The organism is Natrinema thermotolerans (assembly GCF_031165565.1).
GTDB lineage: Archaea > Halobacteriota > Halobacteria > Halobacteriales > Natrialbaceae > Natrinema > Natrinema thermotolerans.
In genome coordinates this window covers 2,401,890-2,458,749 of the sequence record NZ_CP101873.1, presented here as the reverse complement: position 1 = coordinate 2,458,749, position 56,860 = coordinate 2,401,890, and the positions used below count along the sequence as shown (strand labels likewise).

General features: G+C 67.9%; 50 protein-coding genes (2 of these 50 only partly in view). 21 read left to right on the top strand and 29 right to left on the bottom strand.

What is annotated here, in order from left to right; all coding sequences use genetic code 11:
- Together NP511_RS12635 and NP511_RS12630 are read right to left on the bottom strand one after the other, a co-directional pair.
- Positions 1–181, bottom strand: partial view of an HVO_A0114 family putative DNA-binding protein gene (locus NP511_RS12635; protein WP_049965771.1) — the beginning only. Its footprint begins 221 nt before the window's first position; only the first 181 of its 402 coding nucleotides appear in the window; its start codon is at positions 179–181; its stop codon lies beyond the left edge, outside the window.
- Between the two features lie 161 nt (positions 182–342).
- Positions 343–1,593 (bottom strand): hypothetical protein, encoded by a 1,251-nt coding sequence (locus NP511_RS12630; protein ID WP_049965770.1) that lies wholly within the window; start codon positions 1,591–1,593, stop codon positions 343–345.
- Between the two features lie 163 nt (positions 1,594–1,756).
- On the opposite strand from NP511_RS12630, the gene NP511_RS12625 reads away from it, so the two are divergent.
- Complete coding sequence (locus NP511_RS12625; protein WP_049965769.1) at positions 1,757–2,155, top strand: thiol-disulfide oxidoreductase DCC family protein; 399 nt, start codon at positions 1,757–1,759, stop codon at positions 2,153–2,155.
- Between the two features lie 185 nt (positions 2,156–2,340).
- On the opposite strand, the gene NP511_RS12620 is transcribed toward NP511_RS12625, so the two are convergent.
- The 5 genes from NP511_RS12620 to NP511_RS12600 all read right to left on the bottom strand — a co-directional run bounded on the left by NP511_RS12620 (position 2,341) and on the right by NP511_RS12600 (position 10,179).
- Complete coding sequence (locus NP511_RS12620; RefSeq protein ID WP_049965768.1) at positions 2,341–3,579, bottom strand: MFS transporter; 1,239 nt, start codon at positions 3,577–3,579, stop codon at positions 2,341–2,343.
- A gap of 163 nt (positions 3,580–3,742) precedes the next feature.
- Positions 3,743–6,247 (bottom strand): heavy metal translocating P-type ATPase, encoded by a 2,505-nt coding sequence (locus NP511_RS12615; protein WP_049965767.1) that lies wholly within the window; start codon positions 6,245–6,247, stop codon positions 3,743–3,745.
- A gap of 51 nt (positions 6,248–6,298) precedes the next feature.
- Positions 6,299–7,624, bottom strand: a complete 1,326-nt coding sequence (locus tag NP511_RS12610; protein WP_049965766.1) for a sialidase family protein — start codon at positions 7,622–7,624, stop codon at positions 6,299–6,301.
- Between the two features lie 157 nt (positions 7,625–7,781).
- On the bottom strand, positions 7,782–8,120 hold the full coding sequence (locus NP511_RS12605) for an Hsp20/alpha crystallin family protein (RefSeq protein WP_049965765.1): 339 nt from the start codon (positions 8,118–8,120) through the stop codon (positions 7,782–7,784).
- A 475-nt stretch (positions 8,121–8,595) separates the two neighbouring features.
- Positions 8,596–10,179 (bottom strand): sulfatase, encoded by a 1,584-nt coding sequence (locus NP511_RS12600; RefSeq protein WP_049965764.1) that lies wholly within the window; start codon positions 10,177–10,179, stop codon positions 8,596–8,598.
- Positions 10,180–10,393: 214 nt separating this feature from the next.
- Between NP511_RS12600 and NP511_RS12595 the strand changes: the two genes are divergently transcribed.
- Positions 10,394–11,188: a hypothetical protein gene (locus NP511_RS12595; RefSeq protein ID WP_049965763.1), complete on the top strand. Its 795-nt coding sequence runs from the start codon at positions 10,394–10,396 to the stop codon at positions 11,186–11,188.
- Between the two features lie 23 nt (positions 11,189–11,211).
- On the opposite strand, the gene NP511_RS12590 is transcribed toward NP511_RS12595, so the two are convergent.
- The gene (locus tag NP511_RS12590; RefSeq protein ID WP_049966884.1) at positions 11,212–12,147 is read right to left on the bottom strand and encodes a phosphatase PAP2 family protein; all 936 of its coding nucleotides are present in this window, start codon (positions 12,145–12,147) and stop codon (positions 11,212–11,214) included.
- A 249-nt stretch (positions 12,148–12,396) separates the two neighbouring features.
- Here NP511_RS12590 and NP511_RS12585 point away from each other — a divergent pair, with 249 nt between their 5' ends.
- The 3 genes from NP511_RS12585 (at position 12,397) to trpB (ending at position 15,079) form a co-directional block, all read left to right on the top strand.
- A complete protein-coding gene (locus NP511_RS12585; RefSeq protein ID WP_006647897.1) occupies positions 12,397–12,537 on the top strand; it encodes a hypothetical protein in 141 nt (46 codons plus the stop codon).
- Positions 12,538–12,541: 4 nt separating this feature from the next.
- Positions 12,542–13,525, top strand: a complete 984-nt coding sequence (locus NP511_RS12580; protein ID WP_049965762.1) for a YeiH family protein — start codon at positions 12,542–12,544, stop codon at positions 13,523–13,525.
- Between the two features lie 402 nt (positions 13,526–13,927).
- Entirely contained in the window at positions 13,928–15,079 is a 1,152-nt protein-coding gene (gene trpB / locus NP511_RS12575) for a tryptophan synthase subunit beta (protein ID WP_049965761.1), read from the top strand.
- Here trpB and NP511_RS12570 read toward each other — a convergent pair.
- From NP511_RS12570 to NP511_RS12560, 3 genes are all read right to left on the bottom strand, one after another.
- A complete protein-coding gene (locus tag NP511_RS12570) occupies positions 15,074–15,484 on the bottom strand; it encodes an HIT family protein (protein WP_006647900.1) in 411 nt (136 codons plus the stop codon). The genes trpB and NP511_RS12570 overlap by 6 nt on opposite strands.
- Positions 15,485–15,535: 51 nt before the next feature.
- Positions 15,536–16,597, bottom strand: a complete 1,062-nt coding sequence (locus NP511_RS12565) for a glycosyltransferase family 4 protein (RefSeq protein WP_049965760.1) — start codon at positions 16,595–16,597, stop codon at positions 15,536–15,538.
- A 222-nt stretch (positions 16,598–16,819) separates the two neighbouring features.
- A complete protein-coding gene (locus NP511_RS12560) occupies positions 16,820–17,386 on the bottom strand; it encodes a hypothetical protein (protein WP_049965759.1) in 567 nt (188 codons plus the stop codon).
- A gap of 193 nt (positions 17,387–17,579) precedes the next feature.
- Between NP511_RS12560 and NP511_RS12555 the strand changes: the two genes are divergently transcribed.
- The 3 genes from NP511_RS12555 (at position 17,580) to NP511_RS12545 (ending at position 21,277) form a co-directional block, all read left to right on the top strand.
- The gene (locus tag NP511_RS12555; protein ID WP_049965758.1) at positions 17,580–19,397 is read left to right on the top strand and encodes a S9 family peptidase; all 1,818 of its coding nucleotides are present in this window, start codon (positions 17,580–17,582) and stop codon (positions 19,395–19,397) included.
- Positions 19,398–19,472: 75 nt separating this feature from the next.
- Complete coding sequence (locus NP511_RS12550) at positions 19,473–20,441, top strand: ABC transporter ATP-binding protein (RefSeq protein WP_049965757.1); 969 nt, start codon at positions 19,473–19,475, stop codon at positions 20,439–20,441.
- Entirely contained in the window at positions 20,438–21,277 is an 840-nt protein-coding gene (locus NP511_RS12545; protein ID WP_049965756.1) for an ABC transporter permease subunit, read from the top strand. Before NP511_RS12550 ends, NP511_RS12545 begins: the two co-directional genes overlap by 4 nt.
- A gap of 40 nt (positions 21,278–21,317) precedes the next feature.
- On the opposite strand, the gene NP511_RS12540 is transcribed toward NP511_RS12545, so the two are convergent.
- A complete protein-coding gene (locus NP511_RS12540) occupies positions 21,318–22,379 on the bottom strand; it encodes an NAD(P)-dependent glycerol-1-phosphate dehydrogenase (protein ID WP_006647906.1) in 1,062 nt (353 codons plus the stop codon).
- Between the two features lie 197 nt (positions 22,380–22,576).
- Between NP511_RS12540 and NP511_RS12535 the strand changes: the two genes are divergently transcribed.
- Complete coding sequence (locus NP511_RS12535) at positions 22,577–23,653, top strand: hypothetical protein (RefSeq protein WP_049965755.1); 1,077 nt, start codon at positions 22,577–22,579, stop codon at positions 23,651–23,653.
- On the opposite strand, the gene NP511_RS12530 is transcribed toward NP511_RS12535, so the two are convergent.
- Positions 23,650–24,639, bottom strand: a complete 990-nt coding sequence (locus NP511_RS12530) for an NAD-dependent epimerase/dehydratase family protein (protein WP_049965754.1) — start codon at positions 24,637–24,639, stop codon at positions 23,650–23,652. The two genes, NP511_RS12535 and NP511_RS12530, sit on opposite strands and share 4 nt — an antisense overlap.
- A 714-nt stretch (positions 24,640–25,353) precedes the next feature.
- On the opposite strand from NP511_RS12530, the gene NP511_RS12525 reads away from it, so the two are divergent.
- From NP511_RS12525 to NP511_RS12505, 5 genes are all read left to right on the top strand, one after another.
- Positions 25,354–26,358, top strand: a complete 1,005-nt coding sequence (locus NP511_RS12525) for an RAD55 family ATPase (protein WP_049965752.1) — start codon at positions 25,354–25,356, stop codon at positions 26,356–26,358.
- 157 nt (positions 26,359–26,515) lie between these two features.
- Positions 26,516–27,682 carry a hypothetical protein gene (locus tag NP511_RS12520; RefSeq protein ID WP_233274340.1) on the top strand — a complete coding sequence of 389 codons (1,167 nt, stop codon included), beginning with the start codon at positions 26,516–26,518 and terminating at the stop codon, positions 27,680–27,682.
- 76 nt (positions 27,683–27,758) lie between these two features.
- Entirely contained in the window at positions 27,759–28,169 is a 411-nt protein-coding gene (locus NP511_RS12515) for a GIY-YIG nuclease family protein (protein WP_049965749.1), read from the top strand.
- Positions 28,170–28,218: 49 nt separating this feature from the next.
- On the top strand, positions 28,219–28,833 hold the full coding sequence (locus NP511_RS12510) for a peroxidase-related enzyme (RefSeq protein WP_049965748.1): 615 nt from the start codon (positions 28,219–28,221) through the stop codon (positions 28,831–28,833).
- Between the two features lie 48 nt (positions 28,834–28,881).
- Positions 28,882–29,532, top strand: coding sequence for a class I SAM-dependent methyltransferase (locus NP511_RS12505; protein ID WP_049965747.1), 651 nt, complete (start codon positions 28,882–28,884; stop codon positions 29,530–29,532).
- Between the two features lie 60 nt (positions 29,533–29,592).
- On the opposite strand, the gene gltB is transcribed toward NP511_RS12505, so the two are convergent.
- Both gltB and proS read right to left on the bottom strand, forming a co-directional pair.
- Positions 29,593–34,152, bottom strand: a complete 4,560-nt coding sequence (gene gltB, locus NP511_RS12500) for a glutamate synthase large subunit (RefSeq protein WP_211249110.1) — start codon at positions 34,150–34,152, stop codon at positions 29,593–29,595.
- 496 nt (positions 34,153–34,648) lie between these two features.
- The gene (gene proS / locus NP511_RS12495) at positions 34,649–36,130 is read right to left on the bottom strand and encodes a proline--tRNA ligase (RefSeq protein ID WP_049965745.1); all 1,482 of its coding nucleotides are present in this window, start codon (positions 36,128–36,130) and stop codon (positions 34,649–34,651) included.
- A 460-nt stretch (positions 36,131–36,590) separates the two neighbouring features.
- Between proS and NP511_RS12490 the strand changes: the two genes are divergently transcribed.
- Positions 36,591–37,565, top strand: coding sequence for a quinone oxidoreductase family protein (locus tag NP511_RS12490; protein ID WP_006647917.1), 975 nt, complete (start codon positions 36,591–36,593; stop codon positions 37,563–37,565).
- An 88-nt stretch (positions 37,566–37,653) separates the two neighbouring features.
- Here the strand turns inward: NP511_RS12490 and NP511_RS12485 are convergent, their stop codons facing one another.
- From NP511_RS12485 to NP511_RS12460, 6 genes are all read right to left on the bottom strand, one after another.
- A complete protein-coding gene (locus tag NP511_RS12485; RefSeq protein WP_049965744.1) occupies positions 37,654–38,157 on the bottom strand; it encodes an 8-oxo-dGTP diphosphatase in 504 nt (167 codons plus the stop codon).
- A gap of 265 nt (positions 38,158–38,422) precedes the next feature.
- The gene (gene speB, locus NP511_RS12480; RefSeq protein WP_049965742.1) at positions 38,423–39,271 is read right to left on the bottom strand and encodes an agmatinase; all 849 of its coding nucleotides are present in this window, start codon (positions 39,269–39,271) and stop codon (positions 38,423–38,425) included.
- Entirely contained in the window at positions 39,271–39,645 is a 375-nt protein-coding gene (locus tag NP511_RS12475; protein ID WP_006180210.1) for a translation initiation factor IF-5A, read from the bottom strand. The genes speB and NP511_RS12475 overlap by 1 nt, the downstream gene beginning before the upstream one ends.
- 273 nt (positions 39,646–39,918) lie before the next feature.
- Positions 39,919–41,103: an enolase-like domain-containing protein gene (locus tag NP511_RS12470; RefSeq protein WP_233274339.1), complete on the bottom strand. Its 1,185-nt coding sequence runs from the start codon at positions 41,101–41,103 to the stop codon at positions 39,919–39,921.
- Positions 41,104–41,146: 43 nt separating this feature from the next.
- Complete coding sequence (locus NP511_RS12465) at positions 41,147–42,793, bottom strand: ABC1 kinase family protein (RefSeq protein ID WP_049965740.1); 1,647 nt, start codon at positions 42,791–42,793, stop codon at positions 41,147–41,149.
- 66 nt (positions 42,794–42,859) lie between these two features.
- Positions 42,860–43,231 (bottom strand): Hsp20/alpha crystallin family protein, encoded by a 372-nt coding sequence (locus NP511_RS12460; RefSeq protein WP_049965739.1) that lies wholly within the window; start codon positions 43,229–43,231, stop codon positions 42,860–42,862.
- Between the two features lie 971 nt (positions 43,232–44,202).
- Between NP511_RS12460 and NP511_RS12455 the strand changes: the two genes are divergently transcribed.
- The gene (locus NP511_RS12455; RefSeq protein ID WP_049965738.1) at positions 44,203–45,510 is read left to right on the top strand and encodes a molybdopterin molybdotransferase MoeA; all 1,308 of its coding nucleotides are present in this window, start codon (positions 44,203–44,205) and stop codon (positions 45,508–45,510) included.
- A 15-nt stretch (positions 45,511–45,525) separates the two neighbouring features.
- On the opposite strand, the gene NP511_RS12450 is transcribed toward NP511_RS12455, so the two are convergent.
- Positions 45,526–46,653 (bottom strand): serine hydrolase domain-containing protein, encoded by a 1,128-nt coding sequence (locus tag NP511_RS12450; protein WP_049965737.1) that lies wholly within the window; start codon positions 46,651–46,653, stop codon positions 45,526–45,528.
- 110 nt (positions 46,654–46,763) lie between these two features.
- Between NP511_RS12450 and NP511_RS12445 the strand changes: the two genes are divergently transcribed.
- Complete coding sequence (locus NP511_RS12445; RefSeq protein ID WP_049966883.1) at positions 46,764–48,617, top strand: molybdopterin biosynthesis protein; 1,854 nt, start codon at positions 46,764–46,766, stop codon at positions 48,615–48,617.
- 14 nt (positions 48,618–48,631) lie between these two features.
- Here the strand turns inward: NP511_RS12445 and NP511_RS12440 are convergent, their stop codons facing one another.
- Complete coding sequence (locus tag NP511_RS12440) at positions 48,632–49,000, bottom strand: hypothetical protein (RefSeq protein WP_049965736.1); 369 nt, start codon at positions 48,998–49,000, stop codon at positions 48,632–48,634.
- Between the two features lie 232 nt (positions 49,001–49,232).
- On the opposite strand from NP511_RS12440, the gene NP511_RS12435 reads away from it, so the two are divergent.
- Both NP511_RS12435 and NP511_RS12430 read left to right on the top strand, forming a co-directional pair.
- Positions 49,233–50,225 carry an ABC transporter substrate-binding protein gene (locus tag NP511_RS12435; protein WP_049965735.1) on the top strand — a complete coding sequence of 331 codons (993 nt, stop codon included), beginning with the start codon at positions 49,233–49,235 and terminating at the stop codon, positions 50,223–50,225.
- On the top strand, positions 50,222–50,656 hold the full coding sequence (locus NP511_RS12430) for a desampylase (RefSeq protein WP_049965734.1): 435 nt from the start codon (positions 50,222–50,224) through the stop codon (positions 50,654–50,656). Before NP511_RS12435 ends, NP511_RS12430 begins: the two co-directional genes overlap by 4 nt.
- 18 nt (positions 50,657–50,674) lie before the next feature.
- Here NP511_RS12430 and NP511_RS12425 read toward each other — a convergent pair whose 3' ends face one another.
- Positions 50,675–51,106 (bottom strand): hypothetical protein, encoded by a 432-nt coding sequence (locus NP511_RS12425; RefSeq protein WP_049965733.1) that lies wholly within the window; start codon positions 51,104–51,106, stop codon positions 50,675–50,677.
- 377 nt (positions 51,107–51,483) lie between these two features.
- Complete coding sequence (locus tag NP511_RS12420) at positions 51,484–52,959, bottom strand: sulfatase family protein (RefSeq protein WP_049965732.1); 1,476 nt, start codon at positions 52,957–52,959, stop codon at positions 51,484–51,486.
- 132 nt (positions 52,960–53,091) lie between these two features.
- Here NP511_RS12420 and NP511_RS12415 point away from each other — a divergent pair, with 132 nt between their 5' ends.
- A complete protein-coding gene (locus NP511_RS12415; RefSeq protein WP_049965731.1) occupies positions 53,092–53,322 on the top strand; it encodes a hypothetical protein in 231 nt (76 codons plus the stop codon).
- 1 nt (position 53,323) lies between these two features.
- Here the strand turns inward: NP511_RS12415 and hisS are convergent, their stop codons facing one another.
- From hisS to NP511_RS12395, 4 genes are all read right to left on the bottom strand, one after another.
- A complete protein-coding gene (gene hisS / locus NP511_RS12410; RefSeq protein WP_049965730.1) occupies positions 53,324–54,622 on the bottom strand; it encodes a histidine--tRNA ligase in 1,299 nt (432 codons plus the stop codon).
- A 272-nt stretch (positions 54,623–54,894) separates the two neighbouring features.
- Positions 54,895–55,485: an alpha hydrolase gene (locus NP511_RS12405; RefSeq protein ID WP_006180224.1), complete on the bottom strand. Its 591-nt coding sequence runs from the start codon at positions 55,483–55,485 to the stop codon at positions 54,895–54,897.
- Positions 55,485–55,835, bottom strand: a complete 351-nt coding sequence (locus NP511_RS12400; protein ID WP_006180225.1) for a DNA-binding protein — start codon at positions 55,833–55,835, stop codon at positions 55,485–55,487. Before NP511_RS12400 ends, NP511_RS12405 begins: the two co-directional genes overlap by 1 nt.
- Positions 55,836–55,940: 105 nt before the next feature.
- Positions 55,941–56,396 (bottom strand): 30S ribosomal protein S19e, encoded by a 456-nt coding sequence (locus NP511_RS12395; protein WP_006180226.1) that lies wholly within the window; start codon positions 56,394–56,396, stop codon positions 55,941–55,943.
- Positions 56,397–56,492: 96 nt separating this feature from the next.
- On the opposite strand from NP511_RS12395, the gene thiL reads away from it, so the two are divergent.
- On the top strand, positions 56,493–56,860 hold the beginning of the coding sequence (gene thiL / locus NP511_RS12390) for a thiamine-phosphate kinase (protein ID WP_049965729.1). The gene runs 511 nt beyond the window's last position; 368 of the gene's 879 nt are visible here — the first part of the coding sequence; the start codon lies at positions 56,493–56,495; the stop codon falls past the right edge of the window.

Genomic DNA, 56,860 nt, shown 5'->3' with positions numbered 1-56,860 from the left:
GAAGCAGCGCGTACGTTCGCTCGTTGAACACGTCGCTCAGTTGCTGCTCGTTCGCGACCGTTACCGTCGCCGGTCGGTCGACGGACTCGCCGCCTCGCAGCGTTCGAATCGCCTCGAGGCACTCCTCGGAGAGTCCGTCGGCGTCCCCGATCGTGACCAGGAGTACGTTTGTGGTGGGCATGATGTATCACCTGCCGTCGTCGTAGACGTGTAATCGGCCGTACGTCTCGAGATCGTCGGCGGTCGAAACCGTCCGCTCTGTCGTTGGTTCGAGAACCAACGCGGAAAGAGTACTGATTGGGGGATCACCGAACGGCCGCTCGAAGCGACCAGCCGAAGCGGTCACACCGGCTCCCGAAGCGCCCAGCTATCCGCGAGCGGCTCGAGCCGGTGCGGCTCAGTCCCGCGCGTAGCGAGAATCCCCGCGTGGAACAGCATCGTCTTCAGTTGGAAGACGGTCGGCGAGTGGTAGACGGAGCCGTTCTCGAGGGGCCCACGCCGCAACTCGCCGTCGTCGGTCAGGACCCGGCCGCGGACGCCGTCGTCGCCGCGGACGAACAACTCGACGGTAAAGGAGGGGTGGAGTTCGTGAAGGTATTCGACGACGTCGACCAGCGAGGGATCGGCGATCCCGTCCTCGTGCATGTGCTGGAGTTCCCGGACGAGCAGGCCCGTCGCCTCGTAGTCGAAGAGGACCCGCCGAGCGAGCCGGCCCCACGCCGGCGCGAGATCGACGAACCGTTTCCGCGAGCGGTACCAGTCCGCGAACTCCGAAAGCGCCGCCTCGACCGACCCGCAGTGGCTCTTCGCGAACCGGACGACTTCCTCGCCCAGCGGCGTCAGGGAATCGCCCTCGAGACCGGGCCGGTCCTCGAGCAGGCCCAGGAACGCGGCCCCGCGGCGCGCGTCGTCGACGGCCCCGACGACGTCGTATTCCGACAGCAGCGTCGCCGTCTCGCCGGCCGCGTAGTGAGCCAGCGGATACCCCAGGTAGTTCTTGGGATGGTTCAGCCCGAAGGAGGCGTTGGCGACCCCCTGGACGCTCGCCTGGAACCGCAGCGCCGTCGCCTCGGTCGTCGTCCGGTTGCCGACGACGCGGGGCACCTCGAGGGGCTCGACCGACCCCGCGCTGTCGACCCCGAGGACGCCGACGTTCAGCTCGGTCGCGAGCGCGCGATCGGTCTCGGCGATCGCGTCGATCGGCGCGGCGAGATACGCCGCGTTCGCCTCGCCGAGGCGGTCGTAGGCCTGGACGATCCCGCGCTCGGTGTCGACGCCGCCGCTGGTTTCGCCTTTCGCCTCGATCGCGATCAGGGGCGGCTCGTCGCCGACCCGCTCGACCGCTAGCAGCTCGGGCTCGAGCGCGCGTACCCCGACGAGATCGGGGTAGCCGCTGCCGAGTCGGACGTGGTTGAACGGGGCCAACCGCTCGCGGATCGCGGGGTCGACCGGGCGGCCGGGAAGCCACTCCTCGCTGGCGAACTGGGTGTCGGCCACCGCGTAGGCGGGCGACTCGTCGTCGGCGGGAAAGAGCCGCCGCTTGGCGTGGGCGAGTACCCGCGGTTCCGACAGCGGCCGGGCCGCGCTGCTCATGGCTCAGGATTGCCCAGCGGTTTCAAGAAGGTTCCGGCGGGGAACCGAGCGCCGGTCGGCGCAGACGCGAACGCGTCCGGCTCGAGCGAACTCGAGCCCGTTGGATCGATCGTCACCCCACCTCGAGAACAAGCGTTAGTAGCGTCGGGTCCCCAGATGGGGTATGAGCGAGGCCACGCTCGTCTACGACGACGACTGCGGGTTCTGTACGTGGTGGGCCGACTTCTTCGACGACCGGACGGACCTGCGGATCGTCGGCTTCAGTGATCTCTCAGAGGACCTGCTGGCTCGGCTGCCCGAGGACTACGAGGAGTGTTCGCACATGGTCACCGACGAGGGGGTCTACTCCTGTGGGGCCTCGATCGAGGAGGCGTTCAGGCGGACGGAGCTGGTCGCGCCCGCCGGCGACGCCGTCGGGTTCCTCCGGCAGTTCGAGGACTACGAACGGTTTCGGGAGCGCGCCTACCGGTGGGTCGCCGACAACCGCGGCCGGTTGGGGTCGTACCTCTCGAAGACCCCGCCGGCGCGGCGGGAGTCGGACGACGGCTATAGTAGCCGCTGAAAGTCATTGCACACCTGATCGCACGACAGCGTTGCGATCAGTGTGTGAATCGTTTCAGCGGCTACTATAGCGCCGAGTCGTGCCGGCCGTGGCTCGTGATCCCGTACGGCCTCGAGCGGACCCGACGGTGACCGAGACGATGATCGATCCCGGGCCGGTCGCCGGTGCCGGCGCGTTCGCGGCTGTCAGGCGTCCCCGTACCGAAACCGCAACACGCTGCCGGCGACCGCCACGACGAGCCCCGCCACGGCCAACAGTCCCAGCCCCGGCGCGTACGAGCCGGTGCGGTCGTACAGCGTCCCGACCAGGACCGGCCCGAGGAAGCCGCCGATCTCGCCGACGGCGAAGATGAAGCCGACCGCGGTGCCGGTCAGGCGCGCACCGATCCCCTCGAGTTCCGGCGGGATCGCCCGAATGAGCGGCGAGAGACCGCCGAAGCCGAACCCGGTGACGAGGACGCTCCCGAGCAGGAGAAGGCCGAGCCCGCTCGAGATGACGCCCGAGAGACCGACCGTGGCGATCAGCCCGCAGCCGATCAGGGCGGTGCGGCGGACCCCCAGCCGGTCGGCGACCGCCGGGACGGTCACCACCCCGACGACGTTCGCGGCCACCAGCAGGCTCGTCATCCGGCCGGCCCGACCCGCCGAGTAGCCCCGGGCCTCGAGCAGCGTCGGGAGCCAGCTCTGGGTGCCGTGGGCGATCAGCAGGTACATCGTCCCGACGACGACCACCAGCTGCAGTTCGCGGTGAGTGAGGACGAGTTTCAGGTCGCGAGCGATCGCCGCAGGCGAGAGCGAGGAGTCCGCGTCGTCGGCGTCGTTGGCCGCTCGATTGCGGGCGTCGATCCCCAGTCGGTGCGCGACGCCGAGCCACAGCAGGCCGTACGCGATCGCGACGACGCCGCTCCAGAAGAAGAGGGGCCGCCAGCCCCCGAGCAGCGGGCCGAGAACGGGCCGGCCGACGGCGAAGACGCTCGCGGTCCCCGTCGACGCGCCGACGAGGTAGATCGAGGACGGGAGACCGGTCTCGTCGGGCGGGAAGAGTACGGAGACGAGCTTCGGGAGCCCGAAGGTGATCGCGGTCGCGCCGACGCCGATCGCGAGCGTCGCCGCGAGCAGCGAGGGGAAGCCGGTCGCGGCGCTGCGAGCGACCTGCGCGGTGCCGTAGATCAGCACGCCGGCGGCGAGGCTGCGACCCGGCCCGATCCGGTCGACGACCACGCCCGAAAACAGCGCGATCGGGATGTAGGTCAGCGGCACCGCCCCGGCGACGACGCCGGCCTGCGTGCCCGAGAGCCCGAGGTTGTCGATGATCGTCGAGAGATAGGCCGGCAGCGAGAACCAGACGAACATCAGGCAGGTGTAGCCCAGCGTCCCGACGACGACGGCCGCGTACGCGCGGCGGCGATCCATCCGTCCAGTCATCCGGCCGTGGATGGGTGACCGCGGGCCGTGTAGTTTCGCCTCCCGGTACGTCTCCCCGGGATCGGAACCCGACCCGTCGGCTCATACGGATTACTGTCAGTCAGTACCGGTGTACCCGCAGGACAGTCGCGGGTACACCGGCAGACAGTGACAATAATCCGTATCAGTCCGCGAGCAGCGAGCGCTCGGCGTTGCCGACGACGAGCAGGGTGCCGATCACGACGGCCACGGTCGTCACCAGCGGGTTCACGAGGCCGAGGACTGCCGGCGGGATCGCGAGGGCGTTGTAGGCGAACGCGAGCCCGAGGTTCTGCCTGATCCGGTCGCGGGCCGCCCGCGCCAGCGCGAAGGCGCGCTCGACCGCGGCGAGGTCGTCGTCGGCGATGGCGACGTCGGCCGCGTCGGCGGCCAGCGCCGTCCCGCTGCCCAGCGAGATGCCGAGATCCGCCGCGGCCAGCGCGGGCGCGTCGTTGGTGCCGTCGCCGACCATCGCCACGCGGCCGTCGGCCCGGAGCCGCTCGATCGCCGCCGTCTTCCCGTCGGGCGAGACGCCGGCGAAGACGTGATCGACGCCCGGATGCGCCGCGAAGGCGTCGGCGGCTGTCCCGTCGTCGCCGGTCAGGACCACGACCTCGACGCCGGACTCGGAGAGCGCCGTCACCGTCTCTTCCCACCCCTCGCGGGGTTCGTCGCCGACGATCACGAGCCCCTCCGCATCGCCGTCCCGGCCAACGACGACCGGGAGCCGTCCCGCTTCCCGAGCCCGCTCGAGGCGCGTCTCGAGCCCGTCCTCGAGCGTCCAGCCCCGCTCCCGGAACAGGTCCGGGTGGCCGACCACTACCCGTCGTCCGTCGACGATACCCTCAACCCCGGTCGCGTGGGTGTGGAACTCCCGGACCTCGAGGTCGCTCGCGGCGGCCGAGCCCCCGTCGGCCCGGGCCGCGCCGTCGGCCTCGCCAGTTGTCTCGCTCCCGTCGCCGAACGCCGCCGCGATCGCCGCCGCGGCCGGGTGAGCCGCCCGCTGCTCGAGGGCGGCGGCGGCCGCCAGCAGGTCATCGGGGGCGTCGGCTTCGCGGACGGACATCTCGCCGGTCGTCAGCGTCCCGGTCTTGTCGAAGACGACGACGTCGATCGCGCGCAGGCGCTCGAAGATCGTCTCGTCGAAGACGACGATGCCCCGCTCGAGGGCCGCTTCCAGACTCGTCGCGACGGAGTAGGGCGTCGCGAACCCGAGCGCCCACGGGCAGGCGACCATAAGCGTCATAAGCGCCGCGAGCGCGGTCGCGGTCGTGCCGGCACCGGTGAGAGCGGCCCCGACGCCGACGAGGGCGGCGACCGCGAGGACGGCGGGGACGAGTCGGGCGGCGAGTTCGTCGGCCCGGCGCGTGACGCCGTGGTCGGCGCTCTGGACGTTCCAGACGACCCGGGTGAGCCGCTCGATGCTGCTGGTGGTTCGCTCGCCGACGTCGACGACCGCCGCGTCGGTCGTGACGACCGAGCCGCCGACCACCTCGTCGCCGGCTTCCTTCGGGACCGGGAGCGACTCGCCGGTGACGACGGCCTCGTCGACGGTACACTCGCCCTCGGCCAGCCGGCCGTCGACCGGGATCCGCTCGCCCTCGCGGACGAGCAGGCGGTCGCCGGACTCGAGGTCAGCGACGGGGATCTCGGTCGTGGAGCCGTCTTCGGCGTACAGCCGGGCGGTGTCGACCTGCGAGACGGTGAGGTCGGTCAGCCGGTCGGTCGCACGGCGCTTGACGGTCGACTCGTAGTAGGTCGCGCCCATTACGAGCGAAGCGACGACGATGGTCAGGTCGAAATAGACGTCGGTCCGACCGAGCGCGGCGGTGATCGAAGCGTACGTGTACGCGGCCAGAATCGTCAGCGCCGCGAGCAGGTCCGTCGTCGGCCGCCGGAGCTTCAGACTGACGTACGCGCCCCGGAGGACGGGGCCGCCGGTCAGGTAGACGATCGCGCCGGTCAGGACGACGAACAGCGGGAGATAGAGGGAGCCGCTAAAGCCGGTGAACGACCCCTCGAAGTGGGCGATCGCGCCCCAGTCGGTAAACGCGGTCAGGTACATCGGATAGAAGACCGCCACGAACGGCAACAGCAGGAAGGAGCCGAAGACGACGCCGACGACGTACCGCATCTCGAGCATGTCGTCGGCGCGGCGCTTCCGGAGCCCGTCCATCTCCCGGGAGCGGCGGGTGCCACCGGTATCCTCGTCAGCGCTTGCGTCCTCGCGCCGGTACGCGGTGTAGCCAAGCGTACTCAGCGCGTCCTCGAGGGCGTCCGCGCCGATCCGATCAGGGTCGTGATCGACCCGGACCGTCTCGGTGACGTAGCTCGCCTCGGCGTCGCGAACACCGTCGCGGCCCTCGGCGACGGACTCGAGGTAGGCCTCGCAACTGGCCGAGTGCATGCCGTCGACCCGGAAGAAGGTCCGGACGGTCCCGTCGGTCTCCGCCGTCGCGTCCGGGCTCGCGTCGGCCGGCCGGTCCGTCGAACGGGGGCCGGCGTCGTCGCCGGTTCCGTACTCGGCGGCGATGTCGCGACAGCCGCTCGAGCAGAAGCCGTCGGCGGCCCGCTCGTCGGTCCCCGAAAGCGGCGTGCCGCAGAGCCGACAGCGGTCGGTTCCGTCGCCAGTCGCGTCTCGATCGCTCACGCTAGGCGCTGTGGGTTCGACGGCAATAACAGTGGCCGATCCGACCGTCGCTCATCGCCGCTCGACGATGGTCCCCTCGTCGCCGACCGCGACCGCCCGCCGGCCGTCTGGCGCGACCGCGACGCCGATCAGCGACTCGAGCGGCCCCGCGTCGATCGCGTCCCAGTCCGTCCCGCTGCGCTCGTGGATCACGCCGTCGGCGTCGCAGGCGATGGTCTCCCCCTCCCGCCGGGCCAGCCCACAGATCGCTTCCTCGCCGACTCGCTCGGGCGTCCACGTCGACCCGCCGTAGCGGTGGACGACGCCGTCGTCCGCGCTCACCAGACAGTCGCCGCGACCGAGCGTCGCCACGGCCTCGAGCGTGCCGCCGGCGCCGACGGGGCCGACGGCCTCGAACGACGCCCCGCCGTCGGCCGTCTCGAAGACCGCGTCGTTCGTGTCACAGCAGTAGCCGACCGAGGCGTCCGCCAGCGCGACCCCGCTCAGGCTCGAGCCGCTGCCGGGGGTGACGGGCTCGTCCCACCCGATCTCGCCGTCGCGGTAGCGCCCGCGGAGGACGGCTCCGGAGCCGTCGATCAGCAGAACCGTCTCGTCGCCGCTCCGGCCGGCGACAGCGACCCCCAGCCAGTTGTTCGTGATCTCGAGTGGGGCCGTGTAATCGGTGTGCAGTCCCGTCTCGGGCTCGAGCCGGCCCAGCGAGCCGCTGTCGCCGGCGACCCAGACCGCCGCGCCGTCGGCCGTCGCGTCGACCCCCTGTAACTCCTCGCCCTGCGCGGCGGGCCCGTCCGCGAGCGCGACCGACCACTCGGCGTCGCCGCCGCCGGCCGAGAGGACCACCCCGTCCTCGCCGACGGCGTGGGCCGCGCCGCCGTCGGTCACGCAGACGTCCCGCAGCGTCGCCTCGGTGGGAACGTCGACGGGCCGCCACTCGCGGGCGTGGGGCCGCTCGGTCTCGCTGGCGGCGTCGGTCCCGGATGCTCCATCGCCGGTATCGACGTCGGGACGGTCGTCGTCCGAGCCGAGAGCGACGCCGTCGTGTCCGTCGCCGTCCGCGGATTCGGCCGCCGTATCCGGGCGCTCGAGTGCCGCGTCACCGGTCGCCGTTCGATCGGCGGTCGTCGCCGCGCGGTCTCGAGCGGCCGTCGCCTCGTCCGCCCGCTCGGGTGCGTCGTCCCGACCCACCGACGGTCGCCACAGGTACAGCACGATCGGCGGGACGACATAGGACGCCAGCGCGAGGGCGATGAACGCGCGGTGATAGACCGACAGCGTCCCGAACGCCGTCAGTCCGGCCGCCGCGACCGCGTGGATCCAGGTCTTCGTGTACTCGCGAAAGAACGGGAGGAAACCGCCGCCGGACGCGTCGTGGGTGGCCATTGGTTCCGTGGCTGCTCGCGTCCTCCTACCGGACTGGCGCGCAAAAACGTGCTGCAGGCAGTCCGCCACGTCCCGATCGGACCGGGGAACTCGTGACGGCGTCGCCGCTCGAGGTGGAGTCGCCGTCGCTATCGGTCGGCGACCGACGACGCGGGCGTCACGACTGCGTCTCGAGCGAGACGGTGAGGACGCCGTTGTTGTAGAACGCGTGTCGGTCGTCCCCGAACTCGAGGCCGGGAGGAAGCGGCGTGACGGTGCGTTCGACGATGCGGTCATCACTCGCAGTCTGCTCGTCGCCGTGTTGGTCGCCGACCTCGACGCTGTCGCCGCGATCGACCGCGATCCGGAGGCGACGCGAGCCGACCTCGACCGTCACGTCGTCCGTCGCCGCGGGAGCGACGTCGACGGCGGCGCGAAGGCGATCGGACGTGCCGTCGTAGACGACCTGCGTCGGGAACGGGAACGACGCCGATTGGGCTGGGCCGCTGGTGGACATGGCCCCACGTTCCGACGGCGGCGGCAAACCGCCCCGCGTGTACAGGTGTGCGCTTGATACCGGGCGCGGCTATGGCCGTTGCCCATCGTGCAGTGGTGCGGTGGCGCGCGCTGTCGACTATCCGAACGCCAGTGAGGATCGTCGACGACACTGTGCGAGGGGTGAGCGAGCGACTCCGGAGCGAGCGAACCGGCTGGGGAGGGTGAGGCGTCTCCGTATTGCCACGATAGCAGGACACTCCTCTCGAGTCGATTTTCTCAAGAGACCGCTCGAGAGACAGTACAACGAGTGTCCTGCTATCGTGGCTACTAGGAGTACCACGTCCTCCCCAGCCGATTCGCTCACTGCGCTCGCTCATCCCTCGCGCAGTGGTAGCGGCCGCCCTCGAGAATTCTCGGTCGGCCGCCAGCGCGCGCCACCGCACGAGGTGTGAGCGGTCGAGACAAGACTGAGCGGTCACCGGCCGATCACGCCGTCACAGATAGCCCAGATCCGCGAGCCGGTCTTTGGTCCCCTCGCGCATCTCGATCTCGCCGGACTCTCCGGCCGCCTCGAGCGGGTCGAACCGCGCCTCGAGTCGCCGCCGAAGGTCCCGGGCCCGCTCGGGTTCCTCGCCGGTGATATCCGTCCCCTCGAGCGGATCCGACCGAACGTGATGGAGCCGTTCGAAGCCGTCGTCGCCGCGGACGTACTTGTAGTCGGCCGTCCGGACCGCCCGCAGCCGCCGGTCGAACGCGCGGACGCGGTCGGGGATCGCGCCGAAGCGGGACTCGAGGCGCTCGATCGAGGGCTGAGGGGCGACGTACTCGGCGAAGACGGCCTCGCGGGGGTCGTCGTCCGAGTCGGGATGCAGCGACCGGCTCGACCACCCCTCGCGGAGCGCGGGGTCGTCGACGCCGGCCGTCTCGAGCAGGGTAGCGGGGAGATCGAGCAGGCTCACGAGGTCGTGGCGGGCGTCGCCGCCGGTGAAGGGGCCGCCGTGGGCGACGAGGGGGACGTTCAGCAGGGTGTCGTAGAGGTTGTACTGGTGGCCGAAGAAGCCGTGTTCGCCGACGTGTTCGCCGTGGTCGCCACAGACGACGAACAGGGTGTCCTCCCACTCGCCGGCGTCGGAGAGTGCAGCCCGGAGTCGGCCGACCTGGTGGTCGACGTAGGCGAGTTCCGCGCGGTAGAGGCCCCGCAACATGGCGAACTCCCGGTCGGAGATCTCGTAGTCCTCGCAGTCGTAGGCGCGGGGATCCTGCCTGATCGCCGTCGCATCCTCGTAGCTGGCTCCCTCGGGGAGGAACCGCTCGGCGTACTCGCGGGGCGGGTCGTACTCGACGTGGGGCTCGATGAAGTTACAGAACAGGAAGAAAGGACGGTCGTCGCGTCGGCTCTCGAGCCAGTCGGCGGTCCAGTCGACCGCACGGGCGGAGCCGTCGTCGCCGGCCGGTTGGAGCAGTTCGCTGTAGAGGATGTTGGCGGCGTTGACGACGGGGTTGCCGTCGAAGAGTCGCTCGCGGGTCGCGTCGAGTTTCTCCCGGAAGTCCTCGCCGCGGACGACCGCGCCCATGTCGGCGTCTGCCTGAATGTACTGCCACCCCTTGCGCAGTCGGTCGAAGCCGCGGTCGAAGCCGAACTCCTCGGTGATCCAGGTGTTGTTCGAGACGCCGACCGTCTCGTACCCCGCGTCGGCGAAGGCTTCCGGTAGCGTCCGCAGATCGCCCTCGAGATAGGTGTGGCCGCCGTGGGTCCCGTGTTCGGAGGGGTAGGTGCCGGTAAACAGCGACGCGTGGGAGGGCAGCGTCCACGGCGCGGTCGCGAAGGCGTTCTCGAAGGCGACTCCCTCGGCGGCGAGTCGCGCCACCGCGGGCGTCGGGCGCGCGCCCGTGCCGTCGCCGTTCGCTGCCCGGTCACCCGGAAGCGATTTCGAGCCGACGTGATCGGGGTCCGCTACGTGCCCTTCGGAAAACCCCTGCAGTCCGACGCTTTTCGATCGCGCCGTATCGAGAACCACGAGAACCACGTTCCGCACAGTACGATGTGACTCGTCGTCACGTCCGTTCGAGTCCGACATGGATGGGGGTATCTCCACGCGGTGGAGGGAAGGTCACCAGCCCGGAGTATGCAGGGCCGTAATCAGTTCTATCGCCCGATTTGTCGTCGGAAGCGCTCCAGAACCGCAATATCCGATATCGCTCGAGGCGGGCGATGACCGGGACCGTCCCGGCCGGGTAGTCAGTTGCCGGTCGAATCTTCATCCGACCGGACGGCGTACCAGCGATGAACGGATGACTGCACCCCACGACGACGCGACGACCGACGAATCGATCGATGACCGACCCGGAATCGAGGACCTCACGGATCGCGAGGAACTGGTCGACCCGGAGAGCGGACTCACAGCGGCATCCGACGCGCTCGGGGGCGGGACGCTGTCGGTTCTCGGCGGCGGCCTCCTGCTCGCGGCCGCGGTCCGCTCGCTGGCCGCGAACCGCCGGCGGGCGATCCCGCTTGCCGTCGCCGGGGGCGCGCTCGCCGGGTACGGGCTTCGCAGACGCCGCTCGAGCGCCGAGAGCGGTGGCGTGCCGGATATCGAGGGCGGCACCGACGGGAAAGACGTCTCGGACGCGGCCAGTGCGGCCGCCGAGCGGGTCGACTCCAGCCGTGAGTCCGAGATCGAGGGCGACGGCGAGATCACGGCCGACCGGGGGATCGACGACCCCGCGGACTCGGGCTCGCGGATCGAGTTCACCGACGAGCCGGACGAGGACCCCTCGCAGTCCCGGCCAGATCTCGGAGCCGACGAGGGAGAGCCCCGACGCGAGACCGGAACGGACGAGGTGGAAGTAGACGTCTCCGACACCGCGATGGCCGACGAGACAAGCGAGGCGACCGGGCCGGACCCGACTCAGGCCCAGCCGACCCAGACGGCGGAGACGGAACCGGAGGCCAGCCCCGCTGAGGACGCCTCCGAGATGAAAGTCGAGCCGCCCGATGACGACGAATCCGAGTCGGAGACGGACGACGAGGCGGCGACGGACAACGCGGAGGCGACGGACGACGAGGCGGACGAAGACGAGAAATAAACACGGCCCTCGCCCCGACGGACTTACTGCGATCGCGAGGGCGACTGACGCCCAAGGCAGTTCTCGAGGTCCGAGTGGTAGAGAACGGGCGCCGCGACGAACGCAGCGGCGACGACGCCGAGAACCCCGCTCGCGGCGAGCAGCGGTTCGGGCCAGTAAATACTGGTAAGCACGGCCAGCGACGCGGCCGCGAGGAGGATGGCGAGGGCTCGCGCCGCGAGCGGTCGGCTCGTTCGTATCGGACCGCGTCCGGCCTCGAGCCCTCGAGCGAGGGCTGGGAGCTGCCAGCCGGCGAACGCGCCGATCGACGTACCCAACAGGAGGACGGCGTCGGGATCGGCGTCGCTCGTGGCGACGGCGACGGCGGCGAACCCGACCGCGAGCCCGAGTCCGAGCGTGCCGCGGCGGGTCGGATACCGATCCAGCAGCCGCCAGAGGAGGACCAGAAACGCCAGCCCGACGCCGACGCCCGCGACGACGTCAACGAGGTAGTGAACGCCGAGCCCGACCCGAGAGAGGCAGACGACCGTCACGAGCGCGGCGGCGGTGAGATACCGCTGCCGTCGCGTGCCGACCGAGAGGTACTCGGCAAGGCTGACGTAGACGACCGTCGTCATCAGGGCGTGACCGCTCGGAAAGCCGTAGCCAGTCGCGGTCGCCGTCGCACGGTGGAGCGGCTGAACCGCCGCCGGCAGCGCACTCGCCTCCACGAGTACCCGCTCGGGCCGGGGGAGGGCGAAGACGTGCTTCAGGCCCGTGATCAGCGACAGGCCAGCTAACATCGCGCCGAGTACGGCGGCGGCCTCGTCCCGGCGGGCCGTCGCCCCCCAGTAGGCGACTCCCACGATCAACCCGAGGAACCAGACGTCTCCCAGTTGGGTCACGAGCCCGAGCAGGACGACGGCCCACTCGGGGGCGACCTCGCGGAACGCGTCGAACCACTCGAACCCTCGAGACATACCCCACGCTACGGGCGACGGGATACATAAACGATTCCGACGAGCGCGGCCGGCCCGATTCGCGACCCACAGCCCGTGTTTCCACGCCCACCCGGTGCCGCCCGAGATGCTCGAGGCCTCGAGCGAGTCGTCGAAGCGAACCGACAGTCCGTCGATCGAATCGGCCTGTCGAGGATAGCGGAAACACACGCCGCAATCTACGACGAAATCGACAACAGTTAACTACGGCCGTCTCTCGAACACCGATACATGTCGACCGATGGCTGGCTGCCGATCGGCGACGCCGTGACGGATCGCTGGACGGTCCTCGAGCGCGACTGGCAGAGCGTGCTGATCGGCGCGGCGATCGTCGCACTCGTCGTCCTCTTCGAGTTGCAGATCCCGTGGTGAGGCGATGAACGGGCGTCGACTACTCCCGGGCCTGTTGGCTCTCTGTCTGGGTGCGCTCCTCGCACGAACGCTCGCCGGCGCGCTCGGCGTCAATCATCTCCTGCTCGCGATCGCGTTCGGATTCGTCGCGGCGAACGCCGTCGGGATTCCCGATTTCCTCGAGCCCGGTATCGAGACGCACAAGCTCTGGCTGGGCACGGGGATCGTACTCATGGGAGCGTCGATCTCGCTCGAGACCGTCCTCGAAGTCGGTGGAGTCGTCTTGCTACTCGTTGTCGGCGTGACCGCGACGACGCTGCTGGTCGTGGAACTCCTCGCACGCAACGTGTTCGGGCTGACCGATCGAATGGGGTCGCTGCTCGCGGCCGGTGCCAGCATCTGTGGCGTCTCGGCGGTCGTCGCGGTCGCCGGCTCGATTCGGGCCCACGAGGAGCAGATCGCATACGCGGCCGCGACGGTCTTGCTGTTCGACGCGGTCACGATCGTCGTCTACCCGATCATCGGCGATCTGTTGGGTCTCTCGGGGATGGTATTCGGGACGTGGGCCGGCGTCAGTATGTTCTCGACCGGACCCGTCGTGGCCGTCGGCTTCGCCCACTCCGAGGCCGCCGGACAGTGGGCGACGATGACGAAGCTCTCGCGAAACGCCCTGATCGGCGTCGTCGTTCTCGCATACGCGAGCTACTACGCACGCGCGGCCGGCGACAGTCGCCCCTCCGTTCGGACGCTCTGGGACGAGTTCCCGAAGTTCGTGCTGGGATTTCTCGCACTCGCCGTCGTCGCGAGCGCCGGCGTCCTCTCTTCGGCCCAGTTGGCATCGATCGAGAACGCCTACAACTGGCTGTTCGTGGTCGCGTTCGCCGGTCTCGGCACCGAGATCCGACTCGCCGATCTCCGTACCACTGGATGGACGCCCGCCGTCGTCGTTCTGATCGCACTGCTCGCCAGTAGCGCCCTCTCGCTCGCGGCGCTGGTCCTGCTGTTCTGAGCGGAGCGACCCGGACCCAATACCGCGGCCGTAGTCGTGTTCGAGAAGTCGGCAAAATACGCACCATCCGATCGACGCTGGGATAGCCGGAATCGCTCGCTTGGACAGCCATGTGGGGCTGACGGAGCAGGATCACGAAACGGCCGGCCGATACCGTGTCATTCAAGATAGCTTTCAGGTAACCCTCGGCGACCAGCCGATCCACGGCACCAACGAGCCGGCCCCAGAGATCCGCCGCCGGATCGGCGATGTCCAAAGCGGTCTCGGCCGACTAGCTCCGTTCCGAAGCCGCGGCTACGTCCACGACGTCCGGCCGCACGAGACGCCAAGTACCGTCAATGGCGCCCGTCGCGGCCGGACAGCACAGAAGCTATTTGCCGCCGGCGTGTCAGTCACGGACGTATGTCCAACGGAGCATTCGAAGGGTACGGTGGCAGACACGTCCCCGAACCCCTGCAGGAACCGCTCGAGCAGTTGGCCACCGCGTACGACGACATCGCGGCCACCGACGAGTTCCAGTCGGAGCTACGCGACCTGCTCGAGACGTTCGCGGGCCGGCCGACGCCGCTGTACTACGCGCGGAACTTGAGCGATCGCTACGGGGCCGACATCTACCTCAAGCGGGAGGACCTGCTCCACGGCGGCGCGCACAAGATCAACAACTGTCTCGGGCAGGCCCTGCTGGCGAAGCAGGCCGGTCGCGACCGGCTCATCGCCGAGACCGGCGCCGGCCAACACGGCACCGCGACCGCGATGGTCGGCGCACTGCTCGGCCTCGAGACGGAGATCTACATGGGGGCCAAAGACGTCGAACGCCAGGAGATGAACGTCTTCCGGATGCGGCTGATGGGTGCCGAGGTCAACGAGGTCACCCGCGGCGACGAGGGGCTGGCCGACGCCGTCGACGCCGCGCTCGAGGACTTCGCCGAGAACGTCGACGACACCCACTACCTGGTCGGCAGCGTCGTCGGCCCGGACCCGTTCCCGCGGATGGTCCGGGACTTCCAGTCGGTGATCGGCGAGGAGGCCCGCGAACAGATCCGAGAACGGACCGGCGACCTGCCCGACGCCGCCGTCGCCTGCGTCGGCGGCGGCTCGAACGCCATCGGGCTCTTTCATGCCTTCCGCGACGACGATGTCGACTTCTACGGTGCCGAAGGCGGCGGGGAGGGGGCCGGTTCGAGCCGGCACGCGGCCCCGCTGGCAGAAGGGAAAGACGACACGATCCACGGGATGAAGACCCGGGTCATCGAGGACGACGTCGAGGTCCACTCCGTCTCGGCGGGGCTGGACTACCCCGGCGTTGGCCCCGAACACGCCATGTTCCGCGAAGTAGGACGCTGTGAGTACACCGGCGTCACCGACGACGAGGCACTGGCGGCCTTCCGCGAACTCAGCGAGACCGAGGGGATCATCCCGGCGCTCGAGTCGAGCCACGGGATCGCTCGCGCGATCGAACTCGCCGAGGCGGGCGATCACGACACGATCCTCGTGAACCTCTCGGGTCGCGGCGACAAGGACATGGAGACGGCGGCCGCGAAATTCGAGCTATAGGACCGACCGGACGCGGCCCGTCAGGTCGGCTGCCGCGTCGGGCTCGAGCGGCGTCCGTGACAGCGACAGTCGCACGTCGTCGTCCGTTCGGCGGGGGACCAGATGGACGTGGGCGTGGTCGACGCTGCCGACCAGCGGGCCACTCGTGTGAAAGACGCTGAACCCGTCGGGCTCGAGGACGGACTCGAGCGCGGTCGCGACGGTTCGGACCGTCTCGAAGACGGCGGCCGCTGTCGGCTCGTCAGCGGTCACTACCTCCTCCGCGTGGGCGCGTGGAACGATGAGTGTGTGTCCCGGTGTAGCAGGGTTCTCGTCGAGGAAGGCAAGCGTCCGCTCGTCCTCGTAGAGGACGTGTGCCGCTTGCTCGCCGGCGACGATCCGGCAGAACTCACAGTCGTCGTGCATAGCCGAATATTCTCACGAACTAACAAATAGCTGTCTCCGGCCGCGTCACGATCACAGCACGCCGTACTCGTCCCGAACCGTTCGATACAGCGTGAGGTACCGTTCGGCCACCGCCGATCGATCGTAGTCGGCGAATCGGTCGTCGTACTCGCGATGCTCGAGGTCCCGGGCCGCGAGGATCGCCTCGACGAGTTCGGTCTCGCTGGTGGTCCGGAACCCCCGGTCCCAGCCCTCGACGAGTTCGTGTGCGCTCGAGTCGACGTGATACTCCACGAGCCCGACACAGCCGGCCGCAAGCGCCCACAGCATCTCCGTCGGGAACACGCAGTGGTCGGCCGTCTGGGCGAAGACGTGTGCGCCACGGTAGGCCGCGATCCGCTCCTCGAGGTCGAGATCGCCGGCGAAGGTCACGCGGTCTTCGATCCGGAGGTCACTCGCGAGCCGTTCGTACGTATCGCGTTCCGGCCCGTCGCCGACGACTGTCGCCGACCACTCGCGATCCCGAAGCTCCGCGAGGGCCAACAGCAGGCTCTCGAGGTTGGCCCCCTCGTCGAGTCGGCGGGCGTAGATCACGTCGACCTGCTCGGCCGGCTCTACCGCCCGGATTCGGTCGCAGTCGATCGGGTTCGCGAGGGCTTCGACGAGGTCACCGTCCGCACCGAGTTCGCGGACCCACGTCGTGACGAGCGACGACGGGGTGACGATCCGATCCGGTCGCCGGGCGGCGGCCCGCGTCCAGCGCGTCTCCGTGACGCCGCCGTCGCCGTACCACTCGAGGACGAGCGGGGCCCGCGCGAGCCGCGCGCCCCACTTGGCGGCGACGACCTGACTCGCCGGCTCGGCGCTGGCGTGAATCACGTCCGGGCGCGCGGCGGCGAGGACGAACGGAAGACGAAGCAGAAACGAACTCCGGGCCTCGAGGCCGCTCGAGACCGCGTGATAGGTGATCCCGTTTCGCTCGAACGTCGCGTCTTCGCCGGCCCAAAAGCCCGCACAGTAGCAGTGGACGTCGTGGCCGTTCTCGGCGAGGATCTCACAGACGGTTCGGAACCGCTGGTTCGTCTCGGTATCGCGGTGGTGAGCCGTTTCGAACGAGACGAACGCGATTCGCATACTCGGCGGCAACGGAGTCCCGGGCTATAAAGTCACTTTTTTCACTCGATTCGTCGGCCCGCGGATTCGCGTGAGCGGGCGGCCGCCGGTCCCTGTCGGGGCCGGACTGGCCCGGCCCGAACCGTGGCAGTCGACCACGAAACTCCGCCGTGGCGATCCCCGTCCGTGTCGGGCGCTTGGTCCGTGACCGACACGAACCCACGACGTCAGTCGTGGAAGAAGTCAGTCACCGCTGTCGTTGGCGGAGTCGTCGTCATCACCGAAAAACGAGTCGATACCCTCGAAAAAGCCGTCGTCGTCGCTTTCGGTGTCGGTCTCCGTCTCACCGTCACTGCCGTCCTCGTCCCCGGTATCGCTTTCCTCCGAGTCTGATCCGTCGTCCCCACCGTCCGTCACGTCACTGTCGTCGTCATCGTCGCCTCCGTCCGTCTCGTCGCTGTCGTCGTCATCGTCGTCAACGGAATCGTCCGCGTCATCCAACTCGTCGCTTTCGTTGCCGTCCGAGTCGTCCTCGTCATCCGGATCTCCATCCCCGAACACCTCATCGTCGTTCTCGTCCCCGCCGTCGTCACTCGAAGCGCCGTCGTCACCGTCGTCGCTGTCGGAATCGTTGCTTTCCACGTCGAACTCCGGCTGCTCGACTCCGCCGTCGGTCGTCGAGTCCTCGACCGGATCCCCCACGAACAGTTCCGACCCGACGGCCGCGACGGTGAGCCCGAAGGCCGCGAGGATGAGAACGGTCGTCACGAGGACGACGCCGACCGACGAGGCGTCGGTTTCGGTTGCCATCGAGTGACGCCACTCCCTCGGACGGCTTTGTTAACCGATGCAATTCCGCGAGAGGGACGAACGGATCCGGCCACGGCGCCCGAGCGAGCGTCCACGGGCCGACTGCGAGAAACCGGTCCCTACTGGGTACCGCGGGCTCGTGAGGGGGCCGGTGACCGAAACGATTACTCCCCCGCGTCCGTACGGCCCTGGCATGGGTTACGACATCGAGCGCTACCTCAACATTCGCAGTGCCTACGGTGCTTCGTTCGGTCCCGAGGGGGACCGACTCTCCTTTCTGATGGATACGACCGGCACGTCGCAGGTCTGGACCCTCGAGGGACCGCAGGAGTGGCCCGAGCAGCGGACGTTCTACGACGAGCGGGTGACCTTCGCCTCGTGGTCGCCCGAGCGCCCGGAGCTGATCTTCGGCATGGACGAGGGCGGCAACGAACGCGCCCAGCTATTCAGGCTCGACGCCGAGACCGGCGAGATCGAGAACCTGACTGCCGTGCCGGCTGCGAAACACCGCTGGGGCGGCTGGAGCCACGACGGCGAGCGGTTCGCCTTCACCTCGAACCGCCGCGACGAGTCCGTCTTCGACGTCTACGTACAGGGTCGGGACGAGGACGGAGACGACGCCGAACTCGTCTGCGAGGGCGACGGCTGGCTCTCGCTGTCAGGCTGGAGCCCCGACGACTCCCGGCTGCTGGTCTCGCAGGCCTACTCCAACTTCGATCAGGACCTCTACGTCCTCGACCTCGAGGCCGACGAGCCCGACCTCGATCATCTCACGCCCCACGACGGCGACGTCCGCTACCAGAGCGCGAGCTGGGCTCCGGACGGCGAGGGGATCTACCTCGTGACCGACGAGGGCGACGCCGACACGCTCTATCTGGCGTATCTGGACCTGGCGACGAACGAACTCGAGACGGTCATCGACGGCGAGGGGTGGAACGTCGACGGCATCGCGCTGGACGACGAGACCGGCCGGTTCGTCTGCTCGCGCAACGTCGAGGGCTACACCGAGTTGACCGTCGGCGCGTTCGACCCCGACGACCCGACCGCGTTCGAGACCTTCCCCGACCCCGACCTGCCGGGCGGGGTGGCCGGCGGCGTGAGCTTCGACCCCGACGCCGAACGGTTCGCTCTCTCGACGAGCGGCGACGCGGTCAACACGAACGTCTTCGTGGTCGATATCGAGACTGGCGAGGCCGAGCGCTGGACCGACGCACCGACCGCCGGCATCCCCCAGGAGTCGTTCGACGGCGCCGACCTCGTCGACATCGAGAGTTTCGACGGGCTGGACGTACCCGGCTTTCTCACCCTTCCGGACGAGTACACCGAGGGCAAGACACCCGTCATCGTCGACATCCACGGCGGCCCCGAGAGCCAGCGCCGCCCCTCGTTCTCGAGTGTCAAGCAGTACTTCCTCGATCGGGGCTACGCCTACTTCGAACCCAACGTCCGGGGCTCGTCGGGCTATGGCGCGGACTACGCGGCGCTGGACGACGTCGAAAATCGGATGGACTCGGTCGCCGACATCCGGGCCTGCGTGGAGTGGTTGCAAGACCACCACGCGATCGATCCCGACCGAATCGCCGCGAAAGGCGGCTCCTACGGCGGCTTCATGGTGCTGGCCGCGCTAACCGAGTACCCCGACCTCTGGGCCGCCGGCATCGACGTGGTCGGGATCGCCAACTTCGTCACCTTCCTCGAGAACACGGGCGACTGGCGGCGCGAGTTGCGGGAAGCCGAGTACGGGAGCCTCGAGGAGGACCGCGAGTTCTTAGAAGAGATTTCGCCGATCAACAACGTCGAAAACATCGCGGCCCCGTTGTTCGTCCTCCACGGCGAAAACGACCCCCGCGTGCCCGTCGGCGAGGCCGAACAGATCGCCGATCGGGCGGCCAAGCAGGGCGTCCCCGTTCGGAAACTGCTCTTCGAAGACGAGGGCCACGGCTTCTCGAAACTCGAGAACCGTATCGAGGCCTACAGCGAGATCGCGGACTTCCTCGACGAACACGTCTGATCGGGCCCTCGCCGTCGAACTCGTTCGCGAGCTTATTACAAAACACATACATGACAGTATCGCGGACTGTCGGGTATGGCCGCCATCGAAACCACCTCGCTGACCAAGCGGTACGGCGACTCGGTCCTCGCCGTCGACGACCTCGACCTGACCGTCGAGGAGGGAGAGATTTTCGGCTTCCTCGGTCCGAACGGGGCCGGGAAGTCGACGACGATCAACATGTTACTGGACTTCGTCCGGCCCACCGACGGGAGCGCAACGGTGCTGGGGTACGACGCACAGGACGAAACGGGAGAAATCCGCGAGCGGATCGGTGTCCTCCCGGAAGGCGCGACCCTCTACGAGCGCCTGACCGCCCGCGAACACGTCGAGTGGGTCGCCGACACCAAAGGCGTCGATACCGACGGCGACGCGCTGTTAGAGCGCGTCGGGATCCTCGAGGACGCCGACCGGACGGCCGGCGGCTTCTCGAAGGGGATGCGCCAGCGCCTCGGCCTCGGGATGGCGCTGGTCGGCGATCCCGAACTACTGCTCCTCGACGAGCCCTCCTCCGGGCTCGACCCGACGGGGATTCAGGACATGCGGGAACTGCTTCGAGCGGAGGCCGACTCGGGAACGACCGTCTTCTTCTCGAGTCACATCCTCTCGGAGGTCGAGGCGGTCTGTGACCGCGTCGGCATCATGAACGAGGGCCAGCTCGTCGCCCTCGACAGCATCGAAAACCTCCGAGACGAGTCGACCGGCGCGGCGACGATCGACGTCGAACTCGCCGAGGCGGTGGATCCCGACGCGCTCGACGTCGGCTCGATCGAGGGGGTGCAGCGGGTCTCCGCGGACGGCGATACCGTCACTGCGGTCTGTGACGAGCCCGCAGTCAAGGTCGACATCGTCCGCCACATCGACGAGCGGGCGATCGTGACCGATATCCTTTCGACAGATACCTCGCTCGAGGAGCTGTTCAACCAGTACACCGGGGCCGAGAGCGCGGACGAGGGATCGGTCGCGCCGGAAGCGGAGCAGCGAGAACAGGAGGTGTCCGCATGAGCGCGCTCTCCGTTGCCAAGCGGGACTTCCTGAACGTTCGGCGGGCCAAGCTCGTCTGGATCCCTGCCCTGCTGTACGCCCTGTTCATGCTCGTCTTCTACTGGGGCCAGAGCAGTCGTCCGGAGCCGGACTTCTACATGGTCCTGTGGAGTCTCGCCGGGATCGGCGGAGCGTTGGTCATCCCGTTGGTCGCGATCGTCGCGGCGTACCTCTCGATCGCCGGCGAGCGCGAGTCCGGCAGTATTCGCTATCAGCTGAGTCTCCCGGTCTCGCGGTCGGACGTGGTCGTCGGCAAACTGCTCGCCCGCACCGGCGTCGTCGTGGCGTCGCTGCTGATCGCGTTCGCCATCGGGATCGTCGCCGCACAGGTACTCGTCCCCGACATGACCCTCGAGTACGACGGCTACGCCGCCTTCGTCGCGCTGACCCTGCTGTACGCGCTGGCGTACGTCGCCGTCGCCGTCGCGATCTCCGCGGCCACCGCGAGTCGCTCGCGAGCGATGAGCGGCGCGATCGGCTTCTTCTTCGTGTTCAACCTCGGATGGAACTTCCTGCCGGTCAGCCCCGTCCAGATGGCCAGGTTCGTCTTCGAGGAACTCGGCGTCGACTACAGCGACGCCCTGCTGGACCTCATCTTCAGCCTCAGTCCGACCGGGGCCTACCTCAACGGGATGAAACTCGTCTTTCCGGACGATTTCACCGCCCTGCAGGCCACGACGGCCGGGAGCAATCCGTTCTACATCCAGGGCTGGTTCATGCTCGTGATCCTCGCCGGCTGGATCGTCGTCCCGCTGTTGCTGGGCGCGTGGCAGTTCCGGCGAACGGACCTCGGCTAATCGAACGGTTCGCACCGCCGACCGCGAATTCGATCGCCAGTCAATCGATGACGCCAGTTTTCGTCGCCACGTCTCGAGCCGCCCGCTCGTTCATTCCGCTGCCGAGGATCGTGTAGCGGTCGCGGATCTCGTGGCAGGTCGTCAACGCCTCGATGACGGTCTCGTCGTCGATGCCCAGTTCCGCCGCGGTCGTCGGCGCGTCGATACTCGCCAGGGCGTCGCGGATGGCCCGCCAGATCCCGTCCGCTCCCTGGTGGAGGTAGGCGGTCATGATCGAGCCGACGCCGACCTGATGGCCGTGTAAGGCCGCACCGGGTGCCAGTCGGTCGAGCTGGTGCGAAAAGAGGTGTTCGGCCCCGCTGGCCGGCCGCGAGGAACCGGCGATGCTCATCGCGACGCCGGAGGACATCAGCGCCTTGGTGACGACCCAGGCCGACTCCTCCAGGCCCGGCCGGATGAGGTCGGCGTTGTCGACTAAGATCTCGGCGGTCATCTCCGAGAGCGCGGCGGCGTACTCGGAGTACTCGACGTCCTGCAGCCGCTGGGCGAGCCGCCAGTCCATCACGGCGGTGTAGTTGGAGATGATGTCGGCACAGCCGGCGGTCGTCAGTTCCCACGGGGCCTCGGCGAGGATTCCCGTATCGGCGACGACCGCCAGCGGCGGTTCGGCGGCGACGCTGTGTCTGGAGTCGCCGTCCGGCACCGAGCCGCGATTACTGACGATCCCGTCGTGGCTCGCCGCCGTTGGAACGGAGCAAAAACCCATCTCGAGGTGGTGGCTGGCCAGTTTCGCGATGTCGATGGCCTTCCCGCCGCCGATGCCGACCAGATAGGATACTCCTTCGGCCTCGGCGACTTCGATCACCCGCTCGACGGCGTCGAAGGTCGCTTTCTCGATCGTGACGATCGCGGGCTCGATCCCGGCGGCCTCGAAGTCGGCCGCGATGGGGTCGGCGGCGACCTCGCGGGGCGTCGGACTCGTGACGAACAGCGGCCGCCCTTGCAGGTGGAGATCGTCGACCACGTCGACGACTTGGCTGCGAACGCCGTGGCCGACCACGACGTTTCGCGGGAGGCGGATCCACGTCGACTTCTCGAACATACCGGATCCCACACACCCCCGGGACATGTGCTTTTCCTCAGCGCCCCGACCGGAACGATCCCCGACGCGGTCCGGGACGGCGGTGATGACGTCGCGATCGGCTCCGACGGCCCGCTCGAGCGAGCGATCACCGGCGGCGAAACGATCCGTCGACACGATCGGCGATATTATAAGATTTCCAACTCCAATGGCCGCGTATGCTCGGCCTACTCGCGCTCTGGCTCGGATTGCTCGCCGGCGGCTACGTCGGGGGCCGGTACTACGGCAAGTATTCGCTCCGACGCACCGATGCGGAGGACCGCTCCCGCGGGACGTATCGACTCCTCGCCGTCGTCGGCCTCGTGGCCCTGCTCGTCCTCGCGTTCGGCGGCCTCGTCGACGCGACCGAACGCGCGCTCGCGGCCGTCCATCCGGCGCTGGCGGGCGGGGTCGCCGCGCCGCTTTCCTGGCTCCCGACGGCGGGCGGAACGATCGCCGCCGTCCTGGTCGCGTACCTCGGCGTCTTTCCGTTCGCCCGCGAACGGCGCGACCTCGAGATCAGTGCCGTGACGGCGGTCGGCCGCCTCGCAAAGTACCTCGGGGCGATTACGCTCTTCGTGGTGGTCGCGCTCGCGCCGTTCACGGCACTGGTCGCCGCCTCCGACCCCAGCCCGCTGTGGATCCCGCTCCTGTTCGTCGTCCTCGCCGTCGGCTGCTACGGCTGGCTCCAGTACAGCGTTCGGCTCTCGCAGACGATCACCGCGCCGACGCCCGACCAACGCCGACGGCTCGAGGCCGCGGCCGACCGGGCCGAACTGGCCGCGACGATCGCCGGCGTGATCCCGGGCCGTGAAACCGAGGTCGCCGGCATCTACGTCGACGGCCCGTTCTGGAACCGACGCGCGTACGCCACGGACTACGCGTTCGAGATCCTCGACGACGAGGGGCTGACGGCACTGTGTGCGCGGGCCAGCGCCGCGGACGAACGATGGCTCCTCGAGCGACGGGCGCTGGTCGTCGCGGTCCTCTTCGGACTGTTCCTGACGCTGACCGTCTGGGTGTCGCTGGCCGTCGGGCTCGTCGGCCTCGCGGTCGCCGGGCCGCTGCTCGCCCGAACGCTCCAGCGCGCCGAGTTCGCCGCCGATCGGCGCGCCGCGCGGGCGGTCGGTACGGACGCCCTCGCGAGCGCGATCGAGGCCGGCACCGACCTGGCCGACGACCGGAGCCGCCTCCATGAACGGCTCGCCGCGCGGCCGTCGACGAGCCGACGCCTCGAGCGGCTCCGCGACGCCTAAAGCGTCTCGAGGATCGCCAGCACGCGCTCCTCGGCCTCGCGGTCCGGGCCGTTGTCGTCGCCGTCCCGATCGCTCTCGAGGTGATCGTCGACCGTCCGGGCCAGCGAGTCCTCGAGCGGCGTCGATTCCCAGCCCAGCGCGGCGAGTTTCGCCGTCGAGAGGACGTGGGGGTACGACCGGTAGAGGGGGTAGTCCTCGAGGGAGATCTCGCCGGCTGCAAGTTCGCGCGGGCCGGCGTGGACGATCTCGACATCGGTCTCGAGCGCGTCCGCGAGCAGGTCGACCAGTTCCTCGAGCGGGACGAGCCGCCGGTCGCCGACGTTGTAGGCCTCGCCGGGCTCGCCGCGTTCGGCGACGATCCGCAGCGCGGCGGCCACGTCCTCGACGTAGACGAGATGGCGAAGGTTCGTCCCGTCGCCGGGGACGACGACGCGGTCGAAGCGGTTCACGCGGTCGATCCACCAGTTCAGTCGTTCGGTGTAGTCGTGGGGGCCGTAGACGATCGGCGGCCGGACGACCATCGCAGGCACGCCGTCGTCGGCCGCCGCGAACGCCGCCCGGTCGCCCTCAGCCTTCCGGTTGCCGTAGGTCTCGAAGCTATCGTCAGTCGCTTGGTCGGGCGTACACTCGTGTAGCGGCGTCTCGCCCTCCCGCTTGGGGATCTCCTCGCGGCCGTAGGCCGCGCCGCTCGAGACGTAGACGTAGGCCTCGCAGTCCGCGAAGATCCGGGTCGCGGCCCGGACGTCCTTCGGGTGGTAGGCCACGCAGTCGAAGACGGCGTCGGGGTCGACGGTCGTTGCAGCGGCCTCGAGGGCCGTGTCGTTCGTCCGGTCGCCTTCGACGTGGGTGATGCGGTCGTCGTCCGCGAAGGGGTTCTCGCGGGTGCCCCGCGTGAACAGGGTCACGTCGTAGTCGTGGTCGAGTAGTTCCGCGACGAGGTGGCGGCCGATAAAGCGCGTGCCGCCGATGACTAAGGCGTCGTCCATACCGGCCCGTCATCGCTGTCGGGGAAAACGATGGCGGACGAGCGGTCGGTGGGTATCGGGTCGAGAGCAGTGGGGCCGCTCGAGCGCCGTATTGAAAGCAGACTTGCGTATGCCACCCGACCCGAACGTGCGGTGGCGCGCGCTCTCAACTGCTCGAGCGACGGCGAGAGCAGTTGATGACACTGTGCGAGGGATGAGTGAGTGACCAACGGGAACGAATGAATCGGCTGGGGAGGACGTGGTACTCCCTAGTAGCCACGATAGCAGAACGGCCTCGATCGAAAGGGACGGTACAACGAGTGTTCTGCTATCGTGGCAACACGGAAGGGCCTCACCCTCCCCAGCCGATTCGCTCACTTCGTTCGCTCATCCCTCGCACAGTGTCGTCGATCGACCTCACTATCGTTTGGCCGATCGCCAGCGCGCGCCACCGCAGATCGACTGAGCGGGCCGAGGTGAGAGGCACTGATGGCATCGGCTGGAATCCCCCGCGAACCCCCGTCGACGTTCGCTATAGTAGCCACTGAAAGTCATTGCACACCTGATCGAACGACGGCGTTGCGATCAGTGTGTAAATCGTTTCAGCGGCTACTATAGTCGGACTAAAGCGTCACTGAAAAGCGGACGAAACCGACTCGAGCGAGGCCCAGCCGGTCAGTACGGTCGCCTGCAGGGACGGTTTCTTTGCCGCCGTCGGTGGTAGGGCGGGTCGATATGTCCGACCAGCTCTGGACCGATCGCGCCCGGGAGTACCCCCTCGAGTGCGATCACTGCCATTATCCGATCCCCGGCGAGCCCGAAGCGGACGAGGACGGGCGCTACTGTTCGGCCGCCTGCCGCGAGGCCGCCGGCGACGGCGCGACGATGCCCGACCCCGACGCCTACAAGCGGGTGATGACGGGAGTCGAACCGCTGGACTCGCTGGTTCCGAACGGGATCCCGGCCGACTCGATGCTCCTCCTATCGGGCGACGAAGGCACCCGCCGGGCCGAACTCGGGACCGAACTCGTCTGGCGCGCCTTAGAGCGCGGCGAACCCACGGTCGTCTGTTCGGTCGCGAACCCGCCGACGGCGACGCTCGAGCGCTTCTACGAGAACGGCTGGAACGTCCTGCCGGCGCTGGAGAGCGACCGCCTGCGGATCGTCGACTGTTTCACCCATCGGCTCGAGGACCGCGACGAGTTTCGCGCCGGGCGAAACGAGTGGGCGACCTTTCTCGGCGAGGCCGCCGCCGACGCGGTCGTCGAGGTCGAGGATCCGAGCGACCGCCGCGAGGTGGCAAACGGGCTTCACCGGGCGCTCGACGACCTCGAGATGACCGAGACGGGGCTGGTGACGATCGACTCGCTGGACGAACTCGAGTCGCTTTCGGGTTCCGGGCTCGTCCACGACTTCGTGAAAGACGTTCGGGCGACGGTCTGTACGGCACGGTTCGTCCCGATCGTCGCCGCAGCCACGACGGCGGGGCAGGCGGCGTATCCCGAAACCGAGCGGGTCTTCGACGGGATCGTCGACCTGCGGCTGCGCGATGGGAGCGCGGCGGAGACTCGGCACAAACAGCTCGCGGTCCGGAAACTGACCGGGGCGGCGTTTCTCCCCCAGTGGGTAACGTACGACTACGAGCCCGCCCGCGGGCTGTTCGCGTTCGGCCCGAACACGGACACCCGACAGGCCCGCGACCTCGGGAACGGGTCCACCCAGTCGGCCCAGCGCCGGTAGCGGCCGGGGAGTGGAGGGTCAGTTCCGATGCCGACTGCACGCGAACGCACGCTCAGGCTTTATCCCAACGTTCGGTATAGGACCGATCGCAGTCACACACCGACCAGCGGCGGGCGCGTCGTTCGAGCGTCAGTGAGAGACGATCTACAGCCACACCATGACCGATCGAAACCGGGACCGAGATCGACGGCGTACCGAGCGATCGACCGACCGCGGACGCGGCACGTGGGACCAAGGCGGCGACCGGAACCGCGAGGACAGCGACCGCGGCTGGCTCCACGGCCTCTTCAGCCGCGGCGAGAGCGATAATCGAGGGACACAGGGCCCTGAACGCGGACAGGAACAGCGCCGGGCCGAAGGTCGCCAGCCCGACCGCCAGCAGCAGGGGTCGGGCCAGCGTCGCGAGCGGAGTCAGGGGGCCGACCGCCAGCGCGGCCAGCAGTCCGGCCGACGACGAGGCGGGGCCGGACAGCAGGGCGGCCGCAGGGGGGACAGCGGCTTCGAAACGAACGCGATGCAGGAGGCCAATCTCGAGTACGGCGGCGAGGCCCGCCACGAGAAACACCGTGGTGGGCAGCGCGGCATGCAGGGCCGACGCGGACAGGGACAGCAGCAAAGAGGGATGCGCGACTACGGCGAACGAAGCCAGCGGCAAGGTGGCATGCAGGGTCAACGCGAACGGAGCCAGCAGCGAGGCGGGATGGAGAGACAGCACGAACAGAGCCAGCAGCGCCGACAGCCCAGTGAGCAGGACCAACCCGGCCAGCGCGGCCCCACGGAACAGGGACGCCGAACGGAGGGCCGGTCCCAACAGCGCCGAGAGGGGACGCGACGCGAGGACGACCGGCAGGGAGCCCAGCAGCGCTGGCACGAGAACCGGGATGCCCAGCCGGGCGCGACGACGAGCGAGCAGGACCGACAGCACCGCGGGCAGCAACACGGGAGCCAGTACCAACAGGGCCAGCCCGAGTCCCGTCGCCACCAGCGGAGCGCGGGCCACGAACCCGGACGGCAGCGGGACCGCAGTGTGCAGGGAGCGGGCCGTTCGCAACGGGACTACGGCGACACCCAGCAGTTCGACCGCGGCGAGGACCGCGATACCACCGGCGGGCGCATGAACCGCGAGCAGCAATCCGGCGGCGGCCTCGAGTACCGCCAGCAGGGACGCCGCTCCGAACAGGGGGACTGGACCGAGTCCCGCGAGTCGCGGGGCTCGAGCGGCGAGGAGAACCGCCAGTTCCAGGACGACGACATGAGCAACCGACGGCACGTTCACGAGCGCGATCCGACCCCCGAAGACCGGGACGAGGAGCGGTCACGCTGAGACGCGGCCCGCAGACGCCAACTCCCGCCGAGCGACATCACCCTCGTTTTTGTCGGCCCCGTTCCGAGGGTGCGACATGGGCGGCACGTACGTTCTCGTGATCGAGGCGGCGCGAGCGGCGACCATCGAGGTTGGGGCGCTGGGCGAGCGGGAATTTTCCGCGGGCGCGTATGCGTACGCCGGGTCGGCGTTCGGCCCTGGCGGCTTCAGCCGGGTCGATCGTCACCGCGAACTGGCCGCCGGCGACCGCGAGACGCGCCACTGGCACGTCGATTACCTGCTCGGCCATCCCGCGACACGACTCGAGACCGTGATCACGTTCCCCGATGCCGATCGGGAGTGCGAACTGGCGGCCGGGTTGCCGGGGGAGCCGGTCGCCGGGTTTGGCGCGTCGGACTGTGACTGCAGGGCACACCTCCTCGCGGTTCCCGACGCACCGACAGTTCGAACCGCCGCAGTCGACGCGGGCGGCGTCGTCGACCAGTAACGCCCACGTTCGCCGGTGCGTTCTTACGCCTCCTTGTAAAACGGTAGCTATGGCCAATTCCGACACTGACTCGACGGCCGAACCGACAGCGGAACTGGACGACGACGCGATGGCTCGGTTCCCGGTTCCCGCGTTCGACGACCTCCCTGCGGACCTGCGGGAGCGAATCGCCGAGGAGACCGAGGAGGCCGGGTTCACGCCCAACGTGTTCTCGGCGTTCGCGTACAAGCCCTCGCACTTCCGGGCCTTCTTCCAGTTCCACGACGCGCTCGTCGAGGACACCGCCTTAGAGCGCGAGGAGATCGAAATGATCGTCGTCGCCGTCTCCGGCGTCAACCACTGCTACTACTGTAACGTCGCCCACGGCGCGCTCGTCCGGATCTACGCCGAGGACCCGCACCTCGCGGACCAGCTGGTCGCGAACTACCGGACCGCGGACATCAACGACGCCCACCGAACGATGCTCGACGTCGCCGTGAAGCTGACCGAGCGGCCGACCGAAGTCGAGCCCGCCGACCTCGAGGCGTTACGGGAGGCCGGCTTCAGCGAGGAGGCGATCTGGGACATCGGAGCCGTCACCGCGTACTACAACATGAGCAATCGCATGGCGACGTTCGCCGAGATGCGGCCCAACGACGAGTTTCACACGCTCGGGCGGGAGTGAACCGCACGGCGACCAAAGGCACTTGTCGCTCACGGGAGACGGGCAGCCATGGTCGACAGGGAAGACGTCCGCTGTGCGTACGACGAAATCACGACGACGTACACGAGCGAGCGAGTCGCGACGCACGACGAGTCCGAGTCGGCAGCGCTCGCGGCGCTGTTCGATGCGGTGCCGGACGGGTGTCGACTCCTCGATGCCGGCTGCGGACACGGAACCCCGGCGCTCGAGTACGCCCTCGACCCCTCCAACGAGTGCGATCCGGAGCTAGCCGTCGGGCTCGACCTCTCGCGGGGGCAACTCGAGACGGCGACGCGACTCGTTCCCGACGCAGCGTTGTGTCAGGGAGAGATGAGTCAACTGCCGTTCGCTGCGGACACGTTTGACACCGTCACGGCACTGTATTCGCTGATTCACGTCCCGATCGACGACCATCAGACGGCGATCGAAGCGTTCGAACGCGTTCTCAAGCCCGGCGGACGGCTCCTCCTCACGGAAGGGTGGACCGAGTGGACTGGTTCGAACCCGAACTGGCTCGAGACCGGGACCGAGATGCAGTGGCACATGGCCGGGGCGGAAGCGACACGTGAGCAGCTCGAATCGGCCGGGTTCGAACTGGTCACGGCGGGGGAGTTCACTGACGCGCTCGCCGACGAGGAGGACGCTCGGTTCCCGTATTTCCATGCGCGGCTGTCGGAGTAGTCGAGCGCCGGGGACGGGCGTGTCGGCCGGCGCGAACCGAAGAAAAACGTGCCGGCGGAATCAGTCGTCGCTCGCCGCGAAGCTGGCCGATTCGGCCGCGGCCGCGGCCTCGGGTTCGCCGGGCAGTTCGTTGCGCACGTCGTCGCTGCCCTGTTCGGTGATCGCCTCGTAGTAGGCCTCGGGCATGACCTTCACGAAGGCCTCGAGCGCGTGCTCCCAGTTTGCGAGCAGGAGTTCACCCCGCTCGGAGCCGGTGTAGGCGACGTGGTTCTCGACGAGTCGACGGAGCATCCGCTCGTCTTTCTCCTCGAGTTCGTCGTGGAGCGAGACCATGCCGGTGTTTGCCTTGGCTTCGAACTCGTCGTCGGGGTCGTAGACGTAGGCGACGCCCCCACTCATCCCCGCGGCGAAGTTCTTGCCCGTCTCGCCCAGCACGGCGACGACGCCACCGGTCATGTACTCACAGCCGTGGTCGCCGACGCCTTCGACGACGGCCTTGGCGCCGGAGTTACGCACTGCAAAGCGCTCGCCGGCGACGCCGTTGACGTACAGCTGGCCGTCGGTCGCGCCGTAGAGCGCGACGTTGCCGATCGAGACGTTCTCGGTTGGGTCGTAGGCGGCGGTCTCGGGCGTTCGAATCGTGAGCTTGCCGCCGGACAGGCCCTTACCGACGTAGTCGTTGGCGCTGCCGTCTAAGTGCATCGAGACGCCGCTCGCCAGGAACGCGCCGAAACTCTGGCCGGCGGTCCCTTCCGCGTCGACGGTGATGGTGTCCTCGGGGAGGCCGGGCTCGCCGTAGCGGTCGGTGATCCGGTTCGAGAGCATCGCGCCGACGGTGCGGTCGACGTTGGTAACCTCGGTCTCGAGACTGACCGGCTCCTGGTCCTCGATGGCGTCGGCCGCGGCGGCGATGAGATCGCGGTCGAGCTGGTCCTCGAGTTCGTGGTCCTGCTCGCGGATCTTGCGTCGGACCTCGCTGCCGGGGTCGGCAAGCACCTCCGAGAGGTCGACGTTGCGGGCCTTCGGGTGGTCGACGTCGTCGCGCTGCTCGAGGGCGTCGACTTGGCCGATCATCTCGTCGATCGTCTCGTAGCCGAGTTCGGCCATGATCTCGCGCAGTTCCTGCGCGATGAAGGTCATGTAGTTGATGACGTGTTCGGGCTCGCCGGGGAACCGCTTGCGCAGGTCCTCGCGCTGGGTGGCGACGCCGACCGGGCAGGTGTTCTTGTGACACTGCCGAGCCATGACACAGCCGCCGGTGACCAGCGAGGCGGTGCCGAAAATGTACTCCTCGGCACCCAGCAGGGCGGCGACGGCGACGTCGCGCCCGGTCTTCATCCCGCCGTCGGCGGAGACGCGGATGCGGTCCCGGAGGCCGGTCCGACAGAGCATCTGGTTGGCTTCCGCGAGGCCGAGTTCCCACGGGAGGCCGGCGCTCTTGATCGAGGTCTTGGGCGAGGCACCGGTCCCGCCGTCGTGGCCGGAGATGTGGACCACGTCGGCGTTTGCCTTCGCGACGCCCGCCGCGACCGTCCCGATGCCGGCCTCGGAGACGAGTTTGACGTTGATGTCGGCCGTCTCGTTGGCGGCCTTGAGATCGAAGATCAGCTGTTTGAGGTCCTCGATCGAGTAGATGTCGTGCAGCGGCGGCGGCGAGATCAGCCCCACGCCGGGCGTGGACTTGCGGACGTGGGCGATCATCTCGTTGACCTTCGAGCCGGGGAGGTGGCCGCCCTCGCCGGGCTTGGAGCCCTGGGCCATCTTGATCTGTAGTTCGTCGGCGTTCGAGAGGTACGTCGAAGTGACGCCGAACCGGCCGGAGGCGACCTGCTTGACGTTACACTCGCGTTCGGTGTTGAACCGCTCCGGCGGTTCGCCGCCCTCGCCCGAGTTGCTCTTGGCGCCGAGCCGGTTCATCGCGATCGAGTTGTTCTCGTGGGCCTCCGGCGAGAGCGAGCCAAGCGACATCGCGGCCGTCGAGAACCGCTGGACGATGTCCTTGATCGGCTCGACGTCCTCGACCGGGATCGGATCACGGTCGGAGTCGAACTCGAGGAGGCCACGCAGGGTCTGGAGGTTCTCCTGTTGGTCGTTGATCTTTGCAGCGAACTCCTGGTAGCGCTCGTAGTCGTTCGAGCGGACGGCCTGCTGGAGCGCGCCGACGGTGTCGGGGTTCCACTGGTGGTGGATGCCGCCCGAGCGGTGTTCGAACTCGCCGTGGCGGTCGAGGTCGGACTCCTCGCCGTCGTCGCCGAAGGCGGTCGCGTGGCGCTCGCGGAGGTCCTCCTCGATCTCGGCGAGGCCGATCCCCTCGGTACGGTTCTCGGTGCCCTCGAAGTACTCGGCCACGAGGTCCGAATCGAGGCCGACGGCCTCGAAGATCTGGGCGCCCTGGTAGCTCTCGACGGTCGAGATTCCCATCTTGGCCATGATCTTCAGGAGACCGTCCTCGACGGCGTTGACGTAGGCGTCGATGGCGACCTCGGTGTCGGCACCGTCGGGGCCGGCGGTGATGTCCTCGATGGTCTGGTAGGCCAGGTACGGGTTGACCGCGCCGGCACCGTAGCCGACCAGCGTCGCGAAGTGGTGGACGGTCCGCGGGTCGGCCGACTCGACGACGAGGCCCACGTGATTGCGCAGGCCGTTGCGCACGAGGTGGTGGTGGACGCCGCCGGTCGCCAGCAGGCTCGGGATCGCGACCCGGTCCTCATCCACGTTCCGATCCGAGAGGACGATGACGTCGTGGCCGCCGTTCTCGATCGCGTCGACGACATCCTCGCGGACGCGCTCGACCGCGGCCTCGAGGTCCGCGCCGAGTTCGTCGCCCTCGGGCTCGTAGGTGATGTCGATCGTCGCGGACGTGATCCCGTTGGCCGAACAGTCACGGATCGACTCGAGTTCGGCGTCGGTCAGGATCGGCGAGTCCAGCACGAGTTGGCGGGCGTGTTCGGGCGATTCGTCTAACAGGTTGCGCTGGAAGCCCAGCCGCGACTCCATCGAGGTGACGAGTTCCTCGCGGATGTAATCAAGCGGCGGGTTCGTAACCTGTGCGAACAGCTGTTTGAAGTAGGAAAACAGCGGTCGGTTGAACTCGGTCAGCACCGACAGCGGCGTGTCGTCGCCCATCGAGCCGACGGGGTCTTTCCCCTTCTGGGTCATCGGCTCGATCAGGTTCTCGAGTTCGTCGTGCGTGTAGCCGAACGCGGCCTGTTGGTCGCGCAGTGCCGAGATTTCCGTCTGTGGCGAACGGTCGTTCGTGGTCCGAATGTCGTCCAGATGGACCTGCTCTTGGTCGACCCACTCGCCGTATCGGTCGTCGGTGAGGTCGTCGAAGACTTCCTCGTCGGGGATGACCCGCCCCTCCTCGGGATCGGCGAGGAAGAGCTGGCCGGGCTTGAGACGGCCACGTTCTTCGATTTTCCCGGGCTCGGTCTCGAGCGCGCCGGCCTCGCTGGCCATGATGAGCTGGTTGTCGGTCGTGACGTCGTACCGGCACGGGCGCAGTCCGTTACGGTCCAGCACCGCGCCGACGCGTTCGCCGTCGGTCGCCGCCACGAGCGCGGGACCGTCCCACGGTTCGACCAGCGACGCGTGGAAGTCGTACCAGTCCTTCCGATCGGGATCCATCGCGTCGTCGCCCCGCCAGGCTTCGGGAACGAGCATTCGCAGGGCGTGTGCGAGGTCGCGACCGTCCTGCATCAGCAGTTCGAGGGCGTTGTCGACGCTTGCGGTGTCGGACTGGTCGGGATCGTCGATGATCGGCTTGACGGCCTCGAGATCGGAGAGGACGTCGCTCTCGATATCGGTCTCGCGGGCCCGCATCCAGTTGATGTTACCCTGAATGGTGTTGAACTCGCCGTTGTGGATGATGTTGCGGTACGGATGTGCGAGGTGCCACGCGCCGAGCGTGTTCGTCGAGAACCGCTCGTGGACCATCACGAACGTCGATTCCATCCGCTCGTCGGTGAGATCGGGGTAGTAGGCGGGGACCTGGACGCCCTTGAGCAGCCCCTTGTAGACGACAGTATCGGCATCCAGCGAAACGACGTAGAACCGCTCTTTGTTCTCGATGTCGGCGTCCTCGACGGCGTTTTCCAGCGCGCGTCGAGCGACGTAGAGCCGGCGGTCGAAGTCGTCCTCGGAGAGATCGTCCTCGGGTGCGACGACGACCTGGAAAACGTCGGGTTCCGAGTCGACGGCCGTCCGGCCGAGATCGTCGTTGTTCGTCGGGACGTCGCGCCACTCGAGAACCTCGAGATCGTAGGTGTCGAAGGTGTCGGCAGCGAGATCGCGGAGTTGCTCACGTGCCCGGTCGTCCTGCGGCAGAAAGAGCGAGCCGACGGCGTAGATCTCGGGAAGATCGGTCTCGAGGACACTCTCGAAGAACGAATCGGGCGTCTGGAGCATGATGCCGGCTCCGTCGCCGGTGTCTTTCTCCGCGCCGGTCGTCCCGCGGTGTTCGAGGTTTTCGAGCAGTTCGAGTCCGTCGGCGACGATGTCGTGGCCCCCGTCCCCATCGAGATCCATGACGACACCGACGCCGCAGTTCGACCGTGCGTCCGCGGGGTCGGCGAGCCCCTGTGAACGCTCGGTGGATGACTCCATATGTGGCTGTGACATACACCCCCGTAGCGGGAACAGATATAAGAGGCTAATCCATTATGGCTAAGTGTATTATAAACACATATAGACCAATATAAGGTATATGTAAACACCTTAGTTTCGACTACCGGTGCCGATTATCGGACGGGAAAACACGCAGTCGTCGGAGCGACGATCGAAATCCCGACCCGGAAACGCGAGTTCCCGGTGACGGGACGAAATGTCAGAGGCACGTAGTGTTCACCCACCAGAGTGAACACCACATCCATTGGAACGGTATCCTCCCCTAAGCAATCTTGGGCTAAAGAATTAGGTGTGCGTGAAACAGTCACCCGTGCAAACGGTCCGTCACAACGGATACTGGCGTCCCGGGGGTGAGATGGATGCCGTCGCTGGAGTCTGCCAGCTAGCTTACGAACCGCACCGTCATACGTGGGTCCCCACGAAACTGCGCCCGATCTCGAGCAGACGTCGAGTCCGTACAGCGGTGAAAACGGAGATCGACCGGGAGCGGTCAGTACGACTTCGCAAAGTAGGCGATCTCGGCGGCGGGATCGCCACAGACACCACACTCGTCGTGGTCGGGTTCGGGTACCTCACCGCCCGACGACCCGCCCTCGTCCTCGAGGGGTTGCATGACGATCTCGGCGGCGATCTTCTCCTTGATGACCTCCTCGCAGGCCTCGTCGCCGCACCACGGCGTCTTCACGTAGCCGCCGTGTTTCCCGATCGTCCCGAGGATCTCCTCGGGGCTGTGGGCCTCACGGACGTTGTCCTCGAGGGTTTCCTCGGCGGCCTCGTACAGTTTGTCGTAGATCTCCTCGAGATGCTCGTCGACGGCGTCGACGATCCCGTCGCGGTCCTCGACGGTCTCCTCGTTGTCCGGCCGGTGGACCAGCGTGGCCTCCTCGTCCTCGACCTCGTAGGGACCGATCTCCAGCCGGAGTGGCACGCCGTTGAGTTCGTGTTCGTTGAACTTGAAGCCGGGATTGCGCTCGTCCCGGTCGTCGAGTTCGACGCGGAAGCCGGCGTCCTCGAGGTCGTCGGCGATCCCCTCGGAGTACTCGAGGACCTCTTCCTTGGTATCTTCCTGCCAGATGGGGACGATGACGACCTGCGTGGGCGCGACCGTCGGCGGGAGGACGAGCCCCTGATCGTCGGAGTGGGTCATGATGAGTGCCCCGAGCGCGCGCCAGGAGAGCCCCCACGAGGTGGTGTAGGCCGTCTGTTCCTCCTCGTCCTCGTCGACGAAGGAGATGTCGAAGGCCTCGGCGAAGCTCTGGCCGAGGTTGTGGCTGGTTGCGCCCTGGACGGACTTCCCGTCGGGCATCAGCGCCTCGACGGTCGTCGTGGTGTCCGCGCCGGGGAACTTGTCGTGTTCGGGCTTCTTGCCCCGCAGGACCGGGATCGCCAGCACGTCCTCGTAGACCCGCTCGTACTGGCCGAGACGGGTCCAGACCTCCTCCCACGCGCCCTCGTTGCTGGCGTGGGCGGTGTGGCCCTCCTGCCACATGAACTCCTTCGTGCGGAAGAACGGCTTCGTCTCCGTCGCCTCCCACCGGACGACCGAACACCACTGGTTGAGCCGCATCGGCAGATCGCGGTGGCTGCGCGTCCAGTCAGCCATAAACGGCGCGATGATCGACTCGCTCGTCGGTCGTACGGCGAGTCGTTCCTCGAGTTCCTCGTGGCCACCTTGAGTGACCCACGCGACCTCGGGGTCGAACCCTTCGACGATGTCTTTCTCCCGCTCGAGGAAGCTCTCGGGGATGAACATCGGGAAGTAGACGTTGTCGACGCCGGTGTCCTTGAACCAGCCGTCGAGCGAGTCCTGAATCGCCTCCCAGAGGGCGTAGCCGCGGGGCTTGGTGACGATAAAGCCGCCCATCGGTGCGTAGTCCGCGAGGTCGGCCTTCTGGACGACCTCGGCGTACCACTCGCCGGGCTTGTGCGATTTCGACTCGGTGATGCCGAGTTCCTGACTCTCGTCGCTCATTAGTACGACATGCAGTCAGCGCGGGCTTAAACCATGCGAAGAGCAACGCCCGCTGGCGGCCGCCGTTCGGGTCCGCGTACCGGAGGTGTTTTGTACCGATAGCCACTCGGTGGAGGTAGGCGGCACGGTCGGCCGGCCCCTTTCAGCCGTCGCGGTTTCCGTGGCGGTTCCGCTGTCCGACCTACACCGTCTCTCTAACACTCTCGAGCGTCAGCTATAGTAGCCGCTGACAGTCATTGCACACCTGATCGTCCGACAGCGTTGCGATCAGTGTGTGAATCGTTTCAGCGACTACTATATCGTACCTGCACCCACCACCGAACCGGTACCGGCGGGACCGCGGGCGACTCGAGCAGTCACGTCCGCCGACAGCAATCGGAGCGAAACACTCGGAAACCCTTGCTTCGTTTCATCCGGTTCTCACAGGTTTATGGACGCGACCGTCTTATAGGGGATCGACATGAAAGCAATCGAGGTCGACTCTTATGGCGACAGTGACGAACTATCGGTCGTCGACGTCCCGACACCCGAGCCCGGTGCGGGCGAGGTACGAATCGAAATCAAGGCCGCGGGCATCAACTTCGCGGACATCATGCAGCGACGGGGCCACTACCCGGACGGACCCGAAGCCCCCTACGTTCCCGGCATGGAGGCCGCGGGAACGGTCGACGCGGTCGGCGAGGGCGTCGACGATCTCTCGGTCGGCGACCGCGTCGTCGGCATGCTCGATACCGGTGGCTACGCCGAGTACGTCACCGCCCCAGCGGCCATGCTCTTTCCGGTCCCCGAGGCGATGAGCTTCGACGAGGCCGCCGGCTTCCCCGTGCAGTTCCTCACCGCTCACGCGAGTCTGTTCGAGTGGGGCGGTCTCGAGACGGACGAATCCGTCCTGATTCAGGCCGCCGCGGGCGGGGTCGGCACGGCCGCCGTCCAGTTGGCGTCGAACCACGGCGCGGAGGTCTTCGGCACCGCGAGTACACAGGAGAAACTCGACCTCGCGGCCGAGCTGGGCTGTGATCACCCGATCAACTACACCGAGACGGACTTCCGCGAGGTCGTCGAGGCCGAGACCGACGGCGAGGGCGTCGACCTCGTCTTAGAGAGCGTCGGCGACGACGTCTTCGATCGCAGCCTCGACGCGATGAGCCACTTCGGACGCATGGTCACCTACGGCGTGGCCAGCGGCGTTCCCGCAGAAGTGAGCAACCAGCGGCTGCTCTTCGAGAACAAGACGGTCAAGGGATTCCACCTCGGGCAGGCCACCATGCACGACCCGGACCGGGTGATGAAAGCGGTCCCCGAACTCACCGAAGGGTTCGCGAGCGGCGATCTCGAGGTTATTCTGGGCGAATCCTTCGCGCTCGAGGACGCCGCCGAGGCCCATCAGTACATCGAGGACCGGAAGAGTTCCGGGAAGATCGTGCTGAACCCCTAACTCGAGGGAAGAGACCACCGCGGATCGCGACAGACACACCGGCCGACGGCGGGAGTACGCTGTCGGTCGGTCGAGCAGCGTGTCCGGATTACTGCGTTTCGTCTTCCGTGAGCGACACCCCCCACTCGAGGTCGTGATCGGTGAACTCGGCCTCGTCTAACGGTTCGCCGCCCTCGAACCGGAACTCGCCGGCGACCGTCTTCCCCTCGAGGACGCCGGGTAGCCAGAGGGAGTCGTCGTCCCACATCCGGTCGTAGGGCACGTCATCGACGGAGACCCACTCCGGATATGCTTCCTCGGACGACGTGGGTTCGCCCTCGAACGATCGGGAGCGGTAGACGTGACAGAAGGTGTGAGCCTCACCGTCGAGCAGAAAGGTGAGTTCGCCGGCCTTCTCGAGGGCCCGGACCTCGAGGCCGACCTCTTCCTCGGTTTCGCGGACCGCGCACTCGCGGGGTGTCTCGCCGGGTTCGCGTTTCCCGCCGGGGCCGTTGTACCAGCCCTCACCCAGGCCGCGGCGTTTCTCGATGAGGAGGACCTCGTCGGCGTCGCCAGCCTCGCGGAGCGGAAAACACAGCGTCGCCTCGATCATACGCGGGGATTCGCTCGGAGGGTGAAAAGGGTGTACGCTCGCTTCGAGAGGATTCCCCGGGGCCTGGATAGATGTCAGCCCGAGGAATCGAGAAGGCTACTCTGCTATCGTGGCAACACGGAGTGACCACACCCTCCCCAGCCGATTCGTTCGCTCCTTTCAGTCGCTCACTCATCCCTCGCGCGAAGTCGAGCGACGGCTCGCATGACTCGCCGTCACTCAGCACGCGCCACTGCAGTACACCGGTAGAGAACGAGCCGACGGCTCACCCGTCGGCGTGAGAGAAGACGAACTCCCGGACCAGTTTCGCAGCCAGCGCAGCGGCCTGCCCGTCGTCGCGGTCGTTGACCTCGACCACGTCGAACCCGCCGGCGTGGGGGGCGACTGCCCGAACGACGTCGCGGAGTTCGCGGGGCTCGAGCCCGAACGGTTCTTTCGTTCCCGTCCCCGGCGCGTAGCCGGGGTCGGCGGCGTCGATGTCGACGCTCAGGTAGACCTCGCGATCCGCGAGTCGGCCGTCGGGCGTCCAGTCGCCCACGTCCTCGGGCGGGACGACGGTCACGTCGTCGTCGGCTGCTCGGTCCCACTCGCCCTCGCTGCCCGTGCGGACGCCGAGCAGGATGACCGCCTCGACCGAGTCGACGTCCTCGAGGATCCGCCGGGTGACGGCGGCATGTGAGAACCGCTCGCCGTCGTAGGCGTCGTACAGATCGAGGTGGGCGTCACAACAGACGACCACCTCGGGTTCGACGGCGCGGACGCCCGCGAGCGAGACGGTGTGTTCGCCGCCCAGCGCCAGCGGGACGGCGTCGTTCCAGACGGCCTCGCGGAGCGTACTCGTGAGGTACTCGAGATAGGCTTCAACGTCGTTCCACGCGCGGACGTCGCCGCGATCGACGACGCCCAGGTCGGAGAAGTGTTGGTCCGTCCGGTGATCGTAATCGTCGAACGGTTCGGCAAACGAACGGATCCGGTCGGGACCGAATCTGGTCCCCGGCTGAAAGGTCGTCGTGGCGTCCAGGGGCGCACCGACGACCACGAAGTTCGTGACTCCACGGTCGGCAGCGTCCGCCGCGTCGGTCACCTCGCCGTCGTCGGCCGCCCCGGGAAACATCAGACGATCTTTCGCTGGTCTTCCATCTCGAGGTATTCGATGTTCTCGTCGGGGGAGACATCGATGTCCTCGGGGACCCGCATCGTGATCGTCTCGTACGTTTCGAGGTCCATGACCTGCATGTCCGAGCCGTCGACGGAGACGACCTGCCCGTTTTTGCGCTCGATGATCGGGACCCAGATCTTCGCGTCGACGGGCTGGGAGAGCGAGCGTTTCTTACCGTCGAAGACACCCTCGGCCTCGACGCGGGCCTTGGCGCTGCCGTGTTTGCCCGGCTTGGCCGTCGAGTAGGCGTTGATCTTACACGGTGTGTCCTCGATCATGACGTAGCTGCCTTCCTGGAGATCGCGAACTTCGGTCTGCTGTTTCGCCATGTCCCGGCGTAATCAATCGACGTGCATAAACCGTTTGGAATGGCCGCTGGCGTGCGTTCGATGTGCTAACAGGGCCGGTCGGGTTCGTCGCGAACGGCCGTTCCGCCCGACAGTCGGTCGGGAGCCGACGGCCAGTATCGGCATGGAACCGCCGGCCGTATCGCGGCCCGGGCGGTGTCTCGCTGGCTGCCGGAACCGCATCTATTTTTGAGGAGGATCAGAAACCGAACGAGTGTCCGGGTAAAAAACTCACATCCAGGCTGGACCGCACGCTCACATCCATCCAGTCCAACCCGGACATCTTCGATTGCGGTCACACGAGTAAAGTGTTGCTGGCCGACCAGTTGGGGACTCGAGCGTCGATCGATCCAGCGCCCGCTCAGCCGTCGAACGCTGAGCCGAACCCGACGGCATCGGTCGCGGGCTCGCCGGCAGTCCGTCCGCGACCCCGGGATCGTTGTACGCTCGTGGCGCGATGTCGTTGGGTCCGTCGGGATAGCCGACCGCGGCCAGCGTCTGGAGCTGAGCGCGACCGACCCCGAGTTCGAACTGGCCGCCGCCGTAACACCTGATGTCGCGGTCGTCGCAGTAGCGCAGCGTCTCGCACAGCGACTCGAGCGAGCCGAATCGCGAGGGTTTGATGTTGAGCCAGTCGGGCTCCCAGGGCAGCGCCTCGACGTCCGCGACGCCGTGGATCGGCGCGTCCCACGAGACCCGCGCTCGGACCTCGGGATCGTCGAACAGCGGTCTCGTCTCGTCGGTCAGGTCGGGGTCCTCGATGACGGCCTCGGGGAACGACTCGAGGACGCGTTCGTACAGCTCGGGATCGGCCGGCACGTCGACGTCGGTCCCCTCGTAGTGGCCCTTCAGGTCGAGGATGCGGACGGCGTCGGTCCCGACCGTCTCGTCGATCGCATCGACGAGGCCCGCGTCCCACTCGGGGGTCGGGTCGAGCTTGAACTCGAGGTCCGGGATCCGATCGCGCAGTCCCGCGAGCCGGTCGGCCGTCGGCGGATCGCCCAGCCGGGTACTGGCGACGAACCGGACGGGATCGAGGCTGCGATCGAGAACGCTCCCGAGGTCGGTCTCTGCCTGCCGGAGTGCGAGGTCCAGTGCAGCGCTCTCGAGTCCCCAGCGCCGGTAGTTGCGGAAGACCTCCCGATCGGGCGCGCCGCCGGGGAACAGGTCGAGGTCGTCGAGCCGGTCGGCAAAGGAGTCGAACGTGTACTCGCCGGTGAGATCCGGCAGCCCGGTCTCGGCCAGCCGGTCGTGATCGGCGGTCTCGTAGGTGACGTCCTCGCCGCGTCCCGTGACCGTCCCGTCCCCGTCCGGCGTGGGCCCTGACAGCGAGATCACCGTCGTTACCCGGGTGAAATCGCTCGTGGTCTCGCGCTCGAGGCGGGCAGTCGAAACGTCGTCGATCGACAATGAGAGGTCGGCGATCCGATCGTACTCCATACCGACCCGACGACAGCAAGCCCCAAGAGCGTTTGCGGTCCCGCTACTCGTTGCCGCGGCGCTGGCGGAGGTTCTGGCGGGTAAACTGCGGTCGGGCACCGATCCCCTTGGCCGAGCGGAACGACCGGTAGAGCTGGATCAGCACGATGATCGAGAAGACCGCCGCGACGACCGAGGCCCGCGGGGCCTCGAGGGCGTATAAGACGCCCATCGAGAACAGCGACATCGTCAGGAGCATGCCGTAGACGAGCCGCTTGGCGAGGTTCTCGAAGACGTTCGACTCGTCCTCGACGCCGATCCGGACGTAGAGGTCGTCGCGATCGAGCCGGTCGAGGGCCCGCTCGGCCTTGGGGGTGATCCGGGTCAGGGATTGGCCGGTCCGCCGGAGTTGGTCGCCCGTCTCGTCGATGTACTGTCGGATGGACTCCTCGCGGTAGCCCTGTTCGGTCAGATAGTCGGTCGCGACGGAGATGAAATCGAAGTCCTCGTCTAAGGTCACGCAGACGCCCTCGACGACGGTCGCGACCCGAAGGACGAGCGCGAGGTTCTTCGGGAGCCGCAGCGGGAACTCGTAGATCGAGTCCTCGACCTGCCCGACGATCTGATTGACCCGGTACTGCTCGACGTCCTCGCCGCGGGCGTCCTGGATGGCGATCTCCATGACTTCGGCCATCACGCCCCGATCGGCCTCGGGCGAGAGCGTCCCGATCTCGACCAAGGCGTCGAGGATGCCGTCGATGTCCTGGTTGGCGACGGCGATATAGAAGTCGACGATCTTCTCCTGAACGAACGGGTCGACCCGGCCCGACATCCCGAAGTCGTAGAAGACGATCCGCCCGTCGTCGGTCACCGAAAGGTTTCCGGGGTGGGGATCGGCGTGAAAGACCCCGTCGTCCATGATCATCTGCAGGTAGGATCGCTCCAGATTCTCCGCGACTCGCGTCCGGTCGATCCCCCTGCGCTCGAGTTCGTCGACGTCGTTGATCTTCGTCCCCTCGACGTACTCCATGGTCAGCACGCGGGGGCCGGAGTGGCTCCCGATCACGTCGGGGATGAGAAAGCGGTCGTCGTCCGCGAAGTTGCCGCGGATCTCGGTGAGCATCTCGGCCTCGCGCTCGTAGTCCATCTCCTCGCGGATCGTCTTCGAAAACTCCTCGGCTAAGTTCTCCAGCGAGAACGACCGGGCGTCGTCGACGAAATACAGCAGGATCGGTAAGGACCACTTGATCACCCGCAGGTCCGCCCGAACGAGCGACTCGATGTTCGGTCGCCGGATCTTTACTGCCACGTCGTGACCGTCGCCACTGCCACTGCGCCCCCGTGCGCGCTCGCTCTCGGGGTCGAGCCGCGCGCGGTAGACCTGTCCCAGACTCGCGCCGCTGATCGGTTCGGTGTCGAACTCGGCGAAGCGCTCGTCGACCGGCCCGAGTTCGTCCTCGAGGACCGCTTTCGCTTCGTCCCAGCCGGCCGGTGGCACGTCGTCTTGCAGCGACGCGAGGACATCGACGTACGACGGCGGGAGGATGTCGGGTCGGGTCGAGAGCAACTGCCCCAATTTGATGAAGGTCGGCCCGAGCGTCAACAGCGACTCGAGCAACACCTCGGCCCGGTGGCGATGGGTCTCGGGGTCGACCCGCCGCCGGCGACCGAACAGCAGGAAGCGCCGCCGGTCACGGGCGTAGGCCAGCAACAGCGGGAGGAACTGCCAGGCGACGATGACGAACCGCTTGTATGCACGGAGGGAGGCCAGCCTCGGTCACCCCGTTTGGGCGTCCTCGTCGACGACGTCGATCGTCGTCTCCTCACCGGCCCCGCGTTTCGGCAGCCGCAACTCGAGGACGCCCCGGTCGACCGTCGCCTCGCCGCCGGCGTCGGAGGCGTCGTCGGGCAGCGGGAGGTCCACCTCGAGAAACAGCGACCGGTTCTCCTCGAGATAGCGGTAGTCGCCGGCGGGGTCTTTCTCCCGTTGGGCGTCGATGGAGACCCGACCGTCCTCGATCGCGACCTCGAGCGACTCGGCGGAGACTCCCGGGACGTCGAGGACGAGGAGGTAGGCCTCCTCGCTCTCGAGCAGATCGAAGAAGACGTCGTCGGAGAGATCCCGCAACGCGTCGCGGAGCGCTGACATAGATACCGGTTTGAACGCCGATACGAAAAAGGCCGCGGTCGCGGCGATCCGTCGCCTCCGCGAATGTGCGCCGATACGCTCCGGGGACGAGTTGCACCGATGTCTCTCACGGCGGGAGACAGTCACGATTCGGACGATGACGGAGAATCGCCGGCGGTGGCGCGCGCTGTCGGCCGACCGAGCGCTAGCGAGGACGGCCGAGAACATTGCGCGAGGGATGAGTGAGCGACTGAAAGGAGCGAACGAATCGGCTGGGGAGGGCGAGGAAATCCCTGTTGCCACGATAGCAGGATGCTTCTCTCTCCAGTCGACTATCTATTCTTCAAACAGCGAGAGAATCCCGCCGTTCACGGCGGGCGTGAATCGCGTCACTCGACTACTCAGTCCACCGTCGTCGACCGGTCCGAAACCCCAACGCTTAGTACGCACCGAATCGTACGTATTCCCAAGGGTTACGTCGGCTTTCGGCACTTGCGCGGAAGTACGAGACGCGCTGAAACCAACGTCCTGGGTTTTCCGGGGCGAAGGTTCCCACGGCCGGATGGACCACGGTTCATCGGATGCGGGGTTCGCGTCGTTCGCGAGCACGGTAAACCGACCCACTGGGCGGCTAAGTGTGACCGAACCGTCGATGCCGCGAGGCATGACCGCTTGGGTGAGAGACGCTCTGAGAAACCGAGCGTCGATGACACGCTTGCGGATGGGAGTACACGTGGCGGTGCCACAGGACGCTCCCGATCGAGGAACGAAACCCGTTCCACCGACCTCGGGAGAGACAGTCCTGAAACCTGCTCGGCAACAGGCCGGGTTTCCTCGTGCTGGGGAAGCCCCGTCGTTTACGACGGGGAGGACGTCACTGAACAGTCGTCGAGACGAGAGCGGGGGACTCTGACGCCAAATTCGACCTCGAGTCGGACGGAGAGACGACGGCTTCCCCCACGCTTTTGGCCTCCGACGACCCGATTCAGGGTATGGAAGGAGCCGACCGCGAGCGCACGGAGGCCGGGTTCAAGGTTCGAACGCCGGTCGACGAGGCGCGCCGGATTTTGCAGGAGGCGGTCGTGGGGGACGGCGAGGAGGGAGACGTACCCTGCGGAACCGAGACCGTCGATGTCGATCGCGCGGACGGCCGCGTCCTCGCCGCACCCGTCGAATCGGCCCGCAACGTCCCCCACTACGAACGGGCGGCGATGGACGGCTACGCCGTCCGGGCTGCCGACACCTTCGGGGCCAGCGAGCGCTCGCCGGAAGTGCTGCGGATCGCAGCCCCGGACGGCGAGGGCGACCACGCCACCGCCGACCGCATCGAGCCGGATACGGCCGCGCGGGTCCACACCGGCAGTGCGCTCCCCGAGGGGGCCGACGCCGTCGTCATGATCGAACGGGTCACGGAACGCGAGTCGGTCGGCGAACTCGAGGTCGAAGACGCCCTCGCGGAGGGGGAAAACGTCGCGCCGGTCGGCGAGGACGTCGAGGAGGGCCAGCACCTCTACGACGCGGGCCACCGGCTCCGGCCGTCGGACCTCGGCCTCCTTCGCTCGGCGGGCTACGGCAGCGTCGCGGTCGCCCAACAGCCGACGGTCGGCGTCGTTCCGACAGGCGAGGAACTCGTCGCGGGGGATCCCGGCCCCGGCGAAGTGATCGAGACCAACGGGCTGACCGTCTCGCGGCTGGCCCAGCGCTGGGGGGCCCGCGCGACCTACCGCGACGTAGTCACCGACGACCCCGAGTCGCTGCGCGTGGCGATCCAGCGGGATCTGACGAAGGACGTCGTCGTCACCACTGGCGGCTCGAGCGTCGGCGAGCGCGACCTCCTGCCGGAGGTGATCGACGATCTCGGCGAGGTACTCGTCCACGGCGTCGGGCTCAAGCCCGGCCACCCGGTCTGTCTGGGGATCGTCCAGGACACCCCCGTCCTCGCGCTGCCGGGGTATCCCGTCGCCTGCATCGTCAACGCCGTCCAGTTCCTGCGGCCGGTGCTTCGCTGGCTCGAGGGGACCGAGCCCGACCCCCACCCGACGACGCGGGCCCGCCTCGAGCGCAAGATTCCGAGCGAACCCGGGACGCGGACGTTCGCGCGGGTACGACTCGATGAACGCGAGGGCGACGACTTCGGCCCCGACGAGCCCCACTACGAGGCGATCCCGACGCGAGCGAGCGGGTCGGGCGTCCTCTCGAGCGTCGCCTTGGCCGACGGCTGGGTGGTCGTCGACGACGACCGCGAGGGGATTCCGGCCGGCGAGACGGTCGCGGTCGAAGACTGGGAAGCGCACCCGTAGCGGTGTGGCGATCGGTCACTGCAGCGCGTGTCGAACCGCGTCCCCCAGCGCGTTGACGCGGGCGACGTGTTCGTACGAGCCGTCCCGGACGCCGTTGGTCACGTAGGCGAAGCCGACGTTTTCCTCGGGGTCGGCCCAGCCGACGCTGCTGCCCAGCCCCGCGTGGCCGAAGACGTGTTCCGGCGAGAGCGATCCGTAGGGTGCGACCGTCGTCCCGCCCTTCCAGAAGCCCAGCGCGAACCGGCCCTCGCGGCCGATCGTGCCGTCGGCCTCGGTCTCGGCCTGGACCTGCGTCATCCGCTTGACCGTCTCGGACTCGAGCAGTCGCGTCCCCTCGAGTTCGCCGCCGTTGGCCAGGCAGGCGTAAAAGCGAGCCATGTCGCCGGCGGTGCCGATCCCGTTGGCCGCAGGGATCACCGCACGGTGGACCTCCTCGGAGTTGAACGGTGCTGCGACCTCGGCGTTCTTTCCGAGCCCCTCATCGGGGTCGCGACAGCGGTCGAACGGCTCGAAGCCGACCAGCGTCGCGACATCGTCGTCCTCGTCCTCGCGCAGGCCGATCCCGGTGTCGGCCAGTCCGAGCGGGTCGAAGACGCGCGCTTCGGCGGCTTCCTCGATCGGCGTTCCCGATACCCGACGGACGAGTTCACCGACCAGCCAGCCGAACGTCAGCGCGTGGTAGGCCGGCGTTTCGCCGGGCGTGAAGTTCGGCTCCATCGCCTCGAGTTTCTCGACGACGGCGCCCCAGTCGCCCCAGAGGTCGGGCCGGTCGTCGATCTCGCCGCGGTTGAGTCCCGACGTGTGACTGAGTACCTGCCGGACGGTGATTTCGGCCTTTTCGGTCCCCTCGTCGGCGAACTCGGGCCAGTGGTCGACGACCCGGTCGTCGTAGGCGAGTTCCCCTTCCTCGACCAGCGAGTGCAGCGTCACCGCCGCGTAGGGCTTCGTACTCGAGAAGAGAACGTGTCGCGTCTCGCGGGTCTCCTCGGGGCCGTCAGGCGCTTCGACGCCGCCGGCGAGATCGATCACCGGTTCGCCGTCGACGTAGACGGCGAGTTGGGCCCCGTGATGGAGGCCGGCCTCGAGATGACGATCGAAGAGATCGGCGATGCGCTCGCGATCCGTGTCGGAAATCCGTGACATGGCACGGTACTCTCGGGGCGGACGCTTAATCGTTGTCGTATGAGAACATATCGCGGGCATTCGTCCGCGGGTCGACCGACGTTTTTAGCCGCGGCGCGCGAATGGCCGGTATGAACCGCAAGGAGTTCCGCGATCTCGCCACCCCCGACGAAGCGCGGGCGGCGATCGACTCGCTGTCCCTCGAGGGCGGCGTCGAACGCGTCGCGCTCGAAGACGCCCGCGGCCGGATTCTCGTGGCGCGACTCGACGCCGAACTCGACGTCCCCGGCTTCGACCGGGCGAGTCTGGACGGCTACGCGCTCCGGGCCCGGGACACGTTCGGCGCGGACGAGGCCGATCCCGCGCGCCTCGAGATCGTCGGCGAGGTCCACGCCGGCGCGAAACCGGACGTGGCGCTCGAAGAGGGTCAAGCGGCCGAAATCTCGACCGGTGCGGTAATGCCCGACGGGGCCGACGCGATGGTCCCGGTGGAGCGAACCGATACGGAGGCAGACGGGAGCGAAGTCCTGATCCGCACCTCGGTCGCGCCCGGCGACAACGTCATGTTCGCCGGCGCGGACGTGGCCGCCGGCGAGCGCGCGCTCGGGCCCGGGACGACGATCACGCCGCGAGATATCGGCCTGCTGTCAGCGCTGGGCATCGACGAAGTGCCGGTTCGGGCGAAACCAACGGTCGGCATCGTCTCGACCGGCGACGAACTCGTGCGGCCGGGCGAGGCCCTCGAGAGCGACCGGGGCGAGATCTACGACGTCAACAGCTACACGATCGCCGCGGGGGTCGAGGATTCGGGCGGCGAGGCGATCCTCTATCCGCACGCCGGCGACGAGCAAGCGGAGATGGAGGAGATCCTGCGGACCGCGGCCGACGAGTGCGACCTCGTCCTCTCCTCGGGGTCGACCAGCGCGAGCGCGGTCGACGTCATCTACCGGGTCATCGAGGAGCAGGGCGAGTTGCTACTCCACGGCGTGAGCATCAAGCCGGGAAAGCCGATGCTGATCGGGCGGTTGGACGACTCCGCCTACGTCGGCCTTCCGGGCTATCCCGTCTCCGCGATGATGGTTTTCCGGACCTTCGTCGCGCCGGCGATCCGCGAGGCCGCCGGCGTTCCGGAACCCGCCGCCGCGACCGTTTCGGGGCGGCTGGCGCGGCAGGAACGCTACGAAGAGGGTCGTCATCGACTCATGCCGGTCGGTCTGGTCGAGAGCGGCGACGGCGAGACCCTCGTCTACCCCGTCGACAAGGGCAGCGGCGCGACCACCAGCCTCGCCGACGCCGACGGCCTCGTCGAGGTCGGCCCCGAGACCGACTACCTCGAGAAAGGCGAACCCGTCACAGTCACGCTGTTCTCGCCGGACGTCCGGCCGCCGACGCTGTTCGCCGTCGGCGAGGACGACCCGGCGTTCTCGCGGCTCCTCGACGGCCTCGAGAACCCCCGCTATCTCTCGGTGGGCAGCCGCCCTGGCCTGCGGCGGCTCCGGGACGGCGTCCCCGACGCGGCCGTCGTCGCGGGCCCCGTCGAACCCGAGTTCGAAGCGGTCGAACTCGGTCGCTGGAAGCGCGAGTGGGGACTGGTCGTTCCCGCCGGCAACCCCGCCGAACTCGAGGGGCTGGCCGATCTGGTCGATCGCGACCTGCGCTTTATCAATCGGACGACCGACTCCGGGCTGCGCTCGAGCCTCGGCGCGGCGGTAGCCGATCTCGCCGACGAGCGGGGCGTCGACCGCCACGACATCGTCGACGCCATCGACGGCTTCGATCTGGGGCTGCGCGCCCACGAGAGCCCCGCCCGGAAGGTCATCGCGGGCGATGCCGACGCCGGGCTGGGCCTGCGCGAGACCGCCGACCGGCTCGATATCGGGTTCGTCCCCCTCGGCGAGCAGTCGGTGTTTGTGCTGGCGAACCCCGATCGGACCGAGAAGGAAGGGGTTCGGGAACTCGAGGCAGCGCTTTCGGACGCGCCGTAAGCGGACGCTGGCAGCTACGACTCGACCGGAGGGGACTGTTCGCGAACGAACAGCAGCAGCGAGAGGAGAACGAACGCCGTCGCGACGAGTCCCGTCAGGACGCCGACGAGGGGATACGGCGTGCCGCTCAGCAGCCACAGGACGCCGAGATAAACCGCGAGAGCCGCGCCGAGCAGATAGAGGACCGGGTGCCAGTATCGCGTGACGTAGACGGCCGGCCCGACGAGAAGAGCCGCGCCGATGAGCAGGAACTGGCGGGCATCGTCGGGCGACACCGATGGCGCGAGAGTGGCCAGGTACAGGTGAATCGCGGCCAGTCCGAGACACGACAGCAGGAACCCCCACGTGACCGGATCCCCGTCGATTCGCGATTCAGCCGTCATTCCAGTCGTGATAGATGCACGGCAGGGACATAGTAGCCACTGAAACGAGTCACACACTGACCGCGACGCTGTCGTGCGATCAGGTGTGTAATGACGTTCAGTGGCTACCATAACAGTTTCTGACAGAGGGCGGTGCGATATCGGCGGCGGACCGGCGTTCGGTGTCCCCGACGGCGCGGTATGCGATCCATCGAGCCCGCCGTTTTTGACCGCTCGCTCCCTACGGACGATCATGCGAACCGTCACGACGCTCCCCTCGGCCACCGAAATCGTCGCCGCGCTCGGTCGCGAGCCGGTCGGCGTCTCCCACGAGTGCGACTATCCCCCGGCGGCTGCGGACGCGCCCGCCGTCACGCGCTCGAGAATCGACGCCGGCGAGTCGGCCTCGAGCGGCGATATCGACCGGCAAGTCAGAGAGACCGCTGACACCGAGGCCGGCGTCTACGACGTCGACGTCGAGACCCTCGACGACCTCGAGCCCGACGCCGTCGTCACGCAGGGAATGTGTGACGTCTGTGCGGTCGACGAGGCGGTGATCGCGGACGCCGTCGACCGCATCGATGCGAACCCCGAGATCGTCCCGACCGATCCCCACAGCGTCGGCGACGTCCTCGACGACGTCGAACGGATCGGCGCGGCGATCGACCGCGAGCAGCGGGCCCGAGAGCTGCGGGCCGACCTCGAGGCCCGGCTCGAGGCGGTCCGGGAGCGGACGGCGGACATCCCGCCGGCGGACCGCCCGCGCGTGGCGATCCTCGACTGGACCGACCCCGTCATGGTCGCGGGCCACTGGACGGCCGAACTCGTCGACTGGGCCGGCGGCGAGTACGGACTGGCCGACGTCGGCGAGCCCTCGAGGCCGCGTGACTGGGACCCCATCCGCGCGTACGACCCCGAGGTCCTGATCGTCGCGCCCTGCGGGTTCGGGCTCGAGCAGATTAGCCGGAACGCGACGGACCTCACCGAGCGCGAGGGCTGGGCGGAGCTGACGGCGGTCCGGGAGGGACGGGTCTGGGCGATGGACGGCGACCACTACCTCAATCGGCCCGGCCCGCGGCTGGTCGACACCCTCGAGGCGCTGGCACCGATCGTCCACCCCGAGCGGTTCGACGGCCCCGAACCAGAGGTCGCGGTGCCGTTCGAGGACCTCGAGGGGGTCGCGCCGACGGGCGAGCGCGACGCCGCCGAAACCGAGTCCCGCGACGGGGTCGACTCCCGACCGTGATCGTCCTGCCGGCCGAGATTCGGGCGGCGATCCTCGAGCGCGCCCGCGACGGAGACCCGAAGGAGATCTGTGGCGTCCTCGGCGGCGCGTACGACCCCGACGGCCGGAGCCGCGTGGCGTCGCAGTACCCGGCCAGGAACGTCGCCGACGACCCGCGGACCAGATACGAGATCGATCCCGAGCAACAGCTGCGGCTTTTCGACCGGCTCGAGGACCGCAGCGAGTCGATCGTCGGCTTCTATCACTCTCATCCCCGCGGGCCGGCACGGCCGAGCGCGACCGACGCCGCGAACGCGGCCTGGCCCGATCGGTCGTACGTGATCGTCTCGCTCGAGCCCCTCGAGATCGGGTCGTGGCGCTGGCGGACGGGGAGCGACGGAGCCGACGCTCCCGGCGATCGGTTCGAGCGAGAGCAAGTCGTCGTCGAGTGACCCGGTCCGTCTGCGGGGTCAGTCGTCCTCGAGTTCGTCGGCCCGTTCGCGGGCCTCGACAGCCCGCTCGCGGAACTCCTCGATCCGCTGGGTCAGCTTCTTGCCCGCGGTGTAGGCGAACTCGTCGGGCATCATCCCGTAGTCGATCTCGAGGGTGATCATCGTGTCGCAGCCGTCGACGATCTCGGGGGCCCAGCTGCCCTGTGCCAGTTTCGACTCGTCGGTGACGACCGCCTCGCCGTCCTCGACGTCGATGAAGGCCGAGACGATGTTCCAGATGTTCGGATTGCTCGAGCTGACCTCGTCGAACAGGCCCTCGAGGCGCGACCCCTTGATGTCCTCGTCGCGCAGTTCCGCGAGGAGGTCCTCGAGGGCGTCGGCGATCTCCTCGTCGCGGGCGGCCCGCTCGCGGAGGTCGGCGGGCGAGTCGTCGGTGTCGTCGCGCGTCATCGCTGTCCCCCCGTCTCGTCGGTGGCGGCGATCATAGACGATGGTATCGGCTTCGGCACCGTAAACGTACGCTTCCGTACTGAGATCGTATCGTGGAGTCGGTGCTTCAAGCGAAAAGTCGACTGAACATTCCGCTCTCGGTACAGACGACAACAGCAGGGAGCGCGCTGCTATCGTGGCAACACGGAGCGGCCACACCCTCCCCAACCGATTCACTCGCTCCCTTCAGTCGCTCGCTCATCCACTGGAAGATGCGGAGCATCTTCCAAGCAGTCGCTCGTTTCACTCGCGACGACCCCGCACGAGGTTATCGGCCGCTCTCGCTAGCGCTCGATCGGCAGACAGCGCGCGCCACCGCACGTTCTGAAGAACCAAAGCTACGAGGCGTTCTCGAGGACACCGCTCACCCACAGCCGGTTCGGATCCGCCGTCTCGTCCATCCACTCGATCAGCCGCTCGCGCATTTCCCTCCGGGCGTTCGCGTAGTCGGGGTGATCGATCAGGTTCTGCAGTTCGGCGGGATCGGCCTCGAGGTCGTACAGTTCGTCGATATCGGGGCCGTTGTAGACGTATTTGTACGCCGCCGTCCGGACCATCCGCTGGCTGTAGAGGCCGAACTCGTCGCCGTGGTACTGGGCGAACGTCGAGTCGCGCCACTCGAGGTCGGCGGGCGGCTCGCCCCCGTTCTCGAGCAGCGGGACCAGGCTCCGCGAGTCGAAGCTCTCCGGAACGGGTACCTCGGCGATCTCGAGGACCGTCGCCGCGAGGTCGTGGAGGTGGACCGGCGTCTCGCAGGTCTCGCCGTCGGTGACGCCGGGCCAGCGGATCTGCAGCGGGATCCGATAGGTATCGTCGTACATCAACGGCCCCTTGTTGAACTGGCGGTGGCTCCCGGCGAAGTCCCCGTGATCGGAGGCGTGGACGACGACGGTCTCGTCGGCCAGTCCGTGGTCGTCGAGGGCCCCGAGGACCCGCTCGAGTTGGTGATCGATCATCGTGAGAAACCCCCAGTACTTCGCGAGCGCCTCGGCCCACAGCTCCCAGTCGAAGTCCGCAACGCCGCGGTAGGCGAGGTAGTTCTCGTGGACGCGCGGTTTCCCGTCGTAGGTCTCCGCGTAGCTGTCGGGTGGCTCGATGTCGTCGGGATCGTACATCGAGGCGTAGGGTTCCGGGACGACGTAGGGGTGGTGGGGCCCGTAGAAATCCGTTCGGTGGAAGAACGGGCCGTCCCGGTCGCCGTCGGCGTGGGACTCGATCGCGTCGATCGTCCGCTCGGCGAGAAAGTACGCGCGCGTCTCCTCGACGTCGACGGCCGTCTTCGCGGCGACGAACGTCCCCTCGTCGGCGTCTCTGGGCTCTCCGCCGGTGTAGATCTCCTCCTCGAGGGCGGCCTCGTCGACGGGCGTGCCCCGGTCCCTGCGGTACTCGCGGAACGCCTCGTCGATGTCGTCGTGGTGCGTGTCGCTCCCGCCGAGATACGAGAAGCCGAAGTCGGCCGGCGTCCGATCGCGACCGGCGTGCCACTTGCCCGTGTAGGTCAGGTCGTAGCCGGCCGCGACGAGTTCCTCCGAGAACGTCGGCAACTCGTCGGGGAGATCCTCCCGGATTGCGTCGGGCTCGTGGCAGTTGTTCAACATCCCGTGGCCGTGGGGGAACTGCCCCGTCAGCAGCGACGCACGAGCGCTCGAGCAGATGCTGATCGGGGTCACCGCCCGCTCGAAGCGGACCCCCTCGCTCGAGAGCGAGTCGATCGCCTCGGTCTCGACCGGCGGTCCGTCGGGCGCGCTGGCGTCGTATCGCTCCTGATCGGTGAGGACGAACAGGACGTTCGGGCGGGAGTCGGAGTCGGCCATCGACCGTCGTACACCCCGGTCGCAGTTAATGGTGGGACCTGCGGCGGCTCTCGGCGACTCGCGCGGCTGCCGTTATAAGACGCAACCGCGTGAACCCCACCGCTCATTGGGCTGCCCTTCGAGGGACCGCACGTGCCGAGCGCGTACTGCGACGAGTGCGGGTGGGAGTATCGGACCGACGGGGCGGACGGGGAACTCAGCCGGGCGATGATCGACCACTTCGTCGAGACCGGTCACTCGCCGGTCGAGCGCCGCGACGCGGACAATCGCCCCGAAAACGACGGTGATAGTCGGGGAGCCAAAGCACAGTCGGCAGGGCGGCCGGAGTCGGGAACGGAAGCACAGCGGCCGAACCGCGAGTGAGTCAGGCGAGGTCCTCGAACGTCGGTCGCTCGCGGTCGCCGGGGAACTCGTCGACGGGGACCTGCGTCTGGTCACCCGATTCCATATCCTTGATCGTCACCTCGTCGTTCTCGAGGTCCTGTTCGCCGACGATGACGACCGTCTCGGCGTTGATCGAGTCGGCGTAGTCCAGTTGGGCACCGAACGACCGGCCCGCGATGTCCGTCTCGACGACGTGGCCACGATCGCGCAGTTCGCCGACGATCCGGGCCGCTTCGGCGCGCGTGTCTCCGATCTGGAGGACGTAGTAGTCGGTCGTCACGTCTTCTTCGGGCCAGACGCCGGCCCGTTGGCAGAGCAACGCGAGCGTCGCGTGGCCCGGCGCGACGCCGACCGCCGGCGTCGGCTGGCCGCCGAAGCTCTCGATGAGGTCGTCGTAGCGCCCGCCCCCGAAGATCGACCGCGACACCTCGCCTGCCGAGTCGAAACACTCGAAGACGACGCCCGTGTAGTAGTCCAGCCCGCGGGCCGTCTCGAGCGAGATCGTACAGTACTCCCGGGCACCGAAGTCCTCGGCCGCGTCCAGTACGTTCTGTAGGTTCTCGACCGCTGCGGTCACACGCTCGGTCCCCGCGAACGCCTCGACTTCCTCGAGGTCGCCGCCCGCGATGAGGTCGCCGAACTCGGCGGCCTGATCCGCCGAGAGCCCGGCACCGATCAGCAGGTCGTGGTACTCCGCCCGCGAGAGCTTGTCCGATTTGTCGACCGCGCGGATCGCCGCCTCGGTGTCGACCTCGGTATCGTAGCTCTCGAGGACGCCCCCGAGGATGTCCCGGTGGGAGATCCGGAACTCGAAGTGGTCGCCGGTCAGCCCCAGCCCGGTCAGGGCGTCGGCGGCCCACGCAAGGATCTCGGCGTCGGCCGTCGGCTCCGACGAGCCGAAGATGTCGACGTTGGTCTGGTAGAACTCGCGGTAGCGGCCCTGCTGGACCTGCTCGTAGCGCCAGAACGGCCGCGTAGAGACCCACTTGATCGGCTTCGAGAGTTCCTGCTGTTTCGCGACGACCATCCGGGCGACGGTCGGCGTCAGCTCCGGCGTCAGCGTGACGTGGCGACCGCTCTGATCCTCGAAGGCGTAGAGTTCGTCGACGATGTCGTCGCCGCTCTTGTCCGTCCACATCTCGGCGCGTTCCAGCGCCGGCGTCCCGATCTCGCGAAAGCCGTACTCGCGGGCAGTGTCCTCCAGCACGTCGATGGCCTCCCGTCTGGCGGCCATCTCGCCGGGGTAGAAGTCACGAAAGCCCTTGATCCGGTCGTACATGGATATCCGTTCGGGGACGCCGAACTTCTATCCTTTCGTTCCGCTCCCGCGGCGCTCGCGGTCGCCACCCGTTTGCGTCGGCGCTGCTTCCCTTCGTTCCACCAGTCCCGTTCCAAGCCCATCCCGTCGATCGATGTCGACCTGCACCCGACACCGACTGTGCAACGCGTCGCCGACGCCCACGGCTGGCAGGTGACGATTACCGAAAGCGAGGCCGGCGGGGCCCGGTTCGAGTTCGCGCGCGGCGGGTAGGGACCGGAGCGACACCGTCGTCAGCGGACGTTCGTCACGTACGTCTGATCGTGATCGGGGAAGTAGTCCGCGATCGCCGCCCGCCCCTCCTCCTCGGCGATGAGCGCCCGGAGTTCCGCCTCGTAGTCGGCCCGATCGATCTCCTCGCTCGGACCGACCGTCACGTCCAGTCGGTCGTCGACGAGCCGGTCGACGGCCGAGCGACCGAAGCCCGACAGCGGGGCAATGTAATCGATGTCATGGCGGTCCTCGAGGCTCTGGGCCTGTGCCCGCGAGACGGTCGGCACGCGGTCGTCCCGGCGGGTGCCGTCGGCGATGGCGTCGAACTCCCGTGTCGCCAGTCGCTCCAAGGCATGCTGGTGGACGTGCTGGATGCCGTTTCGCGGGAACCCGTCCTCGCGGATGCGATCGACGGCTTCGCGGGCGACGTCGGGATCACACTCGAGGCGTTCGAAGGCAAAGCCCGCGGACTCGGCCGTCTCGCGGGCGTGTTGCCAGTCGTCGCTGATCCCGAAGTGGGCCGTCAGTAGCGTCACGTCGTAGAACTCCTCGAGCAAGAGTGCGGCCAGCGTCGAGTCCTTGCCGCCGCTGTAGAGCAGTCCGAGCTCCATCACCGGCGCTGGATGTCGAAGCTCTGGGAGTCGGGTTTCAGCTCCTTGAGGAGCTGTTTCATCTTGTCGTCGTCGATCTTCCCCTGAATGCGGCCGCTACGGGCGAGGCTGATGACCTGGCGCTCGACCTGCTCGCCGAACTGGGGCTTGCTCATCTTGACGGTGTTGAGCCGCTTGCGGGCGTCGTCGGTCAGGTGCTGGCGCAACACGGCCTTCTTCTGGGCTTCGGCCTGCTGCTGGGCCGCCTCCTGACCGCCCTCGCCCTGTTGGGCCTCGGCCCGGTCCTGTAGCTGCTCCATTTTCTTCTGTCGGAGCTCCTCGAGTTTCTCCTCGTCCGGTGAGCCACTCATCGTTATCCCGTACTTGTCCGGCAGGCGGGAAAATGATTACGGACGACGGAGGGAGGACTCTGGGCGCTGCAAGCGGCACGAAAACGGTTCAACGGCGTTTCGCGATCAGGCGTAGCGCTCGAGTTCCGGGCGGTCGAGTTCCTCGAGGACCTCGTCGGCGGTCTCGTCGAGCAGACTCCGGCCGTCGGCAGTGATACGACGACCCTCACCCTCGGCGGTCTCGACGAGGTCTTCCTCCTCGAGCTGCTGGAGGATGGTCCGGATGAGGTTCTTCGAGCCGTCGGTTCGCTTCGCGGGCGCGACCTGATAGCGGTTCGAGCCGCCCTTCGCGCCGCCGTACTCCGTCGAGAGTCGCTCGACGCCGATCGGGCCGCGGTCGGCGACCTTGCGCAGGAGGCTGGCCGCGCGGGTGGCCCAGAAGTCGTCCTGCTCGGGCGGCAGTTCGTTGGCGACGCCGCTCTTGGCGAATTTGCCCCAGTCCGGTTCCTCGAGTCGGTCCGCGAGATCGTCGGCGAGCGCCTCGATGAGGTCGTCCGCCGGAACGTCGTACATCGTAGCCATTGGCGTGTGATTTCCGTCCGCGGCATTTAAGACCATCGTATCGTGCCGATCCGGCCGGCCCGGACCGCTTTTCGCCCTCGAGTCGAAACGGGGGGTATGGACGAACGCGCCGCCCTCCGACTGCTCGAGGGGGAACTCGCGGCGGCCGGCGACGACGCGGCCGTCGTCGACGGACTGGTCGTGACGACGGACATGCTGCACGATCGAACCGACTTTCCGGACGGGACGACCCGGTATACCGCCGGCTGGCGCGCTATCGGCGCGTCGCTGTCGGACGTCGCCGCGATGGGTGCCGAGGCGACGGCCGCGGTCGCAGCCTACGCCGCACCAACCTTCGAACGGGACGAACTGCTCGCCTTCGTTCGTGGCGCGAGCGAAATCTGCGACCACGTCGACGCCGAATACGTCGGCGGCGACCTCGACGGCCACGACGAGTTCACGACGGCGACGACCGCGATCGGCCG

Coding starts and splice junctions, on each gene's coding strand:
- NP511_RS12630 (WP_049965770.1), bottom strand. CDS start 1,593: ATGAGCAGCGCGGCCCGGCCGCTGTCGGAACCGCGGGTACTCGCCCAC.
- NP511_RS12625 (WP_049965769.1), top strand. CDS start 1,757: ATGAGCGAGGCCACGCTCGTCTACGACGACGACTGCGGGTTCTGTACG.
- NP511_RS12620 (WP_049965768.1), bottom strand. CDS start 3,579: ATGACTGGACGGATGGATCGCCGCCGCGCGTACGCGGCCGTCGTCGTC.
- NP511_RS12610 (WP_049965766.1), bottom strand. CDS start 7,624: ATGGCCACCCACGACGCGTCCGGCGGCGGTTTCCTCCCGTTCTTTCGC.
- NP511_RS12605 (WP_049965765.1), bottom strand. CDS start 8,120: ATGTCCACCAGCGGCCCAGCCCAATCGGCGTCGTTCCCGTTCCCGACG.
- NP511_RS12600 (WP_049965764.1), bottom strand. CDS start 10,179: ATGTCGGACTCGAACGGACGTGACGACGAGTCACATCGTACTGTGCGG.
- NP511_RS12595 (WP_049965763.1), top strand. CDS start 10,394: ATGACTGCACCCCACGACGACGCGACGACCGACGAATCGATCGATGAC.
- NP511_RS12590 (WP_049966884.1), bottom strand. CDS start 12,147: ATGTCTCGAGGGTTCGAGTGGTTCGACGCGTTCCGCGAGGTCGCCCCC.
- NP511_RS12585 (WP_006647897.1), top strand. CDS start 12,397: ATGTCGACCGATGGCTGGCTGCCGATCGGCGACGCCGTGACGGATCGC.
- NP511_RS12580 (WP_049965762.1), top strand. CDS start 12,542: ATGAACGGGCGTCGACTACTCCCGGGCCTGTTGGCTCTCTGTCTGGGT.
- trpB (WP_049965761.1), top strand. CDS start 13,928: ATGTCCAACGGAGCATTCGAAGGGTACGGTGGCAGACACGTCCCCGAA.
- NP511_RS12570 (WP_006647900.1), bottom strand. CDS start 15,484: ATGCACGACGACTGTGAGTTCTGCCGGATCGTCGCCGGCGAGCAAGCG.
- NP511_RS12565 (WP_049965760.1), bottom strand. CDS start 16,597: ATGCGAATCGCGTTCGTCTCGTTCGAAACGGCTCACCACCGCGATACC.
- NP511_RS12560 (WP_049965759.1), bottom strand. CDS start 17,386: ATGGCAACCGAAACCGACGCCTCGTCGGTCGGCGTCGTCCTCGTGACG.
- NP511_RS12555 (WP_049965758.1), top strand. CDS start 17,580: ATGGGTTACGACATCGAGCGCTACCTCAACATTCGCAGTGCCTACGGT.
- NP511_RS12550 (WP_049965757.1), top strand. CDS start 19,473: ATGGCCGCCATCGAAACCACCTCGCTGACCAAGCGGTACGGCGACTCG.
- NP511_RS12545 (WP_049965756.1), top strand. CDS start 20,438: ATGAGCGCGCTCTCCGTTGCCAAGCGGGACTTCCTGAACGTTCGGCGG.
- NP511_RS12540 (WP_006647906.1), bottom strand. CDS start 22,379: ATGTTCGAGAAGTCGACGTGGATCCGCCTCCCGCGAAACGTCGTGGTC.
- NP511_RS12535 (WP_049965755.1), top strand. CDS start 22,577: ATGCTCGGCCTACTCGCGCTCTGGCTCGGATTGCTCGCCGGCGGCTAC.
- NP511_RS12530 (WP_049965754.1), bottom strand. CDS start 24,639: ATGGACGACGCCTTAGTCATCGGCGGCACGCGCTTTATCGGCCGCCAC.
- NP511_RS12525 (WP_049965752.1), top strand. CDS start 25,354: ATGTCCGACCAGCTCTGGACCGATCGCGCCCGGGAGTACCCCCTCGAG.
- NP511_RS12520 (WP_233274340.1), top strand. CDS start 26,516: ATGACCGATCGAAACCGGGACCGAGATCGACGGCGTACCGAGCGATCG.
- NP511_RS12515 (WP_049965749.1), top strand. CDS start 27,759: ATGGGCGGCACGTACGTTCTCGTGATCGAGGCGGCGCGAGCGGCGACC.
- NP511_RS12510 (WP_049965748.1), top strand. CDS start 28,219: ATGGCCAATTCCGACACTGACTCGACGGCCGAACCGACAGCGGAACTG.
- NP511_RS12505 (WP_049965747.1), top strand. CDS start 28,882: ATGGTCGACAGGGAAGACGTCCGCTGTGCGTACGACGAAATCACGACG.
- gltB (WP_211249110.1), bottom strand. CDS start 34,152: ATGTCACAGCCACATATGGAGTCATCCACCGAGCGTTCACAGGGGCTC.
- proS (WP_049965745.1), bottom strand. CDS start 36,130: ATGAGCGACGAGAGTCAGGAACTCGGCATCACCGAGTCGAAATCGCAC.
- NP511_RS12490 (WP_006647917.1), top strand. CDS start 36,591: ATGAAAGCAATCGAGGTCGACTCTTATGGCGACAGTGACGAACTATCG.
- NP511_RS12485 (WP_049965744.1), bottom strand. CDS start 38,157: ATGATCGAGGCGACGCTGTGTTTTCCGCTCCGCGAGGCTGGCGACGCC.
- speB (WP_049965742.1), bottom strand. CDS start 39,271: ATGTTTCCCGGGGCGGCCGACGACGGCGAGGTGACCGACGCGGCGGAC.
- NP511_RS12475 (WP_006180210.1), bottom strand. CDS start 39,645: ATGGCGAAACAGCAGACCGAAGTTCGCGATCTCCAGGAAGGCAGCTAC.
- NP511_RS12470 (WP_233274339.1), bottom strand. CDS start 41,103: ATGGAGTACGATCGGATCGCCGACCTCTCATTGTCGATCGACGACGTT.
- NP511_RS12460 (WP_049965739.1), bottom strand. CDS start 43,231: ATGTCAGCGCTCCGCGACGCGTTGCGGGATCTCTCCGACGACGTCTTC.
- NP511_RS12455 (WP_049965738.1), top strand. CDS start 44,203: ATGGAAGGAGCCGACCGCGAGCGCACGGAGGCCGGGTTCAAGGTTCGA.
- NP511_RS12450 (WP_049965737.1), bottom strand. CDS start 46,653: ATGTCACGGATTTCCGACACGGATCGCGAGCGCATCGCCGATCTCTTC.
- NP511_RS12445 (WP_049966883.1), top strand. CDS start 46,764: ATGAACCGCAAGGAGTTCCGCGATCTCGCCACCCCCGACGAAGCGCGG.
- NP511_RS12440 (WP_049965736.1), bottom strand. CDS start 49,000: ATGACGGCTGAATCGCGAATCGACGGGGATCCGGTCACGTGGGGGTTC.
- NP511_RS12435 (WP_049965735.1), top strand. CDS start 49,233: ATGCGAACCGTCACGACGCTCCCCTCGGCCACCGAAATCGTCGCCGCG.
- NP511_RS12425 (WP_049965733.1), bottom strand. CDS start 51,106: ATGACGCGCGACGACACCGACGACTCGCCCGCCGACCTCCGCGAGCGG.
- NP511_RS12420 (WP_049965732.1), bottom strand. CDS start 52,959: ATGGCCGACTCCGACTCCCGCCCGAACGTCCTGTTCGTCCTCACCGAT.
- hisS (WP_049965730.1), bottom strand. CDS start 54,622: ATGTACGACCGGATCAAGGGCTTTCGTGACTTCTACCCCGGCGAGATG.
- NP511_RS12405 (WP_006180224.1), bottom strand. CDS start 55,485: ATGGAGCTCGGACTGCTCTACAGCGGCGGCAAGGACTCGACGCTGGCC.
- NP511_RS12400 (WP_006180225.1), bottom strand. CDS start 55,835: ATGAGTGGCTCACCGGACGAGGAGAAACTCGAGGAGCTCCGACAGAAG.
- NP511_RS12395 (WP_006180226.1), bottom strand. CDS start 56,396: ATGGCTACGATGTACGACGTTCCGGCGGACGACCTCATCGAGGCGCTC.